The organism is Listeria goaensis (assembly GCF_900186125.1).
In the GTDB taxonomy this organism is placed as follows: Bacteria; Bacillota; Bacilli; order Lactobacillales; family Listeriaceae; genus Listeria; species Listeria goaensis.
On the sequence record NZ_FYBQ01000004.1, the window covers coordinates 56,273 to 113,943 of the forward strand.

The following is a 57,671-nucleotide window of genomic DNA, read 5'->3' on the forward strand; positions in this document are numbered from 1 at the left end:
CTTTAGCAGCACCAGTAGAGTTAGGAACGATGTTTTCAGCCGCTGCACGAGCACGACGGAAGTCACCTTTAGGGTGTGGACCATCAAGAGTCATTTGGTCACCAGTGTAAGCATGGATTGTAGTCATAAGACCTTCAACAATACCAAAGTTGTCGTCTAAAGCTTTAGCCATTGGAGCTAAGCAGTTAGTTGTACAACTTGCACCAGAGATAACTGTTTCAGTTCCGTCAAGTGTTTCATGGTTAACATTATAAACGATAGTTTTCATGTTACCAGTTGCTGGAGCAGAGATAACAACTTTTTTAGCCCCTGCTTTTAAGTGTAATTCAGCTTTTTCTTGTATTGTGAAGAAACCAGTACATTCAAGAACGATTTCTACACCTAAGTCGCCCCATGGTAATTCTTCAGGGTTACGGTTAGCTAAAACTTTAACTTCTTTTCCGTTAACTTTAAAGAAACCATCGTGTACTTCAACATCTTTACCGAAAGTACCTTGTGTTGTGTCATATTTTAAAAGGTGTGCTAACATTTTAGCATCTGTAAGGTCATTGATTGCTACTACTTCAATTCCTTCTACTTCTTGAATACGACGGAATGCTAAGCGTCCAATACGTCCAAAACCATTAATACCAACTTTAACTGTCATGAGTTATTTCCTCCTTGAAAATAAGTGAAATTTTTTTATTTCAAATGGGTTTTACTCCCATTTAAAAGCATATTTGCTGCTCCTTCGTCCGTGACTAAAATCGTATTTTTCGGAGCGCTTTTCATATACGATTTAATTGCTTTCGCCTTTGAAGTCCCACCAGCAACAACAATGATGTGCGGGATTTTGGCTAAATCTTCAAATTGCAGGCCGAATGTAGAAACTTTATGTACGACTTCACCTTGCTCATTGAAATAATAACCAAATGCTTCGCCAACTGCCTCAAGACGTGTAATCTTATCGATAACTTCATCACTTGTATGGCGGCGTTTCGCCATCGTAAGCGCGTCACCGATACCATGAACGATTGCGTTTGCCGATTGCACCAAGCGCAAACCTTCTTGAATCGCAGGTTCTTTCATAAGAGATTGATAAGCTTCTTCACCTAACTGTTCTGGCACGTATAGAACACGGTGTTTAGTACCTGTTTTTGTTGCGATGCGGTCGCAAATGGTGTTGGCTTGATTATCTAAATCTTCGCCGATTCCACCTCGCCCAGGAACGAAAAGCAACTCTCGCCCTTTAGCAAAATCGCTTGGCATTGTATCTGCAAAGGTTGCCATTGTAGAACCACCCATGACAGCTACAACATTGCGTTTTTCAACTAATGCTAAATCAAGTTGTTTTACAGCAACACGACCCATTTCCTCGCGTACCCACGGCGTAATATCACTATCTCCCTGCACGACTAAACATTTCTTTATTTGTAAAAGCTCCGCCAGTCTATTTTCTGCAGAATGTAAACCAGATAGTTGATTCATTATGCTTTCGAGATCACGAAAAACAATGAGCCCTTCTTTTGTCACAGTCATTCCTGATGATGCAATATCAATCAGTCCTTGCGCTTTCAAAAATTCAACTTCGCCGCGAAGAACGCGTTCACTCATGCCGAGCATTCCTGCTAGAGTCCGCCTGCCAACAGGCTCTGCAAAATAAATGGAACGAAGTATTTGATAGCGTTTTTGCATGACCGCTAAAACGTCGGGTAATAGCTTTTGTTGAATGTTAATTAAATCTGACATTTTAATTGCTCCTCGCTTTTGGACACCATTCGACCCGCATAGTCATCAAGCGTCCCGTTGAAACTAAAAAAAGTGGAGATAAAGGTTTCTAAGTTTTCGACTGGATGAATTTTTCAAATCATACGTCTTTCTCTTTTTCTTACCTTCTCTCGCTCTACGTGCATTATGATGAAGCTTTATCATTCCTTTATTACCCTACAACATTTATTTTAACAGCCTTTTGGAATTTCTTCAAGTAATAAGTGGGACATTTATGAAAAAGCAATCATTTTTTTACAAAAGGAAAATATTTCATTTTACTTAGAGCTTCTTATGACTAGCTTCATTTGAAATAGCGCCCTTGCCATGTTTCCATAAAAAAAGACAAATTTCGTCCCATCATTTTTAAAACTGGGACAAAATTCGTCTATCATTCATCAAATCGTTTTCTTTTAGAAGAAGATGGAATTCGCAGTTCTGTCCGATATTTGGCAATCGCCCTACGCGAAACTTCAATCCCTTTTTCTGCAAGCAAATCAACAATTTTCTGATCTGAAAGTGGTTTTCGCTTGTCTTCTTCTTTTACAAAGTCAAGAATCAACTGTTTAATACTCGCGCTTGAAACATCTCCTGTATCCGTTGCCGTTTCCTTCTTCTTTTGTAAACCGGACGCAAAAAAGGACTTTAGTTCAAACACACCTTGGCTTGTTTCAATATATTTCCCGTTCACAGCTCGACTAACCGTTGATTCATGGACGCCAATTTCTTCAGCGATTTCTTTAAGGGTTAGCGGCTCTAGATGGGCATTTTCTAAAAAGTGAGCTTTCTGGTGGGCAACAATTGCTTTGCCGACACGTTTTAATGTATCCTCGCGCTGCTCCATGCCTTTCATAAGCCAGTCATACTCGCCAGTTTTGTCTTTCAAAAAGTTCAGCACATCTTTTTCCTTCGTGTCGCGCATCATTTTATAGTAGTTCTCTTGGAATCTAATTTGTGGAATGAATTGTTTCGCCACTGAAACGAACAGCTCCTGTCCAACTTGTTGCAAAATCAAATCCGGGACAACGTACTGCACGCGTTCCGTTTCAAATTCGGACCCTGGCTTAGGATTTAACGTCTGCACAAAATCAGAAACTTGCTGAATCTCTGAAAGCGGGACATCAAGCGCGCTCGCGATGCTCTTCCACTTTTTCTCCGCAAAAGCAGTAAAATGTTCTGAAATCACATCGTACGCAATATACGGCGCGTCTATCGAACGATCAATCTGCAACAAAATGCACTCCTTCGCGTCACGCGCACCCACACCAGCCGGCTCTAGGCTTTGTAAAACTTCAAGACCCGCGAGCACATCCGCTTCGCTCATCAAAAGCCCGCTCGCAATCGTTTCAATGTCCGTCACTAAATAACCGGCATCATTCAAACTTTCCACAAGATACAGCAAAACAATTTTTTCCTTGTAGCTTAATTTCATAAGCGCGATTTGATTCTTCAAAAAATCAGGCAGCGTTTCCTTGCTGTCCGCAATTTGTTCCAACCAGTCATTATCCGTATCATAATTTTTTTTGCGCTTCGTATAACTGTAGTCTGTTGCAACATCAATGCCAGCGACCACTTCAATTAGAGGGTTTTCCAGAGCTTTATCTTCCAAAAAAGTCGTTAAGTCAGCCGTTGTAAATTGTAGCATTGCAATAGATTGGGAAAGTTGCTGCGTCATCGCAAGCTTCATCGATTGTTTTTGTTGCTGCTTTTGCACATAATTGGATTCAAATCTCATGTCAAAACCTCCTTTTCATCTATTATTATAACACGGGATTAAAACACCGTTAAAAGACAAAGTTTTCAAAAAATAACTTTGACGCGTTTGCCTGAATCACTTATACTTAAAATAACAAAAGAGGGCTTCATGGAAATACAACTAAAGTCAATTAAGCATACACTATACTTTCGACTTCTTTTCATCCTTGTATTACTTAGTCCATGGATTTTCGGCTTCAGTCAGAAGCAAGGCCAGCTAGCCATTCTATTCATGGCCAGTGTTTATTGCGCTTCAAAAGCTTTAAAAAGTCTACTTTTAATTTTAAACCCTGATGAAAGTACGGCAAAACAAAAAATCTCTACGTTAGAATTTATTATCTATACCGCTTTCATCATCTATATTTTCATCTTATTTTGCACTAAATTTTTAACAATTTAAAGTATAAATCCAGCAATACTGCCATTTGTGAAAATGGGGTTACTGGATTTATACTTATTTTTTGTCGCTGTCTGGCCGCTTCTTTATCGCGGTAAATGATTCATGAAATTTTTATAAGCAAAACCTTCCACGTCTTCTTCGGAAAAATGTTGCCGTAATACTTCGATAAAATCTTGATATTGCCCAGCATGTTCAAGTCCTTTTACATGCGAAGGAATCCCATCAAAATCCGAACCAAATCCAATATTGCGAATGCCGCCTAGTTCAGCAATGTGCTCAATATGGCGCACGATATCTTCCATTTCTGCAGTGCCGCTATTCGTTGTGAAAAGCGGGTGGAAAACTACGTGAATCATCGCATCGTGCGCAATCATCGCTTTCAATTGGTCATCATCTAAATTACGAACATGTGAACAAATTGCTTTTGCGTTTGAATGGCTCGCAATTGGGAATTCCGAAGCGTCCATTGCATCCCAAAAACTTTTGACGCTTAAATGCGAAACGTCCGTAAAAACTTTTCGTTCATTTAAACGCCGAATGATTCCCTTCCCAAATTGCGTGAGCCCCGCCCCGCGCGGTTCAAGAATACCATCTGCCGCTAAATTCGCATTGTTCCATGTTAGTCCCACCGAAAGCACACCGTTATCTAGCACTTGCTCCAAGCGATCTAAATCCTGACCAATCGGCTCCACCCCTTCTAATGTTAATGCCGCCGCAATTTTCCCATCAGGCAAAGTTTCCAAATCCGTCCATTTTTTGAGCGGTTTTATTATGCCGTCACGATGCAAAACGTGTTGCTTGAAAATATTTCCTTGCTCCACCGTTTTTTTCCACTTTTGCTCAACAGGCACTTCCGGATCTAAAAAAATGGCAAATCCCTGCAAAAAAATATCTCCCGCAAGCAGGCGCTCAAAATTCACATCCAGCTCCGCATCGTCCTGAAACGTCATGCGCCCCTTGGCTTTTTGCAATTTATAAAGAACATCACAGTGCATATCAACAATTTTCATGATTAAAATCCTCCCTCTAAAATAGCGCTTGTCCCTCGAGACTCAAAAGTTTCTGTACCGTGCTTTGATGCCACTTCCGCCCAATAACCCGCTTACTAACTAAATATTTGCCTTCCTCAAGCTTCCCATCTTCCGTGAGCGCTTGAATTTCCAGTTCATAAACAAGCGTTTTTTTACGCATTTCAATTTTATGTAACTGGGACTTCTCTAGAAAATGCATTTCTGCTTCACCTAATTTAAATTGAAAGGTGAACATGCCAACGTTTGTAAAAGCCAAGATAAGTGTATGACGCGTTCGCATTGTTGGACCAGCATACATGAAATGTATCTCAGAAATCGAAAGCGCGTTTTCTTTCGCGTAGCTAAAAAGCTCATTTTCAAGCCTATCTTTCAAACCCATTTAATCACCTTTTCTCATTAATAGTTCCATTATAAACGGGATTTTTAAAGAAGGATAGGAAAATCTTCATTTTACTATCGAACAAGTTATAATTTGCTTTAAAAGCAATGTTTTCAGCTGTTCATTTTCGTCATACAATTCCACGATTTCTTCCCGCATATCAATAAAACTTGGAAAAAGCGCTAAGTCAACATGCTTCAACCGGATGCAAACCGCCTTTTTCAAATTCATTGCATTTAATAAAGTAAAGATGATTTCATTTTTCATCATTTTCTCCTGTTCAAATAAACTATACATTTCGTCGCCACCTATTTTATTTCTTACAACCATTATAAGAACATTTGTTCTTATTTGAAATAGGTATAATGACCGAAAATAAGGAGACTATTTAGCACATAGTCTCCTTAATTAATTATTTAAATGGCTTTATCGAATTTCTTTATGTTGCCAGATGCGTTCAATTTTATAATGGTTTCAGCAAGTTCTGCTTGTGCCGTTTCATCATAAGTTGGTGTATCAAATGTCACATAATTATTTTTATTAAAGTAACAAAGTAACTGAACATATCCTTTGTCTTTCATTTTCAGGGCAGAAAATTGGGTTATATTTGAATTCATAAATGCTGGTGCACTTGTGTTTTCAAAGTCGAAAAATAAAATCGGGATTTTACCAACTGATGTGAGTTTTTCTCGCAATTCACTTAAATTCGTTTTTTTTAAGTAATCTCTTGTTATAAGTAACGCATCAAATTTTTGCAAATCAGCACTTGATGTCGAAGCTGAAACATTTGAATAGGCGAACCATTTGCTTATCTCATTAACTTCTCCAAAGACAGCAATTCGCACTTTTCCTTGTTCTCTATCATCTGAAGCAAACGCATTTTTTTCAGCTAACGGACTTGTCTCTCTATAATTTGCGACTGTAAAAACGCTTATCAAAAGTAAACTACAAAAAACAATTAGCGCTATCTTTCGGGATTTCATAAGCTTCACTCCTCAGTTATTGAGCATAAAAATGACCATATTTATACACATATTTGTATTTCGTTTTTGCCTTTGATACTGAATAATTAATCGTCCCCATGCCACCAACATTTAGTGAAACAGATGAAGATGATGAAGTAGAACCTCTATCATAAAAATCTCCATTTATACACCAATAAATATTATTTTTAGACAAAAACTTCACTTTAAAGGAACCCTTGAATTGCTTTGTTACACCGTACCATGAGCGCACGAGATTATAATCAACAATCTTATTAAATTGTCTAAACGACCCTTGCGACCACATTTGAACATATATATCAACTTTAGGCTTCCATATCCCGCCTATATTTACACTTTTTGTTAAATGTTTATACGAAATATTAGAGCTTGCTTTTAAAAGCGGTCTTTTAACATCAGCTCCCTGTAAACGTGTCCTCACTTCAGCTATCGAAACATTATCACGTTTTGCGATTTCTGCCACCATCTGATCATAACTTACAGTATCAACTGTTGTGCCATCTTTCGTAACAACATGCGATTTAGACAAATCTACCCCTTCTAAATTAACAACTTCCCCTTGTTTTCTATTATACGATGCTTCTGCCTGATTCGGTACCCCTTGACTGCTTAGAAAAACAATTGTTACTGCAATAAATCCAATTAAAAACTTTTTCATGTTAGCATGCTCCGTTCTATATTATGTAATTGAAAAGGTTTACATACAAATGGTACCACACAAATCTAATGTATAGGTTAAAACGCTTTATTAAGTATAATTCGAATTAAATTAACCACATACTTATCAAAATCAACCAATCGTTCCCTTACTCCTGTTAAAACTTACATCTTATGTGGCAATATTCACATTTTATTCAGAGCTAGCTAAGTTTTGACACAAATCTTCCTTATTTTTATGCTTATCTTGAAAATTTATAAAACTAATTTGATACTTTACAAAAAAATACTGCTCTATTTACGCATAAATATTCAATCGACACTTTATTATTTTCCACAAAAAAACATCCTATCTAAGATAAGATGTTTTTAAACGCCCTCGGAGGGATTAATAAGTGTTGTTGTAATGCGGTTTATAGAGCCAGTGCACAAATAATGACACAAACTAAAGCCCCGACTTTTGTCAAGGCTTGCCAATATCCATTTTACAAAAATAGAAATTCAAAAGTTTTCTAACATATCTTCTTGTTTCTCAAAGACTTCCGTTACTTTCTTGCCAAAATGTCCTTTTACTGCTTCTTGTAAGTGGCTGCTTGTCTTTGAAACAGATGTTTTCGCCATTTTCATTTCTTCTTTTCCGGTTTTTCGAACTTCCTTGTCGGCCGCTTCTCCCGTCCGGCTATTTTGCATGCCCAAGGTTCGGACTTGTATTTTCTGACTGCTTTTCTGAAATTCTTTCAGTAGGTCTTCCAATGCTTCTAGCAACTTGTATCACCTCATTTGTTTCTCTCTGCTTGCTGTAATTCTTTATGAAACTGTTCCTCTGCATATTCCGCTTTCTGTCTTACTTCCCGCTGTTTCTCCTGTAAATCTGCGCGATAATTCGTTTCCAACTGTTCGATTTCCCTTCGAGCCATTTCTAGAATATCCGTACAGTCTTCTTCGCTTTGTCGAACCTGGTAGCAAATTGCTTCATAAGTCTGTTGTGCGATTTCTTCCCCTTTTTTCTGAAAACGATGAATAGCCACTGCTTGCTCCTCAAGTTCTTGCCTTTGTCGCCTGTATTCTGTTCGCAACTCTTCTTCGGTTTTCATCTACGGACCTCCCCCACTCATCCCAATTGCTGCGCTAATTCGTGATCCTTTTGTTTGAGAGCCTCTATACTTTGTTTGATTTCATTGGCTAAATCGTCAAATTTAGTGCTCATTTTCTTCACTTTATTGATTTTTTTCTGATAATCTTCACAAGGCTCAATCACTAGTCTTTTTTCCGTGCAACCTACGCTCTCTAATTCTGCTAAAATTTCACTTTCCGTGAGCATATCTCCCACTTGGCGCGCTTCTTGTAGCGTCTTTTTCCAGATCTTTTCGACTTTATCCATGCCCTCTTGGTACACTTTTATCACATGAGCTGTGACCGCTTTAAACTCCGCCACGGCTGTTTCTACAACGGCTAACGCTCGACTATCATCTAAGTATATTTGTTCATTCGTCGAGATGCCTCCACCACTTGCTTGGAATTTCTTTTGTATTATTTCGAGATCATATAACTTGGCTATGTATTCTGTCATGGCGTAGCGTTCCGCTTGTTGAACAATGGCTTCTTGGTTGTATTCATTATTGGGTATCTTTAGTTTTCCATCTTTATCAAACGTCCAGTTACTTAACTGGTGGTAGTCTATCGGATTTAAGTGCGTCCCCATTTCCATACTTACTTTGATTTCTGCACCTGTACCATCGCCTCCGAAGTTTCCAATAACATCTGCACGATTCCGATAATTCGTTAACATCCCTGGATTCTCTTTGATCCACTTTTTGGCTTCCTCCGATAAAATATTCGATGGGTCTGGACCATTAAATCCGACATTACGCCACTCATTTTCAGCAGCGACCATGAGTGCTAAGTATTCTCCGAGCGAGTGTCCAGTTGTTGTAATCCTAGAATTAGGATAATCTTTCTTCACTTGGTCAGCGAATTCTCGTGCTGTTATTGCCTGTCCGTCAACTTCTGTATTTTTAAAAGGATTAAGTGGATTTTTATCTAATTTTTCTTCACCTTTTATGACGGTTTCTAAATCTGTGTTTCGATCTTGTGCATCAGAAAAGTTTGTCCCTGCGTAAGCAATGACCACTTCTGCCGTGTCCACTTTTCCATTTTTATCAACTGGGGCAACAGCCATGGCTTGCATACCATTTTTTGAGTTATTTTCTGTTTTTAAAATTTTATACTTGGTATCTCCAAACTTTCTGTAACTTCCTTCTTTCAACGTTGGCGCATACTCTTTGTGCTTCGGGTCTAACCAATAAGCTTTATCACTCAAATCCTTATAGCTTTTATCTGTAACAGTCAAAGTTCTTCCTCCGATCCATTAGAGTATATAACTTTAACTTTATCCATAGTTATTCCTTCTTTTTGAACTTTTTCATTTTCTATGCCATAATCACTAATTTTTTCCTGATTTTTTGCAAAACCATAGTCAAAATAAGCAGATTCCCCTTCTTTACTAGTCATTGTCACAACTATACTATATGATCCTGTCATATTATTATAACCAACCCGTTCTATTTTTACTTTTGCTACATTAGCAAAAGTCTTTTTCAAAGCTTTCACTGATTGCTTTTCTACTTCTAATTCTTTTTGTTCTTTTTTATTATCCATATACATCTTCCCTCCAACAATTGCTACAACTGCAATAATGATGACAACAATCGAAATAAAAATAATCCAGCCCTTTTTCATTTCATCCCTCCATCTCAAATCTTGACTTGACTAAGTTGTACCTTTTCAATATTATTTAATATTTCTAAATCCAATTGGTCACTTTCTTTCTCCAATAATTGTAAGTCTGTTTTTCTGTAAATATTACGTTCAAGAAGTAAATCAAACCAATAGATTACCAATAAAAATTTGATTACTATTTTTTTATACAATCGTATTGCTTTTGAGACTGATTCAGCATCTAGAACTTGATACTCAACAAGATACTCCTGCGGAGAGAAGAGTTCAGTATTGTTAGTGTGGACTATTCCAGATAGTTCAGTATAGAATTCATTCAATTGATTAATACACACCTCTATTACAGTTCCTTGAAAGTATTCTTTTGATTTAGACGTGAGTTTTCCAATCTTATATGAATCACAAATAGATTTTAATTCTTTTAGTTCTTTATTGGCAGAATAATCGCCATTTTTACAGTTATTGATATAAATATGGTGCCTCAGTGTGCTAAGCGAGAATCTAAAAAACGATTCAATAGAAGATCTCATGATTCGTTTTCCAGAATCTGTATAGTTAATATTAATTAAATCAAATGCAATTATCATATCTTTTTTACATTGGTTAACATATTTCCAAATCTTACTTCTCTCATCAAAACTTTGAAAAGCAGGTGTTAAGTTCGCAAGAAGATAAAGCAGCTTATAATTTATCTTCAAATTATTTTTAAATTCGTCATTCTTAATTAACATGTTTCTGTTCTCACATAATTTTATATACAACTGATAATCTTTCTCCAAAGATGTTTTTAAGTTAACCAATTCACTTATTCCCCTTTAATTTTAGGATTTATTATATTTCTCCATTCGTCAATAGGGTCGCTAGTTTTCTTTTTCAATTTGGATTGATTACTCTCCACTTCAAAGCTCTCGACAAATTTTTGAATATTTTTTATCACCTTAAAAGCTTCCTTTTTGTTTTCATCTCTTAATTTGATTAAGTCTCGTACAATCCTCGAATATACAGCCGGTCTAGCAGCAAACAGATAATCCAGGTATTCTTTTTTAAGCACTTCCGCTGCAAAGCTTTTTAATTCTATATTTTTTTGATAATATTTTTTGGTAAGAATCACCTCGGCTAGTACACCAGGCAATAAAAAATATAAGTTTGAAATGTTTTCTTCGCCAGCATCTGTGTTAATAAATTCATATAAAAATTTATTCATGCTCATCTTCTCCTACTCTCTTCAAAAACTCTCTTCCTAAAGATTCAATATTTTCCTTACAAATATCCATATCGGACATCAGACTTGTCAATTTTCCACTTCTAATAGCCTCTCGTTCAACAATTTTCGTATAAAATTGCGGCTCGTTTGTGAATTTATTTAAAATTTTTGATCTACCAACCTTCCCCTGGGAGACCATAGTAAAGATAATACCTAAATTTATAATATCAACATCACTAGTCGCATCATCATCACGCATAACTCTTTGGAGCAAATCATAGCCTAAAGCAGAAAAAACATCTGGAGCAATTGGAACAATAAACATGTCGCTAGCAATAATAGCTGATTGTGAATATACTGAAAATGTTGCTGGTGTATCAATAAATATAAAATCATATGAGTTACTACCCATTATATTATCAGTTATGTATTTTTTTAATTTTTTTTCAGCTCCTCTTTTACTTGATTCAAAAGAAACAATTTCCAAATCACCTGGTATACAGTCCAATCGTCCACCACCTGAAAAATTTTTTAAGTTCACAATCAAATCAGAAGAACTATACTCAGGAAAATTAGCTATGCTTCCCCTTAAAGGCTGTAATATATAGTTAATAGTTTGACATTCTTTTTGAAGATTTTCATATTCTTTGAACGACTTAAACTTTGGAAACAGGACTTGTGTCGCATTAAACTGAGGATCTACATCAATAATAAGAATATTTTTATTATGATTTTTAGCTAATTCATAAGCTAGATTGATACATAACGTAGTTTTACCTACCCCACCCTTCATATTAATAAATGAAATAACTTTCGCCTTTGCATTTTCTGTCATTTTTCACTCACCCTTATGTATTTTTACTAAAAGTATACTATAGATAGTAGCGAAAAGGTATTCATTTCTGTTTACTTTTTATCAAACCCAACAAATCAAAAAGGTCATCGGCAGTCGCTTTATTTTTTATAAAGCTTCTCGTTATTGATCTATCACGTAGATATCTAGCATGTTCTCTATTCTTATTTTGCCAACGTTTATTAGCTTCAGTTTGCTTGTTTTTCATGGTTACTCCCCTTTATAATCTATACTAATTGTATACTATCGATAGTATAAAAACAACAAAAAAGAACCCCGCCCAATAGGACGAGGTCAGAAAATCATTTAAACGTTCCGTATTTCTCAGCATTCTTGCTATTGTCTGCACTTGGATCAATGTCAATAAAGTAGATACGAAAAAAGAATATTTTACGGCGTATTGAAATAAAAGAGCTCTTTTTCTTCTGGTTTTAACATACCGATGGTCGAATGAGGGCGATGCCAATTATAAAAACTTTCAATATATTCAAAACAAGCGAGTTGCACCTCTTGAATAGAAAAAAAGTTCGCCGATTCAATTCTTCTTTTTTCATATATTTAAAGAAGGCTTCCGTCACGGCATTATCCCAAGGGTAAGATTTTTTGGAATAGGAAGCAATCAGGTCATGCTCATCTAGCCATCTGCGATATTTTTCGGCTGTATATTTTGACCCACGGTCACTATGGATGAGGACAGAGTAGCATGGCAATACATAAATAAACAAAGCCTTTTCCTACAGGAATGTAAGAAAAATCTGTTGTCCAAACTTGATTTGGTGCAGGTGGATTAAATGCTTGCCGTAAATGATTGGGATAAGAGGCGTGAGGCTCTTCATCTACTTTTTTTATCTTGGAATAATTTAGTTTCACGGTAGACATTTGAGGTAACTGAAGTTGACGAAGCAACCGATAGACGCGCCCTACACTGATGGATATGCCATAATCACGCTTTAAAACAACTTGAATTTTAGCAGCACCAAAGCGCTTTTTGGCTTGGGTATAAATCTCTAAAATCCATTTTTTGAGCTATTGATTTTCTTGCTTGCGCTTGGAAGGTTGTCGTTGAATGAATTTGTAATAGGTCGAACGATTCACCTGTAAAGCTTTGCATAATCGAACAATGGCATGTTCATGCTGAAGCAAAGAAATCGCCTTTAATCGTTGTTGGAGTGTGGCGTGAATATGGCAATCGCTTTTTTTAAGATGAGGTTTTCCTCCTCCAATTGAGCATTTCTTTTTTAAAGCTTTTTAACTTGTTGGGCCGTAAGGATGGTGTCATCATCAATCTTGACTTTCGAAAATTGTTTCACCCAGCAGGCTATCGAAGATAGGGCGATACCATATTCTTTTGCTAATGCATTTTGAGTTTTCCCTCTTTCATAGAGTTTGACAATAGACTTTTTAAAATCATCATCAAAGGAACGAGCAGGCTTTCTAGCTTTTGTCATCTGTTTTTTTCTCCTTTGTTGGGAAATGTCTACTTCCTTGATAGTATAGCATGTTTTATGTCTACTTTATTAGTATATACCCACTCTTTTACACGTATCACAATAAACCAATTGATAACGCATCTTGTAATAAAGCACTTAAGAAAATTTGCCACAAAATAAAAAGCGAAAATGTCACGCTCCACAAGCTAAGACATACGCATACGGGCTTATGTGTAGAAGCTGGAATGGATATTATTTATGTGGCAGATCGATTAGGGCATGATGATATTAATACCACACTCAAATATTATAGTCACTTAAGCGATAGCATACGTTCTAACAATCACGCGAAAGTAGATCAATTTTTCACTTACAATTCATTATTTGTGCCACAAATAATGCCACAAAAATAACGGTAAAATAGTGTATTATAAGGTATAAAAAAACATCTTATAAATGGTCTAGACGCTTGACAGAGCTTGATTTATGACCGTTTATAAGATGTTTTTAAAAATGTTTCTAACGCCCTCGGAGGGAATCGAACCCCCATTTTAAGAACCGGAATCTCACGTGCTATCCTTTGCACCACGAGGGCAAATAAATTTACCGTACGAATAGTAATTATAGCGGAAGCAGTGTACTTTGACAAGTTTTTAATCAAAAGAAAATGTTTTAAGAGTCTTTCATTTGACCTAATTTGACCAATATTGTATGATGTAATCAGTGAATGGGCGATATGCCCATCTTAAATTTTAGGCTTATAGGAGGAATCTTGATATGAATTTAATCCCTACAGTAATTGAACAAACAAGCCGCGGGGAACGTGCTTACGACATTTATTCCCGCCTTTTAAAAGACCGTATTATTATGCTTGGTTCTGCGATTGATGACAATGTTGCGAACTCGATTGTTTCGCAGCTACTTTTCTTGGACGCCCAAGACCCTGAGAAAGATATTTTCCTATACATTAATTCGCCAGGTGGTAGCATTTCTGCCGGAATGGCGATTTATGACACAATGAATTTCGTAAAATCCGATGTTCAAACAATTGGTATGGGAATGGCTGCTTCGATGGGATCGTTTTTACTAGCTGCAGGAGCTGATGGCAAACGTTTTGCGCTTCCTAATACGGAAATCATGATTCACCAACCTCTTGGCGGAGCCCAAGGACAAGCTACTGAAATCGAAATCGCAGCACGCCACATCTTGAAAATCAAGGATCGCATGAATCGTATTTTATCCGAAAAAACGGGTCAAACGCTTGAAGTTATTGCGCGCGACACTGACCGTGACAATTTCATGGACGCGGAACAAGCGAAAGAATACGGCTTGATTGATGATATTGTTGTGAATAAGAATAATTTGAAATAATGAAACGAAAAAATCCGAACTCAGACGAGTTCGGATTTTTTGTTTTACCACCCGCGACTATACTGTCTCGGACCATCGATTGTTTCTCCAAGTTCAATGGCTGCTTCGCGTGCAAAATACGGGTTGCGTAGTAATTCGCGGCCGATGATGATTAAATCCGCGCGGTCATTGCACAAAATTTCTTCTGCCTGTGTGGCGTTTGTGATAAGACCTAGAGCGCCTGTTGCGATTCCAGCATCACGGCGAATCAATTCGGCAAATGGCACTTGGTAGCCGGGATAGCTAGACGGTGCTACGGGCACTAGGCCACCACTTGATACGTCTACTAAATCGACGCCGTCTGCTTTCATCCATTTTGCAAAAGGCACGTAATCTTCTGGTTTTAAACCACCGTGCGCATAGTCTGAGGCTGAAACGCGTACAATGACCGGGCCGTCCCAAACTTCGCGCACCGCTTTTATAATTTCACTAACAATGCGGTAGCGGTTACCCGCAGGGCCACCGTATGCATCTTCACGGCGATTTGTAATTGGCGATAGGAATTGATGTAGCAAATATCCATGTGCTGCATGCAATTCGATGACGTCGAATCCGGCTTCTGCCGCACGATAAGCCGCACGTTTAAAGTCTTCCACCACTTCTTTTATTTGCTCTAAAGTTAGCGCGTTCGGTTCGCTGTATTTCTCACTAAATGCGATAGCAGACGGCGCAACAATTTTCCCAGGAAGTTCAGCTTTTCTACCCGCATGAGCAAGTTGAATTCCTGCTTTTGCTCCGTGATCATGAATTCCGTCTGTAATCCGCTTGAGCGCTGGGATTTGCTCGTCGCACCAGAGGCCTAAATCCTTTGTGGAAATGCGGCCGATTTCTTGAACAGCAGTCGCTTCCAAAATCACGAGTCCCGTTCCACCAGCGGCGCGGCTCATATAGTGTGTAAGGTGAAAATCGGTTGCAATGCCGTCTTCTTTATCGACCGAGTACATGCACATCGGCGACATCACAAGGCGGTTCTTTAAGGTAACATCTTGTAATTTGTAACTGGAAAATAATTTCGACATCAACATTCGCATCCTTTATTTTATACTTTGAACATTTAAACCTATTTGTGAAGGGGTTTCCCCGTTTTTCAGGCGTTCGGCAATTTGGTCGATTTTTCGCAAACGATGATTAATGCCTGATTTTGAAATGGCGCCATTTGAAAGCATTTCACCGAGTTCTTTTAGCGAAACGTCTTCATGCGTGATGCGCAGTTCTGCAATTTCACGCAAGCGCTCTGGTAACGCTTCTAAACCAACTTCAGCGCGGATAAATTTAATGTTTTCGATTTGTCTAACTGCCGCATTGATTGTTTTATTGAGATTTGCTGTTTCACAGTTAACAAGGCGATTGACGGAATTTCGCATGTCGCGCATAATCCGAACGTCTTCAAAGTGAAGCAGCGCCTGTGTTGCACCAATAATACTCAAAAATTCCGTGATTTTCTCGGCTTCTTTTAAATACGTAATGAAACCATTTTTCCGCTCGAGCGTCCGCGCATTTAAGTCAAATGAATTAAGCAACGCGCATACCGCCTCATTATGTTCCTCATAAACCGAGAAAATTTCAAGATGATAGGACGATGTTTCCGGATTGTTCACTGAGCCACTTGCTAGAAAAGCCCCTCGCAAATAAGCACGTTTTGCATTCCGTTTTTTTACAAATGCCCTATCAATCGACTTCGTAAACGTAAAATTATCTTGCAAAATATATAAATCTTCAAGAATTTCCTTCGTTTTCGCCTTCAGCCTAACAATATACACATTATTTTTCTTCAACTTCATTTTTTTTCTGACTAAAAGCTCAATCGGGACGTCGTATAAACGCTTTAAGAGTTGATACATCCGTCTAGCAGTGGCTGCGTTCTCCGTTTGAACGTCCGTCACCATCAAACCATTTGAAAATGACATCGCACCGTTCATTCGAATGAAGGCGGCAAGTTCGGCTTTCGCCTCATCTTCTGTCACTTCCATATTCGTCAGTTCTTTTTTTGTTTCCGAGGCAAACGACACAACACTCACTCCTTTTCATCATTGGGAAGCATGCTTAAAAGAGCTTGCGCCACTTTTTCACCATCATGCCGGACAAGGCGATTTTCTGTTGAAAGAAAATCATGATACACTTCTTCAACGCCAATTTTTTTAAGCGCTGCGTCACTATGTGTTACTTGTCGAACATCGTCCGGAAATAGCAATTCTACCGGAACTTTTTCAGTATTAATTAACATTTTCGTAATAAATGGCGTTCCCACATGCTCGTGAATCGCCTGAATATGGTCCGCATCACTAAAATAATCCGTCTCACCAATTTGAGTTAAAATATTCGTGATGTAAACTTTCTCTGCTTTTGATGCCACAATGGCCTCTGCTAATCCTTTAACGAGTAAGTTTGGCATGATGCTCGTATAAAGGCTGCCTGGGCCGATAACAATTAGGTCTGCGTCTTGTACTGCAGCTACGGCCGTTTCAAGTGGCGCCACATCTTCTGGGTCAATAAACACCCGTTTAATTTGCTTTCCTTGTAAAGGAATAATCGATTCTCCGGTTACAATTTCCCCGTCTTCCATCTCTGCTTTTAAAACAAGCGGGTGGTCGGTTACGGGAATGACTTTGCCGCGAATGCGCATGACTTTGGAAAGAACATCAATGGCATCTACATAGTTTGCGTTTAGTTCAGAAAGCGCCGTTAAAATGAGGTTGCCTACGACATGACCCGATAAATCACCGTCCACTTTGAAGCGATACTGAAAAAGGTCAACGAGGCGCTGATCAGCGTTTGATAAAGCAACCATGACATTGCGAATATCACCGGGTGGAAGCACGTTCATTTGCTGCCGAATTTTCCCCGAGCTACCGCCATCATCAGCAACTGTGACGAGCGCAGTTAAATCAACATTTTTATTTTTTAAGCCTTTTAAAATGACGGGAATGCCAGTGCCACCGCCGATAACTACAATCTTCGGTTTCCTTGCTTTTTCCATGCTACTTTTCCTTTCTGCGTTTCATATCTCGGTGTGAAATCGTCGTTTCGTATTTACTTTGCAACGCTTTTCCAATGTATTCAGAAAGTGCAACAGAACGGTGTTGCCCGCCCGTACAGCCAATCGCAATGACAAGTTGCGTCTTCCCTTCGCGTTTGTAATAAGGCAGCGTAAAATTGAGTAAATCAAGCGTCTTATCCAAGTAAGTTTGCGTTTCTGGCCATTTCATCACGTAGTCATAAACATCTTTGTCAAGTCCTGTTAAAGGACGCATCTTATCAATATAATGCGGATTCGGCAAGAACCGTACATCAAACACAAGATCCGCGTCAATCGGCAAGCCGTACTTAAATCCGAAAGACATCACTTGCACATTGAAAACATCTTTATCCTCTGCTCTAAACTCTTGATTGATTCGTTCTCTAAGCTCGCGCGGCTTCATATTCGATGTGTTGATGACAAGTTGCGAGCGACCTTTCAAATCACTTAATAAATCGCGTTCCGCTTTAATACCTTCTAAAACGGAGCCATTTGGTTCAAGTGGGTGGTGCCGTCTTGTTTCTTTATAGCGCGAAACTAAAACCCCATCATCTGCTTCTAAAAAGAGAATTTTAGTCGTAATAAAAGAAGTGTTATCGAGTTCATCTAGCGCTTGCTCAATGGAGTCGAAAAAGTCACGTCCGCGTAAATCCATAACAAGTGCAATTTTATTCATTTTGCCGGATTCCTTCATAAGCTCCCAAAACTTAGGTAACAAAGTCGGCGGTAAATTGTCGACACAGAAATAACCAAGATCCTCTAAAGACTGCATGGCAACCGTTTTACCTGCCCCGCTCATTCCAGTAATAATAACTAATTGCAATTGATTCGTTGCCAAAAGCACTCATCCTTCCATCGTTCACTATATCTATTATTCTACCATAATCACCACTATAATGATGCAAAAAGAGGCTTCGCATCTGCGAAAACCCCTTCTATTTTAATGCTCAACAAGCTCTAAGAGTGCATCTCGAACTTTCTCGAGTTTTTTCTGGCTAGCCGCCTCAGTTGCCCCTTTTATACTAAAGTAGAACTTGATTTTTGGCTCTGTTCCAGATGGTCGTAAGCAGAACCATGAACCGTCAGTCAAGTAAAATTTAAGCACATCCGCGCGCGGAAGCAAGATAGGCGCGGATTCGCCAGACGCAATAAAATTCGTTTCACTGCGCAAGTAATCCTCCACACGCTCGATTTTCTCGCCACCCATACCAGTCGGCAATTTCTCGCGGAAGCTCGTCATAATTTCTTTAATCCGCTCCGATCCGTCTTTTCCGCTAAGCGTAAGCGACACAAGATCCTCTTTATAAAAGCCAAACTGGGAGAAAATATTGTCCAATTCTTCGGAAAGCGTGAATCCACGCTCTTTAGCATCCAGTGCCACTTCTGAAATCGCAAGCACCGCCTGGATAGCATCTTTATCACGCGTGAATGACTTCACCATATAGCCATTACTTTCTTCATAGCCAAATAAAAATGTATTGGAACCTGTTTCTTCAAAACGCTTAATTTGTTCGGCGATAAATTTAAAGCCTGTTAGAACTTCAATCATTTCCGCCCCGTAAAATTCAGCGATTTCGCGACCAAGGTCACTTGTTACGATGGATTTCAAGACGGCCGCGTTAGCTGGCAACTCGCCTTGGTTTTTCTTTTGTTTTAGCAAGTAGTTTAAAATGAGGGCGCCGATTTGGTTACCTGAAAGCACGTTGTATTCGCCGTTTTTCGTGCGAACAGCCACGCCTAGACGGTCCGCATCAGGATCCGTTCCAACTAAAATATCCCCATCGTATTTTTCACCGTATTCAATCGCCAGTAGGAAAGCTTCACGGTTTTCTGGATTTGGTGATTTTACCGTTTTAAAATCCGGATCGTTTTCAAATTGCTCCGTCACCCGAATGATGTTTGTGAATCCAACACTTTCAAGGGCAGGCACGCCTAGAATGCCACCCGTCCCGTGAAGCGGCGTGAAGACAATCTTCAACGTGTCACCTTTTTCTTTTACAAGCGCTTTATTCACCGTAACCTCTTTTAATTTTTCCAAATACGGCACGTCCACTTTGTCGCTGATAACTTCAAGCAACCCGCTCGCTTTGAGCTCGCTCGTATCGCGAATTTCCACCGCAAAAATGTCCTCAACCGAATCAATATATTCCGTCACCGCGTCCGCTCCTGCTGGTGGCATTTGCCCGCCGTCCTCGCCGTAAACCTTGTATCCGTTATATTCTGGCGGATTGTGGCTCGCCGTAATGACAATCCCGCTGAAGCAGTTTAAATCGCGAACCGCGAAAGAAAGTTCCGGCGTCGGGCGAAGCGATTCAAACACGTAACTTTTTATCCCGTGGGCGCCTAAAACCGAAGCGCTCTCGTACGCGAATTCTTGTGACATGTGACGAGGGTCATAGGCAATGACTACACCGCGTTTTTTCGCCGCATCCCCATTTTCTGCTACAAATTTTGCAAGTCCGTAAGACGCCTTACGAATCGTATAAATGTTCATGCGATTAGTGCCCGCACCAAGAACACCTCGCATTCCAGCAGTTCCAAATTCCATATTTTTATAAAAACTATCTTCAAGTGTCTTTTCATCACCGCTCAAGCCATCAAGCTGTTTACGTAAATCAGCATCTAGTTGCGCATTGTTTAACCATTTCTCATATTCTGTATTCCAATTCATCGTTCATAGGCTCCTCTCACAAATACCTTCTGTTATATTTTATCAGTTTCAAGCTTTATTTACAAAAAAGCGAAAAGTCGTTTTGGAATAAAAAGGCTTTTCAGGGCGCAGCACGCTATCACCAAAATGCGGGTGGTGAATCGCATCTGGTAAAATTTGCGTTTCAAACGTAATACCTGAAAAAGGCCGAATTGTTTCGCCAAAAACTTTGTAATCGCCAAACAACGTATTTCCTGTATAAATGACAACGGCTGGCGCGTCCGTCTGAACAGCCACCCCGCGACCAGTTTCAGCATCCATTAAAACGGCATCTGGTTGCCCCGCTTCATGTTCCAAAACGAAGCCATGATCGAGGCCACCGCTCGCAAAATCGATTTGCGGGTCACCTTTTGAAATGGCGTCTTGAATTCGTTTTTTCGCAGTAAAATCAAACGCGGTTCCTGCTGTCGCTCTAATTTCTCCAGTTGGAACTAAATCGGCGTCCACACATGCAAATGCGTGACTTCGCACAAAAAGCTCATTCTCGAAAACCGAATTTTTAACATCCCCCGAAAGGTTAAAATATGTATGATTCGTCGGGTTGAACAGCGTCGGCTGGTCGGTCTTCGCCTCGTATTCAATCACCCATGCATCGTCATCCGTCAGCGTATAGCGCATCACCACATCGACTTCACCGGGATAGCCGTTTTCAAAGGCAGGGCTCTTGTAGGAAAAAATAAGCGAATTTTGTACTTCTTCCACTTGGAAAATCGCCTTACTGAAATTCGGACGGCCTCCGTGCAGCTGGTGGTTCCCATTATTTTTCACAACGTCATATTGTTTACCGTCAAGCACAAAAGTGCCGTTTCGAATCCGCCCCGCAACACGACCAACAAAAGCCCCAAAATAAGGCGAATGCGCCAAATAGTCAGCTAAATTGTCAAACCCTAAACTAATATTTTGAAACTCGCCAAAACGGTCTTCCGTTACAATACGCGTCACAATCCCACCGTAATTTAAAGCCGAAAATTCCGTGCCACGATTATTTTTAAGTGTGTACTCATAAATTGGTACTCCATCGATTTCACCAAAAATTCGTTTCAATTTGTCCCTCCTTCGTCGTCAAACATACAAACTGACGACAATTCAAGTCGCCAGTTCAAACGCTATTTTATTCTACATACCCGTTCGGATGGCCCAAATGCCATTTCCACGCGGTTCCAATGATTTCCTCCATATCCGTATGTTTCGGCGTCCAGCCAAGAACTTGACGAGCCTTCTCACTCGAAGCAATAAGTGTACTAGGGTCACCAGCTCGGCGCGGCCCAATTGCAGCCGGAATTTCCTTACCTGTCACACGTCTCGCCACATCAAGCATTTCCTTCACAGAAAAGCCGTTGCTACTGCCCAAGTTGAAAATATTGCTCACGCCGCCATTTTTCAAATACTCCAGCGCCAAAATATGCGCATCAACCAAATCCACCACATGTACGTAATCGCGCACACATGTGCCATCTTCCGTCTGATAATCGTCACCATAAATTGATAATTCCGCACGCTGCCCTAAAGCCACCTGCAAAATAATCGGAACTAAATGTGACTCGGGATTGTGGTCTTCACCTATCGAGCCATCTTCTTTCGCTCCAGCAACGTTAAAATACCTTAGCGATACGTAACGTAACTCGTGAGCCAAGTCACACCAGTGCATCATTTTCTCCATAATAAGCTTTGAATCTCCGTAAGTGCTCTCAGGATTCGTTGGCATGTCCTCTGTAATCGGTACACGCTCTGGCTCGCCGTATGTCGCCGCTGAAGACGAGAAAACGATATGCCGAACGCCAAATTCCTCCATCACTTCAAGCAAAACTTGCGTCCCGTAAACATTATTATTTAAATAAACGAGTGGAATTTGCATCGATTCCCCAACAAGCGAGTTCGCCGCAAAATGGATTACACCCTCAATTTTTTCTTTTTTAAAGACACTTTGTAAAAAAACTTTGTCCCGAATATCACCTTTATAAAAAGTCGCCTGACGATTCAAAGACGCCTGATGCCCCGTCTGCAAATTATCAACAACAACGACATCATACCCTTTCGCTAGCAACCCATCTACCGCGTGAGAGCCAATATATCCAGCCCCACCTAACACTAAAATACTCATCTCGTCGACCTCCTTACGCCGCTTCTTCTTGTACCATTTTACAACAGTTCCAAGCAATCGTCACCCCTAAATAAAAAACCCCCTCAAAAAAAGGGGACCCCGCATCATTCCATCACGGTCGAAATTTCCCGGTACCGCGCTTCATTTTCACATTGCGGCAACGTTTTAACTAACAGATCATGATTTTCAAAAACAATCTCATCAAATTCCGCATTCGATAAATAAAAAGCGCTCATATGCGAGAAATAAACGAATTGCAACATATTTTCATATTCCGGTACGTCTTTTATCTTCAAAACTTTCCGCACAAAGAAGTTTACAAGCGCGTCGCCCGTCTTCACATACCAGGGAATACGAATAAGATTGACATCGAATTCTTGATGCGCCTCAGCCCATTGTTCCGTCGCCTCATTCTGCACCGTAAAAGCGACCTCTTTTCCGCCCGCAGCCTTAACCTTAGTCACATCGATAGTAACAACAGCAATTTTTTTCATTAAAACGACATCCTTTCGTTCTTTAAAAAAAGATTTTACATAAAATTTTTAGTTCATTTATTTTTTATCACTAGAAATAAATTCAAATATTTTTACAAGTAAGTACAGCCAAAAAATAAAAATTAATGTCCTAGATATAATATACCCATCCACGCCCAATTAAATAGTAGCACATTCCAGAGAATAAAACCCACACTAAAAGTATTAATTTTCAAACTATTTAAGGAAGTTGCAAGAAAAAAAGACTGCCTACAATTGGCAGTCTTTTAACCTTATTCACTCACCGCTTCAAGCGATTCTTTTAATTCTTCTACAAATTTTTGTGCGTTTTGTCCAGCTAGGCCGCCGTCACCGGTTGCCGTTACAATTTGGCGTAAGCTTTTTGCGCGAACATCTCCAGCAGCGAAAATGCCCGGAATACTCGTTTCCATTTCTTCGTTCGTACGAATGTAACCTTCATCGTCGGTAATGCCGAGGTCGTTGAACGCGCTTGTTAGCGGGACAAGGCCGACATAAATGAATACGCCATCAGCTTCTAAATCATGTTTAGAGCCATCTTTTGTGGACACTAAACGTACGCCAGTTACTTTTTTGTCGTCGCCAACAATTTCTTCCACTGTGGAATCCCACACAAAATCCACTTTTTCATTTTTAAACGCGCGATCTTGCAGAATTTGTTGTGCGCGCAATTTGTCACGGCGATGCACGATGGTCACTTTATCTGCATAACGCGTCAAGTAAGTGCCTTCTTCAACTGCCGAATCGCCGCCGCCAACAACGACTAAATCACGATTTTTGAAAAACGCTCCGTCACAAACCGCACAATACGATACGCCGCGGCCGCTTAACTCGTCTTCGCCCGTTACACCAAGTTTACGATGTTCGGCACCAGTCGCAATAATGACCGCACGCGCTTTATAGCTTTTCGAACCAGCCGTCACCAGTTTATATGCTTTAAAATCTTCAATCCCTTTAATGTCACCATACGCATATTCCGCGCCAAATTGCTTCGCGCCTGCAAACATTTTATCCGATAAATCTGGACCTAAAATGCTATCAAAACCCGGGTAGTTTTCCACATCCGCCGTGTTCACCATTTGCCCACCAGGCACGCCACGTTCTATCATTAATGTATCTAAATCAGCACGGGAAGTATAAAGCGCTGCCGTCATGCCAGCAGGCCCAGCTCCGATGATAATTACATCATAAATTTTTTCTTCACTTACCATTTTACATCCTCCTAAGGTCGCTCTTTAAAGTCTACACCTAGCTTAATACGAAACAGTAAGTTCGTCTATATATATGCTCACACTACTTGAATAAATCAATATCTTGTATTTTTTGGTCTAAAGCCGCTTGTTTAATTTGCGCTGGACTGCCAAAACGGGTGACGAAGCTCGATAAAACAGCTTTCTTCTCGTACTCAGGTAAGAGGATTTGTTTTTCAGTAATCTGCCAAACCGTTTTTACAACTTGCATATAAAGCGCTAAGTTTTCATCCGAAAGAGGTAGGTTTTTGCGTCTTAGTTCTTCGAAAAGTTCTACCATATAGCGACTATTTTGCTCGGGAATGCCTTCTGCGAGAAAGACAAATTGCGTGAAAACGAGGTGCTCCTCGTACGTCCAATTCGTCATTTCAAACAGCGGGTGAAAAAGCACAAGTTCCGCGCGCGCAGGTGAAATTGAGAGCGCATAAACGCCTAGATAGTGCAGCGTACGCTCTTTCGATGCCAGAAGTTGCAAAACGTTTGGTACATGCGCCGCAAAATCATTTGCCGCTTCATCAAACGGAAAATCTTCTTTTTCATATACGTCACAGTTTAAAAATTGCGCCCACATTTCATGCGCAAATTCAATATTACCTAAATAAAAAGCGGTTTTTGCCCGGTAATAATAAAACTTCGGTCGTTCGGTTACCTCTAAATCAACAATATCGCCCAGAAAATCGTCCGCCGTCTTATACGCCCCCATCATAGCATGTACGTAGCCTAACCGTTCCCGGTGATGCGTCAAAATCGGCACAATTTTCGTAAGCTCTGCGTAAAGTTGCTGAACTTCTTCTTCATTCGCCTTGAAGTAATGATACATAAACAAATCAATGCGCCCTAACAAATTGCCGCTTGACCGTTCTAGTAAATCGTACAAAACTTTAAGTCCTTCCTCCTCGCGAAGCTGCTCAAAATAAAGTGCCGCCAGTTGGTTGTAAGCCGGCCAAAAGTTCGGTTTCTCATCAATAACTCGCTCTAAAACGCGACAAGCCGAAACACTATCTTCCTCCGCCAAATAGCGGTTGATTTCCTTTTTATATTCATAAAATTCCTGTTCCACTTTAATAAATTTATTTTCAAGATTTTGCCCGATTGGCGTTTCTTCAAGTAAAACGTCCATTAAATCGTTCGCCTCTTCCACATATTCGCCTTCTGGGTCCTCCGCCACATACCGCTTAGCATACTGAAGCGCCCGTTTAAAGTCCTTCAAATAAGCAAAATTGTTCGCAATAAAGTAATAACAATAATACATATTTCCATCCAAATTTTCTAAAACGTAACGCAAAAGTTGATTCGACTTATGAAATTGCCCAATTTCCGTATAACAAATCGCCAGCTGACAAATGATGACCGGCTCAAAAGGCTCTAAATCACGCGCGCGCTCCAAATAGCCTATCGCTTCCGTCATCTTCTCCTCGCGAAAAGCCACAATGCCTCGTTCAAAATAAAATTGTCCGTTTGGGAGAAAGTGAATCACTTTCGGTTCCCGAAACCGTTTTTCTGCCATTATTTCTCCCCTCCATTTCGTTTATTTAGTATATCATAGTTCGCGTTTCCGTCAATACAGCAAAAAATCCCATTCTCGCTTAAGAATCGGATTTTTCTCTAATCACAATCGGATTACCAAATGCCACGCTACCCGCTGGAATATCTTTCGAAACGACTGCACCGGCGCCAATCACAGCACGGTCGCCGATTTGGACGCCCGGTAAAATAATGACGCCCGCACCAATCATGACATTATCGCCAATCGAAACAGCGCCCACGCGGTATTCATGCACTAAATATTCGTGGGTCAAAATCGTCGTTTGATAGCCAATAACTGAATTTTTACCAATCGTAATCTTTTCTGGGAAAAATAAATCAAAGGTCACTTTAAACGCAATTGCCGTTTTGTCGCCAACCTTCATGCCTAACAGTTTGCGATACAAATTGCGTTTGCCACCCATCCACGGGAAGTAGCGCGCAAATTCGATAACCACAGTGTTTTTAAAGGTGCGCCAAAACGGAACCGTCTTGTAAACGTGGTTGAGCGGGTTTTCGTTCGCAACTTTCGGCTCGTAACGCTTGTAGTTTCGCATATCAGGCCTCGGTACGGACAATCTCAAGTAGATCGCCCATCGTTTTTAACATGTAGTCTGGCTCAAATTGCGTCAAGTAATCCGGACCTTTAATGCACCATGAAACGGCCGCCGTCTTCGTACCCGCGTTTTTCCCCGCGTGAATATCGTGGAAATTATCGCCAACCATAATCGCCTCGTCTGCCTCTGAACTTAGCAGCGCAAGCGCCATTTCAATTCCTTCCGGGTCAGGTTTCGCCACTTTCACTTGGTCGAGCCCGATGACGACCTGAAAATATTTATCGAGGCCAGTGAGTTTCAGACCTTTCATGATGACATCGTACATTTTCGTGGAAACGACCGCAAGCTTGTAATCTTCCTCATAAAGCGCGCGAATTGCCTCGTAAACACCGTCATACTCTAAGATGAGATCGTCATGGTGCGCAATATTAAACTCGCGATAATACGCAATCATTTCGTCCACTCGTTCTGGCGCTAAGCTTGCAAAAGTTTCCGTAAGCGGCGGACCGATAAATTGCAAAATTTCCTCTCTTGAAAAGCTTCTTTCTGGTAAAAATTCCGCCAAGGTTTTCTTAAACGTTTCGATGATGAGTTCATTCGTATTGATCAAGGTTCCATCCAAGTCAAAAAGCAAAGTCGTAATCTTTTTCGTCATACTTTCAACCTTTCCTTGCCGAAGCAAAGCTTATTTTTTTGGCACTTCCCCGTATTTGTCCGCTAAATAATAAGGTGGATTTAGTTTGATTCGTCTATAAATAATCATGCCAATTGACACTACAATTAAAATTACAGCCAGTACTTGTGATACTCTCATGTCGCCCCACATCAGGCTATCCGTACGCATTCCTTCAATAAAGAAACGACCAAATGAATACCAAATTACGTAACCCAAAAACAGCTCTCCGCGGCGAATCTTCGTCCGGCGTAAAACAAGGAGTACAACAAACCCAAGCACATTCCATAAACTTTCATAAAGAAAAGTGGGTTGATAATAAGCGCCGTCTATGTACATCTGATTGATGATAAAGTCTGGCAGATGCAAGCTTTCCAAGAAACTACGCGTCGTTTCCGCCCCGTGTGCCTCCTGGTTCATAAAATTTCCCCAACGTCCAATCGCTTGCGCAATCAGTAAACTTGGAGCTGCAATATCCGCTAGTTGGAAAAAGGAGATTTTCTTGATACGCGAGAATATGATAGCCGTACCGACCGCCCCAATAAGCGCCCCGTAAATTGCAATCCCACCGTGCCAAATTTTAATGATTTCGCTTGGATTATCTTTATAGAAATCCCATTGGAAAATAACGTAATAAATGCGGGCACAAATAATTGAAATCGGAATTGCCCAAATTAATAAGTCCACAAACAACTCTTTATCAAAACGGCGTTTAGTCGCCTCTCTTAGTGCCAAAAGTAGCGCTACAACCACACCTAGCGCAATAATAATGCCGTACCATTTAATGGAGAAGTTACCAAGTTGAATTGCCACCGGATCAAGCGGTGTAATTTGATTTTCCATTCCGAACCTACTTTCTTTTCTTCATTTTCACTATTCAATTTTACCTTTTCTCGCACAAAAAAGAAAGAAGCTTGACCAAATTGCCAAGCCTCCTTCGTTAATCGTTCATGCTATTTTGGCTAATCAAATTGTTTAAGTCACTTGTGAAACGTTCCGCTGCATTATATCCCATATTTTTCAAGCGGAAATTCATTGCCGCCACCTCAATGATGACAGATAAATTTCGGCCTGGGCGAACCGGAACGGTGATTTTAGGAACGTCCATATCGAAAATGCGCGTTTTTTCCTCGTCAAGTCCCACTCGGTCGTAATGTTTCGTTGGATCCCAATTTTCAAGGTGCACAACAAGCGTAATTTTCTTGCTTGACCGAACTGCCCCTGCCCCGAAGAGCGTCATCACGTTAATAATTCCGAGACCGCGAATTTCAAGCAAATGCTCAATAATTGCTGGCGAAGAGCCAATTAAGGATAGTTCATCTTCTTGGCGGATTTCAACATTATCGTCGGCAACTAACCGGTGACCGCGTTTCACCAGTTCAAGCGCAGTTTCACTTTTCCCAACGCCACTACTACCGGTAATTAAAACCCCAAGGCCATAAATATCTACAAGCACCCCGTGCATCGAAATAACTGGCGCCAATTTACTTTCCAAAAAGTTCGTTATATAAACAGAAAGACGCGTCGTTTTGAGTCTCGAACGGAGCACCGGGATTCCAGCCTCGCTAGCCGCCTGAATTAGCTCTTTCGGTGTTTCTAAATTCCTCGAAACAACAAAAGCCGGCGTTCGCTTCGTGCACATTTGCTTATAACGCTTTAACCGCTCACTAGGCTCCATTCCTTCCGAAAACGAAATTTCCGTCATGCCGAAAAGTTGCACACGGTCCTCTGGATAATAAGAAAAGAAACCAGTTAATTCAAGACCTGGTCTTGATAAATCACTCGTTGAAATGGGCCGCTCTAAACCTTCTTCGCCGCAAATCAGCTGCAAGTTAAGCCGCTCCACTAACTCCTTTACCGTCACGCTTTTTGTCATGTAAGTCCCTCCACTACGGTTTTTCTTTTATTTTACCATGGATCACCAGATTCGAATAGCGCAAACAAAAAGTTATGAGCGACTGCTCATAACTTATCGCCGATTCTTATTGTCAAAAAGAACCGAATTAATAATCATATTGGCAAAAGCCATAATAGCCGCTAAAATAAGGGCTGTTCCAAAACCGTCAATATTGAAAGAACTTCCCATAAAGTACGTTGTCAGTTCCAACATGAGCGCATTGACTACAAAAGTAAATAAGCCAAGCGTTAAAATATTAATCGGCAACGTCAGCAGTAGCAAAATCGGTCGAATGAGCATATTCAAAATTGCTAGAATAAAGCTCGCCAGTATCGCCGTAGTAAAACCATCTACGTGAAAACTAGAAAAGAAGCCCGATAACGCTACAAACAGTACTGCATTAATTAAAACACCTATTATAAAACGCAAAATCTATCACTCCCACTCTGTACTTGGAGCTTTCGGCATAACAATCGCTGCAATAATATAGAGTAGAATTCCTGTACCAGCGAACAATGAGATAACCGCCCAAGCTAGGCGAATCCACGTTACTTCAACACCAAAGTATTCTGCAAAACCACCACATACACCAGCCAACATTTTTTGGTTGTTAGATTTCGTTAACTTTTTCATTTACTTTCCCTCCTGATTAAAACTATTTTCCTTATTTTGCTTCTTGCTGTTCAAGCTCTGTTACTTTAATAATACCCGTGTTTACATTCGCCTGAATTGTTCCCGTGCTAATCTCTTCCGCATTTTGCGTAAAGACAAACGTCTGATTCGAGTTGTCCCAAACTTTTGCATTCTTCAAATCGAAATAAATCTTCTCACGTCTAGTCCCAAGCGTTCCGTCCACATTCCACGATGCGGGAATTTGGATGCGAATATCTCCATTTGGTGCCTTTAAATCAGCCGCCGTGGCTGTATCATTGTAAACTGTATAATCCACGTCACCATTAGCCGTTTTAGCAACCGTTGTAAGCAAGTTTCCAGCAATCGAAACATCACCTTTTTGCGTTGCCAAATCTACATTTTCAACATCGGCGCGTTTAAAGAAAATTTCTCCGTCCGTTACTTCGGCACTTAAAAACTTCCCACTCGCCCCAGCAGATCTCACGTCGCCATGGCGCACTTTTAAAATACTATCTTCAACAGACACATCATCAAATTTCAAGTTTCCGTTAAGTAACTGAATTTTCATTTGTTCATAAAGCCGTTTTGGCACTGTTAGCACAACATCTGTTTTTAATACATCATTCTTAGATTCAAATGTAAATTGTTCTGGCGTAATTTCAAGCATGGTTTGACTGAAAAAATAGTCCCACAATTTGTCTTCGCTTAATTGACGAATGGAGCGTGCTTTCTCATGCACAGCTAGTACAACGCGCACTTTTAAGTCATCCTTTTCCCAAACACGAAGCGTCACATCACCGGTTGCAACTTGAACTTTCAACCCTCTAAATGTTGTAGCATCAAAGCTGAATTCACGGGACGGCCTTGGTCGACTTCCTGAATGATTTCTTTCCGCATGTTGCATGCTTACTTTTTCGTGATGCATTTTATGATTCATATGCGCTTCGTGGTGGTGTTTTCTTCTGTCATACTGCCTATTTCTACGCGCTTCCATACGACGTTTTCTCTCATCAATACGTTTACGATGATGATCAAGCACTTCTTCCGTCGTCATATTTTCAGAAGGAATCACAAACAGGGCAATGATATAGGCAATAATTGCGATACCCGTTTTCATCGTAAAAACAGCGACAACAATGAAAATCAAACGTAGAATCGTTGCATCAATACCAGTGTATTCAGAAATACCACCAAAAACACCGCCGATTTTACGATCAACACGAGATCTTCTTAGTTTTTTGTCCATACTATGCGCTTCCTTTCAAGAGTCTTCGCCAAGCGAAGACTCTGAGTTCCGTTTTATTTTACACGTTTCACTTAGATTCACGAATTTTGACACTACCTGTTGTAGCTTCCGCCTCAAGTTTAAGTGTATCACCTGCAGCAGGTTTCGTGAAGACCATCGTTTTACTTACAGATTCAGATTTTGAATCCAACACTTTCGCATCTTTCACATCTAATAATAATTTACCGAGGTTCGTATGAAGGCGCCCGTCTAATCCGAGTTCTCTCGGCACAGTAATTTCTAGGTTCCCTGCACCAGTTTTTGCTTTTAAGAATGCCGCTTCTTCATTTTGTAAGTGATAATTGACATTCCCATTTTTGGTCATTAAATTGGTTGAGTAGAAACTACCTTTTACTGAAACATTGCCATTAAAGGTTTTAAGTGAAACATCGCGCACGTTTCCGTTTTGCACGCGCACATTACCGTTAATCGACTCGATTTCTGTCAATGTCGCTTGGATTGTACCGACACTAATGTTCCCATTTGTTGTTTTCGCAAACAAGTCACGGCCAGTTAGTTCATCAATGTGGAAATTACCATTTAAAATTTTCACTGACACATAATCATATTCACGACGTGGCAAGTATACTGTTAAATTCGTTACGATTTGCTTGGATTTAGATTCAAAGCGAAGCGTTTCTTCATCGACACGAAGCGTTGTGCGGTCAAAGAAGATTTTCATTGCTTCTTCTTCTGGGTATTCTTTAAATAGTTTAATCATCGCATGGACGCGAATATCATCATTATCGGACGGTTTAAATTCAATGTTTCCATTTGCCACTTCAAATTCTAAAATCGAAAGTGTTGTATCATGATAAACAAATTCGCGTTCAATTTTTGTTGATGTTAAAAATGGAAACGGCATATCTTTCACTTGATTGAAAGCACTGCTTAGGAATGAACCAATTTTTTCACCAGCTTGCGATAAATCGTTCATCACATTTTTCATTGATTCTTCGCGTTTTTCCTTTTCAATACGAGCACGTTCCTCATCTTTTGCTCTTTGCTCTGGACGTTCTCTACGCGGTTTCTTCGCTTCTCCTCCGCGATACGGATTACCGGCTGTATTCCAGCCTTGCGAGTAGTCATAACCTTGTTCTTCTTCCTCGTTCTCAAAAGCTTCCTCATAAGAAGTTCTGCGCGCAGCTTGACGAATATTTTCAGAGGCTGCTGATTTGCCTTCTTTTTTCGAAATATTTTCAAGTAGCGTTAGCGCTTCTTCCGTTGAGATAACACCTTGTTTCACGAGTTCTAAAATGCGTTTACGTTCGTTTTCCATTCCAGTTCCTCCTAAAAAATATATTGTAAGTAAAGTCATTAAATTCATAGGTCTTTTAACTATATGTTCATTATGAAGGATTCCTCGTCATCTGTCATACAACTTAAGAACGATTCTTTCTTTAGACTTTTGGGGAAAAGGAAAAGCCTGATGAGAAGTCTCCCTCCCAATCAGGCTTTTAAGTTTTATTTCTGGGCACTTTCAATCCGGTTTTTCGTTCGCTTTTTATCGCGTTCAAGAACCCGTTTCAAATATTTACCCGTATACGATTTTTTCGAACGTGCCACTTTTTCAGGTGTTCCCGTCGCAATAATTTGACCGCCACCATCGCCGCCTTCCGGACCAAGATCAATCAAATAGTCCGCTTGCTTAATGACGTCCAAATTGTGTTCGATAACTAAAACGGTATCGCCATTTTCATCAACTAAGCGCTGTAGCACTTTTAAAAGTCGACTAATATCATCGGCATGCAAACCAGTTGTTGGCTCATCTAAAATATAGAATGATTTACCGTTACTCCGCTTATGGAGCTCAGAGGCAAGTTTAACCCGCTGTGCTTCACCGCCTGATAAAGTCGTGGCTGGTTGCCCAAGACGGATATAGCCTAAACCAACGTCGACGATCGTCTGCAATTTGCGCGCAATTTTAGGTTGATTTTTAAAGAATGCCAAGCCTTCTTCAACCGTCATCTCTAAAACTTCCGCGATATTTTTCCCTTTGTAGCGAATATCTAACGTTTCGCCGTTGTAGCGCTTCCCGCCGCAAACTTCACACGGCACATAGACATCTGGCAAAAAGTGCATCTCAATTTTGATGATGCCATCACCTTTACAAGCTTCACAACGACCACCTTTTACATTAAAGCTAAAACGACCTTTTTTGTATCCGCGTACTTTCGCCACATTCGTAGAGGCAAATAAGTCGCGAATGTCATCGAATGCGCCCGTATAAGTCGCCGGATTCGAGCGGGGCGTCCGCCCAATTGGGGACTGGTCAATATCAATAATTTTCTCCAAGTGTTCCGTCCCTTTAATCTCCTTATGCGCGCCCGGTTTCGCATTCGCCCGGTTTAACTTGCGCGACAGCGCTTTTCGTAATACTTCATTTACAAGCGAGCTTTTTCCAGAACCTGAAACGCCCGTCACACATGTGAATGTTCCAAGTGGGATATCCGCACTGACATTTTTCAAATTGTTCGCCTTCGCACCAACAATTTCGATTTTATTGCCATTTCCATCTCGGCGTGAACTTGGTACTGGAATAAATTTTTCTCCCGAAAGATATTGGCCAGTTATGGAATTTTTATCTTTCGCAACCTCTTCCGGCGTCCCAGCAGACACAATTTGACCGCCATGTTCGCCAGCACCAGGTCCAATATCAATTAAATAATCCGCGGCCATCATCGTATCTTCATCATGTTCCACGACAATAAGCGTATTCCCAATGTCACGCATATTTTGCAACGTTTCAACTAGACGGTCATTATCGCGCTGGTGCAAGCCAATGGACGGCTCATCTAAAATGTACAGCACACCCGTCAAGCGGGAACCAATTTGTGTCGCTAGTCGAATTCGTTGTGCCTCCCCGCCCGAAAGCGTTCCAGCCGCCCGACTAAGCGTTAAATAATTTAAACCTACATTATTTAAAAAGCCTAGACGACTCCGTACTTCTTTTAAAATTGGAGCCGCAATTTGACTTTCCTTTTCTGAAAGAGCCAGCTCTGAAAAGAATTCCAGGCCTTCCGTCACAGAAAAATGGCTGATTTCGCCTAGATGTTTGCCATCAATTTTCACTGCTCGTGCTTCTTCCTTCAAACGGTAACCATGGCAAGTTGGACACGGTAAGTCCGTCATATATTGCGCCATCTGTTCACGCGTAAAGTCCGAATTTGTTTCCCGGTAACGCCTTTCCACGTTCGGTAAAATCCCTTCAAATGGCATCCATGTTTCTCTTGTCATTCCAAAATCATTTTGGTATTTAAAGAAGAATTCTTGGTCACCCGAACCATTTAAAACGATATTTTGTTCTTCTTTCGATAGCTTTTCAAACGGCTTCTTCATATCAATCCCGAATTCCTTACATGCCGATTCCAGCATTTGCGGATAATACTGCGAACTAATTGGACGCCACGGAACAATTGCTCCGTCCTTTAAAGAAAGCGAAGTATCTGGAATGACCGTTTCAACGTCCACCTCTAGTTTCGTACCTAAACCATCACATGTCGGACACGCGCCAAATGGACTGTTAAAAGAAAACATGCGCGGCTCTAGTTCCCCAACTGTGAAGCCACAATACGGGCAGGCATAATGTTCGCTAAATAGTAGTTCTTTTTCGCCCATAACATCAACAACCGCATAGCCGTCCGCTAATCGAAGTGCGGATTCCAGCGAATCGTACAAGCGCGACTGAATGCCTTCTTTAATAACAATTCGGTCAACGATGATTTCAATAGAATGCTTTTTGTTTTTTTCAATTGTAATCTCGTCGTTAATATCATAGATTTCTCCATCAACACGAATGCGCACGTAACCTTGTTTTTTGACTTCTTCAAGCGTTTTTTTATGTGTGCCTTTTTTGCCAGAAACAATGGGTGCCATCACTTGCAGGCGTGTCTTTTCAGGGTATTCTAAAACGCGCTCCACCATCTGCTCAATGGTTTGTGATGTAATTTCGATGCCGTGGTTCGGACAAATTGGGTGCCCAACACGTGCATAAAGCAATCTTAAATAGTCATGAATTTCCGTTACGGTTCCGACTGTGGAACGTGGATTTCGACTTGTCGTTTTTTGGTCGATGGAAATAGCTGGGCTGAGCCCTTCGATTAAATCTACATCTGGCTTATCCATTTGGCCTAAAAACTGGCGTGCATAAGCTGATAGCGACTCCACGTAACGACGCTGACCTTCCGCATAGACTGTATCAAAAGCTAGGGAAGACTTCCCCGATCCAGACAGCCCCGTCATGACGACCAGTTTGTCACGCGGGATTTCAACGTCGATATTTTTTAAGTTATGGGCTCTTGCCCCTTGAATGATAATTTTATCTTTATTCAAATTCGTTTCATCCTTCCGCCTTTAATTCGAGTAATGCATCACGAAGTTCCGCTGCACGTTCAAAGTCAAGCGCTTTAGCCGCCGCCTTCATTTCGTGTTCCATATCTTCAATAAGCTGTCCGCGCTCTTGTTTTGTTAGTTTACTTAAATCTGGACGTGCCTCTTCTTCACCTTCTACAGCAGTAGTTGCCGCAATTACGCCGCGAATTTCTTTGCGAATCGTTTTCGGCGTAATGCCGTGTTCTTCATTGTACGCTTCTTGAATATGACGACGACGTTCGGTTTCTTCCATTGAAACGCGCATTGAATCGGTAATTTTATCGGCGTACATAATAACTTTTCCGTGTTCATTACGCGCCGCACGACCCATCGTTTGAATAAGCGAGCGTTCTGATCGCAAGAAGCCTTCTTTATCCGCATCTAAAATTGCAACAAGGGAAACTTCTGGCAAATCTATTCCTTCACGAAGTAAGTTGATTCCGACTAGGACGTCAAACACGCCAAGGCGTAAATCGCGGATGATTTCAATCCGCTCGAGCGTCTTCACTTCCGAGTGGAGGTATTGCACTTTGATGCCGGCTTCTTTTAGATAGTCCGTTAAATCTTCCGCCATCTTCTTGGTCAGTGTTGTTACGAGTACGCGTTCATCTTTTTCTGTGCGCTCATTAATTTCGTCCATTAAATCATCGATCTGCCCTTCAATCGGTCTAATTTCAACAACAGGGTCAAGCAGTCCTGTTGGCCGAATGATTTGCTCGATAACATCTGGATTTTTCTCGAGTTCGTACGGGCCTGGAGTTGCAGAAATAAACATAATCTGATTGATGTGTTTCTCGAACTCTTCTAAGCGTAGCGGGCGGTTATCGAGGGCTGATGGCAAACGAAACCCGTGGTCAACAAGCATCTGCTTCCGTGCCTGGTCACCGTTGTACATTCCGCGGATTTGCGGCATGGTTACGTGCGACTCATCGATAACAATTTGGAAGTCATCAGGGAAATAATCAAGTAGCGTATACGGCGTCGAGCCTGCTGGGCGATGTGCCAAATGCCTTGAATAGTTCTCAATTCCTGAGCAATAGCCCATTTCTTCCATCATTTCAATATCATAGTTTGTTCTTTGTTCTAAGCGTTGCGCTTCTAAAAGTTTATTATCCGCACGTAATATTTTTAAACGTTCTTCGAGTTCGATTTTAATGTTTCCAATTGCTTTTTTGAGCGTATCTTGGCGGGTAACGAAGTGAGATGCTGGAAAAATTGAAATGTGTTCCCGCTCACCTGTAATTTCTCCCGTGAGTGCGTCTACTTCGCGGATTCGCTCGATTTCATCACCAAAAAATTCAACGCGAATACAATGCTCGTCACGCGACGCTGGAAAAATTTCAACCACATCGCCGCGAACACGAAAACGTCCGCGCTGAAAATCGATGTCATTGCGGTCATATTGAATATCCACCAAGCGGCGTAATAAAACATCGCGACTGATTTCCATACCTGGACGTAGCGACACAACTAATTCCCGGTATTCTTCTGGTGCACCTAAACCATAAATACACGATACGCTGGCAATAATAATCACATCGCGTCTCTCGAGTAATGAAGCAGTCGCAGAATGGCGTAATTTATCGATTTCGTCATTAATGCTAGCATCTTTTTCAATATACGTATCACTTTGCGGGACGTAAGCTTCCGGTTGATAATAATCGTAGTAACTAACAAAATATTCCACCGCATTGTTTGGAAAAAATTCCTTAAACTCACTATAAAGTTGTCCAGCTAGCGTTTTATTATGCGCCATAATCAGCGTCGGTTTATTGACTTCTTGAATCACGTTGGACACCGTGAACGTTTTCCCTGTTCCGGTTGCCCCAAGCAAAGTTTGGTGTTTTAGGCCGCTATTTAAGCCAGCAACTAATTGCTCAATTGCGCGCGGTTGATCTCCAGATGGTTGATATTCTGAGACGAGTTCAAATTTATCGGTCAATGTGAGTCCCCCATTCCTGCTTCATTTTTTTCTCCACTTTCAGCTCTTCTATTTTACCATAAAGCACAATTATATCCTAGCAAAAACCGAAAATACGTTCGGTTGTTTTTGTAAAACAGAAAGAACGCAATCATTTTGATTACGTCCTTCTTTTTCTATTTTACCACTTTATCGCATATTTACCTATTTATGTGCTTCCTCTCGGCGGCGAATACGTTTCAACATATTTGTTGCTACCATAAACCCCACTGTCATGGAAAAAGCATCAATTATAATAAGCCACCACGTATCCGTGTAACCAAGTTTGGCGCTAGCAGCAATGAGTCCCACCATTAAAATCAACGCCACAAAACGATTTAACGTGACACGCGCAAAAATAATGACAAGTACGCCCGGGAAGAAAATTGCCGATAAAATTTGGTCCAGCATCGTTCATCTTCCTCTCACCATTTCGCTAGTTTTGTCCATCTTGAAGCGCTTTTGTTGTTATTTCAGCCGTAAGTTCTGGCAAGTCCGTTTTGCGAATGCCTTTTTCACCAAGCATGTCTGGTAAAATTTCACGCAAGAAATATTTCACACTTTCCATATCACGATACTCATAAATTGTTGCGAGTGCTTCACTATAAATTTCAACAAAAATATTTTCTGGGTTGCCTTTACGAATTTCGCCAAATGATTCGTACAACAAGTCAACTTTATCTGAAATGGCTAAAATTTTCCCTTCAAGCGTCATATCTTTACCTTCTTTTAAAAGATGGCGATAAGTCGGCTGAAATTCTTCTGGTATTTCCCGCTCAATAAAATTTTGCGTCATGCTTTCTTCCACTTCAGAGAGCATTTCACGGAGTTCAGCTGTGGCGTATTTGACGGGTGTTTTAATATCGCCAATAAAAAGCTCCGAGTAGTCGTGATTTAATGCGCGCTCATATAGTGAGCGCCAATCCACTTCATTGCCTGCTTGCTCTTCCACATTTCCAAAAAACTGAGCGATTTGTGTCACTTTAAATGAATGTTCTGCCACTGAGTGCTCTTGATATTTAAATTTCCCGGGACAACGATAAATGTTTTCTAAATCAGATAAACTTTGAAAATATTGATGAATGCCCATCAAAATCACTCCTTCCATTCATTATTCTTCGCGTTTTTGATTTTTGTTTGCTGGATTCGTATTTTCTACTTCGCGCATAATGAGCGCGGAACCGTATCCTAACAGCGCAATGATTGCACCGGAATAGGATCTGAAGTTTTCTGGAGCAAAAATGGCAATGATTGCTGAAAATAAAAACGTGGTTAAAATTCCCCAACTAAATAGCTTAGTGCCTCTTGAAGTGCCCACTTTCATTTGTGAATATATGCCAACATAGCAAACTGCTTGTATGAGTATAAATTGGATGACGCCGAGCACGATGACAACAGCCAATTGATTGTTCCAAATAAGTCCTAAAACCGTTACTGCAACCATCAAAATGATTCCAATAATCACTAACATTTTTTGTGTTGCCGTTAATTTTTTCAATGCTTTTCCCCCAAAGATTTGTTTGCTTTTACTTTACCATAAAAAAACAAATAATGCTGTAAGGCTACTCGTGGTGAACATGCCGGATAGCTTGCGCGAGTAGTTCTAGCACATGGTTATCATCTTGAGAATAAAAAATGGTCGTCCCTTGTCTACGTGATTTTACTAACCGCAAATTTTTTAAAAAACGCAATTGATGCGATACAGTCGTTTGGTTAAATTCAAGTGTCCGGGCGATTTCATTCACTGAATACTCTCGTTCCTGAAGTAAATTTAAAATTTGCACGCGCGTAGGATCCGCTAGTGCTTTAAATATTTGAGTCACATTAAAAAGGGTTTCTTCATCTAAGATTGAATGGTTCATTTCCTCACTCCATTATTATATGGTCATATATTCATATGATAGCGTTAACCAATCCATCACGCAACTAATGTGCCAACATATGCCTGAACAATTTGGTTAAATCTGCACTTCATTTTGCTAGGCATTGCATGCAAAAGAGTACATTTTTTCTATGAAGATGCGAGTGTGCTATACTTAACATTATAGATGTAAGCCCGTAGTTTAAACTTACCAAGGTGTCTACACGACAAGCAAATATTGTTCCCAAAAGTTTTTTTGAAAAGCAAGGATTCTAAAAAAAACATGTGATTTTTATAGGTACGCCACTTCATTCGACTTGTTTTACAAGGAAAACTCCCTTTTTATCCAAAAAATTTGCTCATACTTTAACAAAACGGGCCAACTTCTGATGCGAAATGAAAATTGATAACGTTTTCAAGACCTTGTAATTTATCACTCTAAATCTTAAGGAGAATCATGCATGTACTTATTTACTGGACTATTTGTATTTGCCCTCTTCTCAAATTTCATCGCTCAATTTATTCCTATTGGTGGAATCTTGGAAAACGGTATTGTACTTGTATTCCTCATTGCCGCCTTCTTTAAAGCTGTGTATGAATCTGCACAGGGCAAAAAAAGCATTTCAGGCAGCGGAATTTTCTTAATTGGTGTCATCTTTTTATTGTTCATTGTTGCGATGTCGCCGAATGCGTTTTCTCTGCATCAAAATACGCTTATCAATCAGCTGCTTACTTTTTTTAGTATGGTTAAATTTGTTTTGCTTTATTTAAGCGGGCAATATCTTTTTCAAAACATTGAGCTCACCTCTACCAAATCGTTTTTTACAGGCTTAGCTCGGTTCATAACACTTAGTTGTTTAGCCGTCTACATAATCAACTTTTTTATCCCTCTCTTGCAGCCATTTGATATGCGCTTTGACCGTTATACCTATTCATTTGGTTTCGGTCATCCTGCGCAGTTTGCCTTAGTTATTTTAATTTTATCAAGTTTAGCTACCTTTTTTAAACTCATTGATCAAAAAAAGCCGCCTTATCTTTATTTAGCGCTCAATTTCATTTTGATTTTTATTGCAGGGAGAAGTACTTCCATCGGCTTTTATCTTTGTCTATACCTTTTACTGCTTCTTTTTCCGTATCTTAAACGGATTCCAATTGCGATTATCGCGTTACTTGGTGGGGGATTCATTTGGCTAAATGCAGATCGGATTATGAATCAACTTATCGGAAACACACAAGAAGCTCGTGGCTTGTTGCTCAGAACTTCGTTTAAAATCGCCCAAGACTATTTTCCATTTGGCGGGGGACTGGGCATGTTTGGCTCCCATGCTGCGCGCGTCAATTATTCACCGTATTATGCGTATTACAATTTAGACAGTGTATGGGGACTCGCGCCAAGCAACCCCCAATTTGCCACGGATTCTTATTGGGCGATGCTGCTTGGCGAAGTAGGTTTTCTCGGTTGTTTGCTCATGATTATTCTTTTTGTCGCGCTACTGATTACCATCACAAAAAATCTTCCAACTACAGATATCAAATTAAAGTTTATCGTCATTTTACCCCTTGTTTATGCCCTCATCACAAGCCCAATTGACACCACTTTAGTATCGAAAAGCATTGTTGTTATCACATTTAGCGTACTTTATATGCGTATTTTCCTTCAAAACAAAAAACCTAGCATTAAATGCTAGGTTTGATAATCACGTAGGAAATAATTTTACAGATTCGTGCTTCTTTTTTGTGATTCTCGAATTCAAATACATCGGCGAAATAGACGTGCTGACCATTTTTTTGAATCATCGTTCCGTTAAGTGAGCCCAATTTGCCGTGCGATACAATGGTTTCAAGCTCTAGTGATTTTATTGGTTCAGAATGGCTGAAAAGCTCGTTCATAAAGTTAGTTCGGCCACGGATTTCAAATTCACCTGGGACACTCCAAACAAAGTTTTCCACCAAAAGTGCTTCTAGGGTTTTACGGTCTGCTTTTGCTGTTGCGATGGTGTAATCCCGCATGATTCGACGTTTAGGTGCGTTGTCACAGTCGGCTGGTACGATGATGGTAAATGCTTGATTCCCGTATTTTGTTTGAAACGCTAATCCGCTCTCGGCTAGCGCTTTCCGCAGTATTTCAATTGCTTTTGGACCAACTCCGTGCAAAGCGAGGAGTGTCTTTTCGTCGTACGCTACGACTTGTTCTAACGTCGTAATTCCCTCGGCTTCCAAAGCTGATGTTGCCGGTTTGCCAATTTTCGGTAAGTTCGTCATCCACTTCGCCCTCCCTTGTTTACGAATATTATAGCATAACTATGCAAAAAGCGTGTCCCTCCCACAAGGAACACGCTTTTGCTATTGATTCAGCTCTTCAATTTCGCCGCTCTCCAAGTACACAATCCACTCTGAAACGTTTGTAATATAGTCACCAATCCGCTCCAAATTTTGCGCAACTAGTAGTAAATGCGTAATATCCTCTAAATGCTCAGGATCTTCTTGCATTAAATCAATACATTTTTTCGAGACTAGACGGTGCAATTTGTCGACTTCGTTATCGCGGGCTGCAATTTCGCGGGCAGCGTTTGCGTCTCCTGCTAGGTAGGCGTTTAAAACGTCATGAAGCATATTTTTGACGATTTCGCCCATTTCAGGAATTTCCGGAATCGGTTTTAGCGCTTTGCTGTTGCCAAGATGAATTGTCGCTTTCGCAATGCTGACAGCGTGGTCGCCAATTCGCTCCAAATCGGAACTGGCCTTCATCACCGTTACAATTTTACGTAAATCTGTTCCAACTGGTTGTTGGAGGGCAATTAATTCGAAGGAGCCTTGTTCAAGCGATAGCTCCATGTCATTAATTGCTTTGTCTTCCGCAATGACTTGTTCTGCCAGCAATTGATCTCTTTCCACTAGCGACTTGACTGCCTTAAAAATTGCTTCGTTTACAAGGACGCCCATTTTCAACAAGTGTTGGTGTAACTCATTTAACTGCTCTGTAAATAATTTTCTTACAACCATCTATGCACACTCCTTATCCAAATCGACCAGAAATATAGTCTTCTGTTTTTTGTTCTTTCGGGTTTGTAAAAATCGTCGTCGTATCGGCAAACTCAACAATCTCGCCGTTCAAAAAGAAAGCTGTTTCATCGGAAATACGCGATGCTTGTTGCATGTTATGCGTCACAATGACAATCGTATAATCTTTCTTTAGCTCTAAAATAAGGTCTTCTACTTTTGCGGTTGAAATTGGGTCAAGCGCCGAAGTTGGCTCGTCCATTAAAATGACTTCCGGTTTGACGGCCAGCACCCGTGCGATACAAAGACGTTGCTGTTGCCCGCCTGACATCCCTGTTGCTGGTTTATCTAAGCGGTCATGAACCTCTTCCCACAAAGCCGCCTGTCTTAAACTGCGCTCAACGATAGCATCGAGTTCCTTTTTATTTGTCACGCCGTGCATGCGCGGGCCATATGCGACATTGTCATAAATGGAAAACGGGAATGGATTTGGTTGTTGGAACACCATACCCACACGCTTTCTAAGGTTTACCATATCTAATTTCGCTTGATTGACTTCTTCATCTGCAATTCGAATGCTTCCGGTCGTCTTCACATTCGGAATCAAATCATTCATGCGGTTTAGCGTTCTTAAAAACGTGGACTTCCCGCAACCTGATGGGCCGATAAGCGCCGTCACATAGTTTTCTTTAATCTGTAAGGAAACTTGTTTGAGGGCTTGTTTTGTTCCATAAAATAAATCGACTTTGTCCGTCTCAATCATAAATTTCGTTGCTTCAGCAGTTTCTACCAATTTATTCGCCTCCCCTTATCCAAAGTTTCCTGAAATATAATCTTCTGTACGTTTTTCTGCCGGATTTGTGAACAATTCTGTTGTGCTCGTAAATTCGACCACTTCGCCTAAATAGAAGAAAGCTGTATAGTCGGATACACGAGCCGCTTGTTGCATGTTATGCGTCACGATAACAATCGTATATTTTTCCTGTAGTTCATTAATTAAATCTTCTATTTTACTTGTGGAAATCGGGTCAAGCGCTGATGCTGGTTCATCGAGCAAGAGAACTTTCGGCTGCATTGCAATGGCACGAGCGATACAAAGACGCTGCTGCTGCCCGCCGGAAAGTGAAAGCGCACTTTTGTTGAGGTCGTCTTTTACTTCGTCCCAAAGCGCTGCACCGCGCAAGCTTTTTTCCACACGTTCCATCAATTCTTTTTTATTTTTCATGCCGTGGCGTTTTAAGCCAAACGCAATATTTTCATAAATCGATTTTGAAAATGGGTTCGGCTTTTGAAACACCATACCAATTTCCTTGCGCACTTTGTATAAATCGACTTCTTTACGGTTGATATCAATGCCGTTATATAAAATTTGTCCGTCCATGCGGCAGCCTTCAATTTCATCATTCATTCGGTTTAAAGCTCGTAAATACGTGGATTTACCGCAGCCAGAAGGCCCGATAAGAGCCGTCACTTTATTTTCTGGGAAAGCAAGATTGACTCCTTTAATCGCATGGTTATCACCGTAATAAACGTGAAGATCCTTCGTTGCCATCGCGTGACTATCCATTTCAAAAGGAGGAACAATCGCTTGTGTTTCTTCGACTTCCACATTTATTGGCATCGTTTTTGTGATCATCATTTACAAAACTCCTTTTAAGACGAAGACGTCATTTTTTTGAATACAACTTTTCCAAGGATACGCGCTAAAATGTTGAAAAGCAGTACAGAGAGAATGAGCACCGCCGAAGCACCATCCGAAACTGCACGTGCATCTGGCATGATTCCTTCTCCGTTAATTTTCCAAATATGAACCGCAAGCGTTTCCGCAGGACGGAAAATATTTAATGGCGACGTAATCTCAGCCGGATTCCAGTTTGTAAAATCAAGCACCGGCGTACTTTGCCCCGCCGTAAAAATGAGCGCCGCCGCTTCGCCGAACACCCGACCAGCTGCCAGAATAATTCCGGTAATAATCGCTGGTAAAGCTGCTGGGATTAAAACGCGCGTAATGGTCTCCCACCGGGTTAACCCGAGAGCCAGTCCTGCTTCGCGCTGAGTGTTTGGAATCGCATTTAAAGCATCTTCCACTACTCGAATTAAAAGCGGTAAGTTAAAAATCGTGAGCGTCAGTGCTCCGGAAATCACCGAGAAGCTCCAGCCCATTTGAATAACGAATACGAGGAAGCCGAAAAGGCCGACAACGATAGATGGAAGTGAACTTAAAACTTCGATTGTTGTCCGAATCAAGTCCGTCAACCAATTTTTCCGAGCGTATTCCGCCATGTAAATTCCCGCGCCTAGCGCAATCGGAACTGAAATGATCATCGTAATAATGAGCATGTAAAATGAATTCCAAATTTCAGGTCCAATCCCGCCGCCCGCTTGGAATGATTTCGGCGGTGTCGTTAGAAACTGCCAACTAAGTTGCGGGACACCTTTGACTAAAATATAACCGAGAAGGCTTGCTAAAATGATGACGATGATAGCTGCAATGGCATAAAATACGCCCGTTGCAATTTTATCTTTAGTTTTTACATTCATTTCGCTTTCCTCCTACGACCGATGAATCGGATAATGATGATGAAGAATAGGGACATCGCAAGTAATACCATGGCAAGCGACCATAAAACGTTATTTTCAAGTGTACCCATGACAGTATTTCCCATACCCATCGTTAAAATACTGGTTAAAGTGGATGCCGGCTCAAATAATGAAGTTGGAATAACTGCCGAGTTCCCGATAACCATTTGAACGGCTAAAGCTTCGCCAAATGCGCGTGCCATACCGAATACGATGGCGGTCATAATACCTGCTCGCGAGGAGCGTAGCACCACACGCCAAATGGTTTGCCATCTAGTTGCCCCAAGCGCAAGAGAAGCCTCGCGGTAGTGACGTGGCACCGACTTAATCGCGTCCACAGAAAGCGATGTGACCGTCGGCAAAATCATAATTGTAAGAACGACAGTAGCCGCCGCAATTCCGAAGCCGCTACCTGAAATGTGTTCCCGAATAAACGGTACGACCACACTCAAACCAATGAAACCATAAACGACCGAAGGAATACCTACAAGGAGCTCCATGACTGGTTGTAAGATTTTTTTCCCAAAGCGAGGAGAGATTTCAACCATAAAAATGGCGGCGCCAATTGCAAGCGGACCAGCGATACATGCGGCTAGAAGTGTGACCGCAAATGATCCGATAATCATCGGTAGTGCGCCAACTAAAGCATTGCCTGCCGCATCAACTTTTGACGGATTCCAATCTGTTCCCGTGATAAAGTCAACAAATGAAACATTATTTACAAAAAAGGTGGATAAACCTTTTGAAATGACAAGATAAAGGATAGAGATTGCCGCTAAGATCATAATACTAATGCAGAGGAATGTAATGAGCTTTCCTCTTGTTTCTAAACGCGCTTTTTTCGATGTTTTTGTCAGATTTTCTTCATTAATGATTTCCAAGGCTAAAAACTCCTTTCAGTCCCTAACATGCGGGTAAGTCTCCCTTGTTAAACAAGAAAGACTTCCCGTAAGTAGCAGGCTTCCGGTCATTTTTTCCTTTGCCTGCTTATTTTTTTATTTTACGTCTGTTAATTTTCCGTCCGCGTCACGTTCCACTTTCATGGAGTGAATCGATTGGTAACCTAATTGTGGCACTAGGTCATTTTGAATCGTTTCGCTCGTCATATATTCCAAGAACGCTTTCGTTGCGCCTTTAGGCTCACCATTCGTGTACATGTGCTCGTAAGACCAAATTTTCCAATCGTTTGTTGCAACGTTATCTTCATTTGGCTCGACGCCATCTACTTTTAGACTCATAATAGAATCATCAATATAAGAGAAAGCAAGGTAGCTAATTGCGCCTGGCGTTTCGCTAACAATCTTACGAACCGTTCCAGAAGAATCTTGCTCTTGTGCTTTCATTGGCGTAGCGCCTTTTAAGCCCCATTTTTCGAAAGTGGCACGCGTTCCGCTACCTTCAGCACGATTGATAACCGTAATCTTTTCATTTTTACCGCCAAGCTCTTTCCAGTTCGTTACTTTACCAGTAAAAATATCAATTAATTGTTGTTGTGTTAAATCTTTAACGCCAACATCTTTATTTGCAACAGGTGCCATTCCGACAACCGCTACTTTATGATCAACAAGTTTCGAAGCATCTACTCCGTCCTTCTCTTCTGCAAAAACATCGGAGTTCCCAATTTCAACTGCCCCTTGCCCAACTTGTGTTAAGCCAGTACCAGAACCGCCGCCTTGCACGTTAATTTGTGTTTTCGGGTTTTCTGATTGGAACTGTTTACCGCCCGCCTCTACAAGCGGTTGAAGTGCCGTTGAACCAACTGCTGTCACTGAACCAGAAACTTCGTCGCCAGTTCCATTTGCTTTATCACTCGATGAACTGCTCCCACAAGCAGCTAAAACTAACATTAACGCTGAAAGAACTGTAAGTAATCCCAAAACTTTTTTATTCATAATTTCGTTACCCACCTTATTTTTTAAATTAGTGTTTCTTACATGTCTAACTATAACCGTTCGTAGTTAAGCTCATATGTAGCTAATGTTAAGAAATTGTAAACCCGCTTTTTTTATGTAAATTTCGTTAAAAAGAGATGTTAAAAACATGGTTTTTACGCCGTTTTCATTACAAAAATTTGTAGCTGCCGTAAATAAAAAAAGTGCCAAATTAAATTTGGCACTTTTAAGGACTTTACCATTTAGCATACGACCATAGAAGTGGATTTATTAATATCCGATGCGTTGCTGGGCCATATTGTCCATCCACTTTTAGACCATTACGTGCTTGAAAAGCTTTCACCGCCGCATAAGTCGCTGGACCATATTGTCCATCCACATCAAGCGTTGGATACCCTGAGTAATAATCTTTGCTGTTTACCACATGATGATAATTATTTAACCACGTTTGAATCAATGCAACATTATAGCCGTTGTAGTATGCTGCTTCTACTTTTTGTTCCGGAGCAACGGTTGAAACACCAACAAAGCCAACTGATAAAATCGCCACCATACAAATACTTGTTAATACTTTTTTTAGAATCATGTTTTCCATCTCCTTCTCTTTAGTATGGAATTTATTATATCATTAGAATAGTATGAATTGTGTGAACTTTTTAAGTATTTTTTTCAACACTATATAAAAAATCCATACTTTTTTATCACAAAATTGTTAGTTTTTAAAAGTAGTTTCATTTACGCCCATTAAATTCCCCTTTACAAACCACAAAAATATCCTCCTTTTTTGAAAAAAGGAGGATATTTCTTTAGTTATGTGATTTTGGTAAACGCACATAAAATTTAGTACCAACATTTTCCTCGCTAGTCACTTGAATGGTTCCGTCCATCATTTCGACTAAGTGTTTCACAATTGACAAGCCTAAACCTGTTCCGCCAGAATGTCTAGTTCGCGCTTTGTCGACGCGGTAAAAACGTTCAAAAATGCGGTCTAAATCCTTCGCCGGGATTCCAATTCCGTTGTCTGCCACAACCAATTGGATTTCGTCGCCTAGGTCTTCTAGTTGGAGGACAATGCGGCCTTTTAGAGGCGTGTATTGAATCGCATTGGATAGCAAATTAATTAAAATTTGTTGCAAGCGGTCACGCTCATTTTCAATGAAAAGCGGCTTTTCATGGTCCCAAATTTGTTCAATCGTAATTTCTTTTAATGAAGCAAGCTCGCTCACCGTTTTAACCGACTGCTCCATTACTTCATTCATATTGATTTGCTCCACTTGAAGCGGCAGCGTTTTTTGTTCAATTCTCGACAAGGCTAGAATATCTAAAATTAAACGGTGCAGGCGGTCGCTTTCGTCTTTGATGATTGTTAAAAACTGCTTTAATAGCGCCTCATCGTACATCGCGCCGTCAAGAAGCGTTTCCGCAAAACCTTTTAGCGCCGTGACAGGCGTTTTTAGTTCATGCGAAACGTTTGCAACGAATTCTGAGCGGACGTTTTCCAAATGTCTAATTTGCGTAATGTCATGCAGCAGGAGGACTAGACCCGAAATCTCACCATCTTCCATCAAAATCGGCGATACGCTCGCATCTAAAATCATTTCTCTTGGGAAATAAATCGCAATTTCTTGTTGCTTCATGCGTTTGGTTTTCAGCGTTTCCTCAATCAATTCGCTTAAGCCGTAACTTTTAATGACCTCATAAAACGGCTTGCCCGTAATCTCCTGTTCTCCGAGAATATGGTACATCATTCGGTTCGTCATCACAATTTCCTTATCATGATTAATCAACATGACCCCGCTCACCAAATTTTCCACAATAGCCGTAAGTCTTTGCGAGTTCTCACGGATTTCAAACATTTGCGTTTCTAAACTTTCGGCCAGTTTGTTCACACTGCTGGAAAGATCCTGTAGCTCCCCGCTTGATTTCCCGTAAATTCGACTGCTATATTCGCGATTTGCTAAATCCGTTGAAACATCAATAATTTCCTGAACGGGCTTCGTAATCCGACGCGCAATCACAAAACTAATGAGCGCAATCAAAATGAGTGCCAAACTGAAAATCAGGAAGAGATTGCCCCAAAGCGTGTTGATTGCGGATTCTACCGATTCAAGCGAAACCGAAATTCGAAGCGCCCCAGCCGTTTCACCGTCTTGTACGATTGGCACCGCCACATAAAGCATACTATAACCGAGCGTATCACTTTCACGCGTCGCAATCCCAACCGAATCCCCATTTTGCAAAACTTCTTTAAATTCCGGGCGATTCGCATGATTTTCAAGTTGCGTCGGATCCTCTTTCGAATCAGCAATGACACGCCCGTCTTTATCAACAATCGTAATACGCGCATCCACTTCTTCTGTCAGCGGACTAAGCTCTGCCTGAATTTCAGCACTATTTTTATCTAAATCCGTATTTTCAATGTTCGTCGTATGCAAAAGCACCCGCGCCTCATCTTCCAACTGGCTTTCTTTCATACTTAAATAAGTCGTCTTCATCAGTTCGCCTGAAAACAAACCAACGATGCCCATTGTTACAAAAAATAAAATGAAAAAGGAAATCCCGATTTTAAACCATAACTTTTTCATAGCTCATCCTTTACATTCTCCATTTTATAGCCAAAACCGCGAATCGTCTTAATATAGCGCGGTTGTTTCGTGTCCGCCTCAATTTTATCGCGCAAATGACTTACATGCACGTCCACAATGCGCGTTTCTCCGATATAATCGTAATTCCAAACCGCGTCCAGCAATTGGTCACGCGAAAACACTTTCCCGCGGTGGTTCGCCAAATATAACAGCAACTCAAATTCTTTCGGTGTTAAATCAAGTTGCTCACCGCGCATAAAAACCTCGTAGCTTTCCCGGTGTATTTCTAACTCCCCAATTTCCAAAATATTTTCAACAGAAGCAGGCTCTTTCTCGTCACGCACCTTATCCACACGGCGCAAAATGGCTTTAATTCTCGCAACTACTTCTCTTGGGCTAAACGGCTTCGTCAAGTAGTCGTCCGCGCCTAGTTCGAGGCCGATAATTTTATCAAGCTCCTCATCTTTAGCCGTCAACATCAAAATCGGAAAATCATATTTATCTTGGCGCAATTTTTTGGTCACTTCAATGCCGTCCATTTTCGGGAGCATTAAATCAAGCACAATTAAATCCGGTTTTTCCGAAATCGCAAGCTCATAGCCCATCTGACCATCTGTTGCCGTCACCACTTCATAGCCCGCTTTTTCAATATTAAATTGAAGTAACGTCACAATTGAAACCTCATCATCTACAACTAAAATTTTAGCCACAAAAATCTCCCTTTCCTGACAAATTCCGCACTTTATCTTAAATATAGCATGAATTTACAATTTCTGGATAGCAATACATCTATCTTTACAAAAACTTAAAACGAGCACCAAACAAAATCCAAATTTTGCTTAGCACTCGTTTTTATTTATCGTGGTTCAACTAAAAGAATCCCAAGCTCAAACGACTCATTATCGTATAGCGCCGTCTGTTCAATGCGCGGCTCCCCGTTTTGATCCATCACCTTCAAGCGACAGAAAGCTCGATTAATATTAAGCGCCTCATACATGTCCGCCCGCGTTTTAACCACCATTCCGTTCACTTCCGTAATTTTTTCACCCGGCGTTAAATTCATTCGCGCTGACGGCGAACCCGCTCTAGCACCCAAAATTACAATGCCATCAGGTTGCGGCGCGTATTTTTGCGGTGCCATCTTATCATTTCGATAATAGCGCCACATAATCCAAAACCTAGAAATAATTGCGAGCACAAAAGCAAACAATGTCAGCACCGGTATCACAATACTCAATAAACCAATTCCCGCAATAAAGACCGCGAGCGTCATTACTTGTCCCGAAATCTGTTTGCTTAAAACTTGCGGCAGTTCCGAACGCGTCTTTTGCTCAAAACCAATAATAAGCGGCAATATAATGAGCGTATAAGAATCCGTTCCAATATTAAAGACCGGCCACCACTCAAACAAATGGGTGATTTCCGTCCCCGGAATGAAAACAACAAGTGGGATAAACCATAGCTTGCGCAATTGAAATGCGCCAACTAATTTCCCGCGCCTGCTTTTCCGAAGTGACGGAGAAGGTGAGCTTGCACTCGTGTGGCTGATTAAATAGGCTTCAACAAACAATGCAATCGCTAGTAAAAACGTCATTGCCACCATAAAATTATCTACATTTAAATTATCATAGAGTAAGTACTTATCTTGAAGCGGCCCAAATTGTATATCGAAATAATAACAATAATAAAAGACTAAACTCGAAATACCAATCGTAATCGCTGCTGAGCTTAAACGAAACATTGATGTAAGTAGTGCTAAAATTGTTATGGCATTAAAAATAACGAGCCATGAAATCATCACACTAAATCCAGAGAAGAACAATAGAATAGAGATTAAAAGCGCAACAAACACACCTAATGTGAAAAAGTTTTTAAGCTCTAGCCATGGTGAATAGATTCGCACGCTAAATGACTTACGTTCCCACTTGATGCGGTTAAATCCAGCAAGAATAACGAAGAGGATGGCCAAATAAAAGACCGGCTGAAGAAATAAACTCGCCAAACCTTTTAAAATGATTTCGATTACTTCCATTTCCATCCCACCCTTCTACTTTCTTTCTATAATATTGGCGCCAGCAATCTGCTGACAGCTTCTTTCAATTTTATCCAAACCGAACGTTCTTTATAAAGTTCAGGCGTAAGCTGATAGGATTTCAAAATATCTTCCAAAAAGATATCTTCCAATTTTTGTGCAAAAGCCTTCTCATAAATAAACGCATTCACTTCAAAATTTAGTCTAAAACTACGAAAATCCATATTCGCCGTTCCAACCGAAGCAATTTCTCCATCAATGACAAGCATTTTGGCATGAATAAAGCCATTGTCATAAATGAAAATTTTCGCCCCCGTCTCCATCAATTCACCTGCATAACTTGTCGTAGCGCGGTAAACAAACGCATGGTCCGGCTTATTTGGAATCATGATACGCACATCAATTCCCGAAAGTGAGGCAATTTTTAAAGCCTCAAACAAACTCGCATCAGGAATAAAATACGGTGACTGCAAATAAATTGATTTTTTAGCGGAATTAATCATTTTAATATAGCCATTTTTAATTTGCTGCCATTCCGAATCTGGGCCGCTTGAAACAATTTGCAAACTCGTATGCCCACCACCATAAAAAGCAGGGAAATAACGCGCTTTATAGTCCACCTTATGGCTCGGCGCAGCCGAATTCCAGTCCATAATAAACCGCGTCTGCATCGCATAAACCGCTTTCCCGTGCACACGAAGATGCGTATCACGCCAGTAACCAAACTTTTTCGATAGACCCAAATATTCGTCACCGATATTAAACCCGCCAATATAGCCAACTTCACCATCAATAATCGCTAGTTTTCGGTGGTTTCGATAATTCAATCGAAAGTTAATCAGCGGAAGCTTCGAAGGAAAGAACGGCCTCACTATACCTCCATTTTTCTCCAGTTGATGAAAGAACGACTTCTTCGTTGTCCTTGAGCCCATGGCGTCATAGATGACTTTCACGTTTAGTCCCTCCGCGGCTTTCCTTTCAAGCAGGCGGACCATTCGCTTTCCAAGCTCATCCGAATGAAAAATATAATAAATAATATGAATGTGATCCGTTGCATTTTCAATATCCTTCATCAAGGCTTCAAACTTCTCATGCCCATCCACATAAACATCCACTTCATTGTCTTGCGTCAAGATTGCACCATCATTTACAAGTAGCAAATAAATTAAATCCCGATATTTTCTTACATTCGAATCACTAAACGGAAATTCTTTCTGTCGAATTAATTCAATTTGATTGTCTGTTGATTCTCTTATCCCAATTTTTTCCTGCCCTTTCCAGTCAAAAATCTTCTTATTTGAAAGTTTTCTACCAAATATCAGGTAAATAACGAATCCAAGGATAGGAATAAACGTTAAAACTAGCAGCCACGCCCAAGTTGCTGACGTATCTCTACGTTCTAAAAATACTGTTACCGCTGCGAAGAAAACATTTAAAATTAACAGGACAATGAGAATTGCTGTCAAAATCCCCATTTTGCTCTCTCCCTTTTTGATTTATTCTATCCAATCATATCATAAAATCCCCGTTTCCGCCCATTTTACAACAAAAAAGCAGATAAAATTACATTTTAGCAATTCTTTTCCAATAGCAAAAAAAGTTTGGAACAAAATTTTGTCCCAAACTTTTTTTAAACTTATAAATATGGTGCTGGATTGACCGGAACGCCATTTTTATGAATCTCAAAATGCAAATGCTGTCCTGTCGACTGACCCGTAGAACCCATAATTCCAATATTTTGTCCTTGCATCACTTTTTGACCTGCGACAACACTCAAGCTTCCCGCACGCATATGTCCATAAAGCGTTTGATAACCATTACCATGATCAATTTCCACTACGTATCCGTAGCCTCCATAACCACTACCCGATGCTCCGAAACCGGAAAAAACAACCGTTCCACTTGCGGCCGCAAAAACAGGAACCGTTCCCCCTGCTGCAATATCTTGCCCTTTATGAGATTCATATTGCCCTGTTACCGGGTTTGTCCGCTCACTAAATCCTGAGGTTAAAATACCCGCGGCTGGTTTGATAAACATTCCGCCAGAAGATGCAGGCGCCGAGTATGAACTTCCTTGTGAAGGTTGCGACGGCGCGCTTGCGCTACTTGTAGTTTGTCTACTGCTCGCCTTACGCTTCGCTTCAGCAGCTTGTTTCGCCGCCATTTCTTTCTTATGTTGCTCTTCCGCATACGCGGCCGTTAAGTTCGCAGCCACTTGCTGTTCTTCCTTCGACAAATTGGCTTTTTGTGCTTCCAAGACAGCCTTTTCCTGATTTGTCTTATCTTTTTTCGTTGCTAGCGTAAGTAGCAAATCATCCTGCTCCGCTTTTTGACTCTCCAAATTATTTTTGATTACTGTAATTTGCGTAGCAAGCTGATTCAATTCTGCTAATTTCTTCTCAGAAGTATCTTGCATTTTTTTCAAAAGATCTTGATCTTCCTTCTGCTTCTTCATGATTTCCTGATCGGCATTCACAATCTCAGTAACAAGTGATGCCCTTCCAAAAAAGTCGGCAAAATCTTCTGCTTGTAGAAGTACGTTTAAATAACTCTGTCCGCTTCCATTCGTTTGAATCGCACGCGCCCGATTATCAAGCACACCTTTGCGCTGTTTAATTTCTTCTTTCAAGTCCGCAATATCAGCCTTTAATTGCTTAACTTTGCCTTCCTCCGTGACCACTTTCGCTTGTTGCTCTTTTAACTTCTTGTTCGTTGCTTCAATTTCTTTTGAAACTTTCTCTAGCGATGCCGCTACATCTTGTGACTCCGCTTCTAAGCTTTCCATCTCCGAGTTCTTTTGGCCAATATTGCCTTCCACTGAAGATTGTTGTTCTTGTAACTTTTTCTTTTGACTCTCCATACCATTTATATCATCTGCAAGTACATTCAGCGGTTGCGTAAGGAATGCAACAGTAGTCAGTACCATTACCCCAGATATTAATTTCTTTTTCATTTTTTGGAAAAACCCCTAACTTTTTTATTACTTTTGGCAAAAAAGGATAGAAAAATACCCTTGCCGCCAAGACAAAGGTACTTTTCTATTTTCAATACATCAAATTTATTTTTAGAAGTTAGCTACACGACCGTAACCAACTAAATACTTAGCCCAGTAGCCGCTAGAAATATTATCATACATAACGCCATTATTTTGTGCGTTAATCATTTGACCGCCACCAACATAGATACCTACGTGTGCGATTCCACTTCCATAGTTAAAGAATACTAGGTCGCCTGGTTTCGCTTGGCTAGCACTAATTTTTTGAGCAGCTGCATATTGTCCACCAGAAGTTCTTGGTAAGCTAATGCCTGCTGCACGGAAAGCGTAAGAAGTAAATCCAGAACAGTCAAATGCGCTTGGACCAGATGCACCTAATGAATAAGGTTTACCAAGTTGTGCACGTGCCGCTGAAATCATTGCAGAATATCCGCTTCCAGATGGTTGTTGTACATTACTGCTGGAAGAGCTATTATTGTTGCTATTTTTGTTCGCAGACGTTTTAGCCGTTGAAGATGATGATGTTCCTGAATTGTTATTTTCAACACCTGCAGTTGGCGCTGCCGCTGCTGTTAATGCGCGTGCACGTTCAGTTGCTGCCGCCGCTTGTTTATCACGTTCACTTACTAAGCCTGCTTTAGCATTTTCAGCACTTGCTTGGTCAGCCGCTAATTGTGCTACAACAGCTTCTTTTTCAGCTTTTTGTGCTTCAATTTTATTTTGTTCAGCTTCAAATTTATGAATCGCTTCTTTTTGAGATTCTTGTTTTTTCTTCACAGAAGCTTGCTTTGTTTTTAACGCTTCTTCATCATTTTTTTGATCATCCAAAATTGCTTTGTCAGAATCAACTAGTTGGTTAACTGCAGAAACACGGTTAACTAAATCAGAGAAATCTTCAGACCCTAAAATTACATCTAAGTATGCGTTGGAGTTAGAAGTTTTTTGCATTGCGCGTGCGCGCTCTTTAAGTACTTCTTCACGCTCTTTAATTCTCTCGTTGATTTCTTTAATATCACTGTTTAATTCTTTAAGCTCTTTAGTAGTATTGTCAAAATCCGCTTGAATTTTCTTAGCATTCTTTTGAGCAGCTTCCATATCAGCAACTAATTTAGATAGTTCAGATTCTAAATCACCTTTTTTTGCCTTTAAGTCGTTAATTTTTTTGTCTTGTGATTGAATGTCAGTATTAACGTCTGCAAATGCGTTTGTTGTAAATACCGGTGCGATTGTCATTACTGTTGCTAGTGATACTGCAATTAAAGCGTTCTTTTTCAAAGAATTTACCTCCTAAAAAGCTCCCTAAGCTTTTCTTTGTTTTTTTTGTTATTATTTTCGTTCTTAAACTTTTAAAAATCTTCTAATTGAGATAGCACTTCCCCAAACACCAATTAAAACGCCGATAACAATAATTAGCGCGCTAATTTCATACGCAAAAGGTGTCGGTGGTAAGAGCGAAAGTGATGATGTTGCAAGTTTCGGGTTTAATAGGTTATACGTGTTAATGTAACCTACAAAAGTTAATACAACTGGAATGATTGAACCGATAAGACCCAACCACGCCCCTTCTAAAACGAATGGCCAGCGTATAAACCAGTTTGTCGCCCCAACAAGTTTCATGATTTCAATTTCTTTTCTTCTTGAGAAGATTGCAATCTTGATTGTGTTTGAAATGAGGAACATCGCTGTTAATAGTAACCCAATGCTTAATACTATACCAGCATATCTTGCCCATTGCAATGTATCAAATAATTTATCTACGGTTTTTTCACCATATTCTGCATCATCTACGTATTTTAATTTTTCAATCTTAGTTGCTACAGTCTTCGTTTGTTCTGGCTGTTCTGCTTGAACGATAAATACATCATGAAGTGGATTATCTTGCTTGAATAACTCGAAATTCTTTCCATATGTTCCTACTAAATTCTCCAATTGTTCATCTTTAGAGGAGAAAGTTACAGTATCCACACCGTCAATCTTTTCGATGTTTTTCTTTAGCTCATCTTCTTGTTCTTGTGTAGCTCCGAGTGAAATATGCACGTTAATTTGCACATCATTTTCAACATCTGAGGCTAGCTTATTCATATTCATTAAAATGGAGAAGAACACGCTCACAAGAATAAGTGTTACTGTGACTGCACTCGCTGCTGCAAAAGTCATCCAACCATTTCTGTAAAGACTTTTGAAGCTTTCTTTCATATGTCTTCCAAAGGTTTTAAATTTCATATCCATATTCTCCTTGCTGCTCATCACGTGCGATACGACCATTTTCGATAGCAATAACACGATGTTTCAACGTGTTCACAATTTCTTTGTTGTGTGTTGCCATCACAATCGTAGTGCCTTGACGATTAATTTCCTCAAGGATATTCATGATTTCCCATGAAGTATCTGGATCGAGATTACCGGTTGGTTCATCGGCAATCAAAACTTTTGGCATATTCGCGATGGATCTAGCAATCGAAATACGTTGCTGTTCTCCACCTGAAAGCTCATCTGGTAGCATTCTAACTTTGTGCTTTAAATTAACTAAATCTAGAACTTCCATAACACGTTGTTTAATTTCAACCGGGTCTTTTTCTACTACTTCCATTGCGTAGGCAATATTTTCATATACCGTTTTGCTAGAAAGTAATTTAAAATCCTGGAAAACAACGCCAACATCACGTCTTAAATATGGAATTTCTCGATTTTTCAAGTTGATTAAATCAAAATTATCAACTTGAATGTTTCCTTTGGTCGCTCGTTCTTCACGATAAATCATTTTTATAAAAGTGGATTTACCTGCTCCACTTGGACCAACCACATAAACGAATTCCCCTTGGTCAATTTTGATATTTAGACCATTAGCAGCAGTAATGCCGTTTGGGTACTTCTTATACACGTCTTCCATCAATATCATTTTATCACCTAATTTGCCTTTCTTAATAAAGCGTCATTTGTAAGGTAATGCAATGATAACCTTTGACATAAAACTGTTATGCTGTGCCGGATACACTTCAACACAAAGTCTATTATAACATCCTAGTTTTTCATCAGTAGGTTAATTGCATTACAGTTATATTTCAGCCTGTGACAATCTCATTTGTTAACTTATAAAGAACTTTTTCGTATGTTTAAAAACTAAATTTTTGAGTTTCGTTTTGAGTTGGAATTACAACCTATTTTTAGGCACATTAAAAACCATCTACATGGTCCCTCTTTCCACTGCTCCTATTGTATCCTTTTTCCCCTCAAAATAACATTACAGCCAGATTAAAAATGATTACAGTTTCCAACGATTGGGATAGACCAGTCTTCCTTACTACCTCAACTTGTTTGCATATGCACAGATGCTTTCTGTCATATATCTGTTATATAAAAAAGGTGTAACTAATCACTTGTATTAGTTACACCTTTTTTAGCAAGCCGCTCACCGCACCATACTCAGCTACTGACAAACAGTAAAACTCTAGGCAAAAGGGAGCGGAATACAGGCTTTAACAGCGAAGATTGCCGTTTGTCATCCATATCGCGTTACACCGTAAAACCTTCACCCATCACTTCACTAGCGCTCATCACAACAACAAACGCGTTGGCATCAATTTCCTTCACCACTTCTTTCAGCTTCGGAAACTCTCGTTGTGAAATCACAC

At 40.4% G+C, this 57,671-nt stretch carries 59 protein-coding genes, 1 tRNA gene and 2 pseudogenes (2 of these 62 running past the window's edge); 3 read left to right on the forward strand and 59 right to left on the reverse strand.

From position 1 onward, the window contains the following. The 17 genes and pseudogenes from gap to CFT42_RS06645 all read right to left on the reverse strand — a co-directional run. Window positions 1-646: the 5' portion of a type I glyceraldehyde-3-phosphate dehydrogenase gene (gap, locus tag CFT42_RS06560; RefSeq protein ID WP_088815754.1), read on the reverse strand. The gene continues 365 nt to the left of window position 1, outside the view; only the first 646 of its 1,011 coding nucleotides appear in the window; it begins with the start codon at window positions 644-646; the stop codon falls past the left edge of the window. Window positions 647-681: 35 nt separating this feature from the next. Next, window positions 682-1,728, reverse strand: coding sequence for a sugar-binding transcriptional regulator (locus tag CFT42_RS06565; RefSeq protein ID WP_088809779.1), 1,047 nt, complete (start codon window positions 1,726-1,728; stop codon window positions 682-684). A 409-nt stretch (window positions 1,729-2,137) separates the two neighbouring features. Next, the gene (gene rpoN / locus CFT42_RS06570) at window positions 2,138-3,481 is read right to left on the reverse strand and encodes an RNA polymerase factor sigma-54 (RefSeq protein ID WP_088815755.1); all 1,344 of its coding nucleotides are present in this window, start codon (window positions 3,479-3,481) and stop codon (window positions 2,138-2,140) included. A 503-nt stretch (window positions 3,482-3,984) separates the two neighbouring features. Beyond that, window positions 3,985-4,911 (reverse strand): dipeptidase, encoded by a 927-nt coding sequence (locus tag CFT42_RS06580; RefSeq protein WP_088809776.1) that lies wholly within the window; start codon window positions 4,909-4,911, stop codon window positions 3,985-3,987. Window positions 4,912-4,927: 16 nt separating this feature from the next. Then, complete coding sequence (locus CFT42_RS06585; RefSeq protein WP_088815757.1) at window positions 4,928-5,311, reverse strand: hypothetical protein; 384 nt, start codon at window positions 5,309-5,311, stop codon at window positions 4,928-4,930. Between the two features lie 66 nt (window positions 5,312-5,377). Beyond that, window positions 5,378-5,608 carry a hypothetical protein gene (locus CFT42_RS06590; protein ID WP_088809774.1) on the reverse strand — a complete coding sequence of 77 codons (231 nt, stop codon included), beginning with the start codon at window positions 5,606-5,608 and terminating at the stop codon, window positions 5,378-5,380. A gap of 119 nt (window positions 5,609-5,727) precedes the next feature. Next, window positions 5,728-6,294, reverse strand: coding sequence for a hypothetical protein (locus CFT42_RS06595; RefSeq protein ID WP_088815758.1), 567 nt, complete (start codon window positions 6,292-6,294; stop codon window positions 5,728-5,730). Between the two features lie 16 nt (window positions 6,295-6,310). Continuing rightward, window positions 6,311-6,973, reverse strand: a complete 663-nt coding sequence (locus CFT42_RS06600; protein WP_088815759.1) for a hypothetical protein — start codon at window positions 6,971-6,973, stop codon at window positions 6,311-6,313. Between the two features lie 500 nt (window positions 6,974-7,473). Then, on the reverse strand, window positions 7,474-7,737 hold the full coding sequence (locus tag CFT42_RS06605) for a hypothetical protein (protein WP_088815760.1): 264 nt from the start codon (window positions 7,735-7,737) through the stop codon (window positions 7,474-7,476). Between the two features lie 11 nt (window positions 7,738-7,748). Beyond that, window positions 7,749-8,066 carry a hypothetical protein gene (locus CFT42_RS06610; protein ID WP_088815761.1) on the reverse strand — a complete coding sequence of 106 codons (318 nt, stop codon included), beginning with the start codon at window positions 8,064-8,066 and terminating at the stop codon, window positions 7,749-7,751. A gap of 17 nt (window positions 8,067-8,083) precedes the next feature. Continuing rightward, complete coding sequence (locus CFT42_RS06615) at window positions 8,084-9,322, reverse strand: lipase (RefSeq protein ID WP_088815762.1); 1,239 nt, start codon at window positions 9,320-9,322, stop codon at window positions 8,084-8,086. Then, window positions 9,319-9,711, reverse strand: coding sequence for a hypothetical protein (locus CFT42_RS06620; protein ID WP_088815763.1), 393 nt, complete (start codon window positions 9,709-9,711; stop codon window positions 9,319-9,321). The genes CFT42_RS06615 and CFT42_RS06620 overlap by 4 nt, the downstream gene beginning before the upstream one ends. A 14-nt stretch (window positions 9,712-9,725) precedes the next feature. After that, a complete protein-coding gene (locus tag CFT42_RS06625) occupies window positions 9,726-10,508 on the reverse strand; it encodes a hypothetical protein (protein WP_088815764.1) in 783 nt (260 codons plus the stop codon). Between the two features lie 5 nt (window positions 10,509-10,513). Then, complete coding sequence (locus tag CFT42_RS06630) at window positions 10,514-10,912, reverse strand: hypothetical protein (RefSeq protein WP_088815765.1); 399 nt, start codon at window positions 10,910-10,912, stop codon at window positions 10,514-10,516. After that, on the reverse strand, window positions 10,905-11,747 hold the full coding sequence (locus CFT42_RS06635; RefSeq protein ID WP_088815766.1) for a ParA family protein: 843 nt from the start codon (window positions 11,745-11,747) through the stop codon (window positions 10,905-10,907). The genes CFT42_RS06630 and CFT42_RS06635 overlap by 8 nt, the downstream gene beginning before the upstream one ends. Before the next feature lie 61 nt (window positions 11,748-11,808). After that, the gene (locus CFT42_RS14830) at window positions 11,809-11,973 is read right to left on the reverse strand and encodes a hypothetical protein (protein WP_088815767.1); all 165 of its coding nucleotides are present in this window, start codon (window positions 11,971-11,973) and stop codon (window positions 11,809-11,811) included. Window positions 11,974-12,155: 182 nt separating this feature from the next. Then, a pseudogene (locus CFT42_RS06645) lies at window positions 12,156-13,213 on the reverse strand (IS3 family transposase). An 83-nt stretch (window positions 13,214-13,296) separates the two neighbouring features. Here CFT42_RS06645 and CFT42_RS06650 point away from each other — a divergent pair. Next, window positions 13,297-13,608 (forward strand): annotated as a pseudogene (locus CFT42_RS06650) (tyrosine-type recombinase/integrase); the annotation flags it as partial. A gap of 110 nt (window positions 13,609-13,718) precedes the next feature. On the opposite strand, the gene CFT42_RS06655 reads toward CFT42_RS06650, so the two are convergent. Continuing rightward, a tRNA-Arg gene (locus CFT42_RS06655) sits at window positions 13,719-13,790 on the reverse strand. 182 nt (window positions 13,791-13,972) lie between these two features. Between CFT42_RS06655 and clpP the strand changes: the two genes are divergently transcribed. Further along, on the forward strand, window positions 13,973-14,566 hold the full coding sequence (gene clpP, locus CFT42_RS06660) for an ATP-dependent Clp endopeptidase proteolytic subunit ClpP (protein ID WP_088809773.1): 594 nt from the start codon (window positions 13,973-13,975) through the stop codon (window positions 14,564-14,566). Window positions 14,567-14,610: 44 nt separating this feature from the next. Here clpP and namA read toward each other — a convergent pair whose 3' ends face one another. The 24 genes from namA to CFT42_RS06780 all read right to left on the reverse strand — a co-directional run bounded on the left by namA (window position 14,611) and on the right by CFT42_RS06780 (window position 38,956). Further along, complete coding sequence (namA, locus tag CFT42_RS06665; protein WP_088809772.1) at window positions 14,611-15,624, reverse strand: NADPH dehydrogenase NamA; 1,014 nt, start codon at window positions 15,622-15,624, stop codon at window positions 14,611-14,613. Window positions 15,625-15,639: 15 nt separating this feature from the next. Then, on the reverse strand, window positions 15,640-16,614 hold the full coding sequence (gene whiA, locus CFT42_RS06670) for a DNA-binding protein WhiA (protein WP_088809771.1): 975 nt from the start codon (window positions 16,612-16,614) through the stop codon (window positions 15,640-15,642). 5 nt (window positions 16,615-16,619) lie between these two features. Continuing rightward, window positions 16,620-17,582 carry a gluconeogenesis factor YvcK family protein gene (locus CFT42_RS06675; RefSeq protein WP_088809770.1) on the reverse strand — a complete coding sequence of 321 codons (963 nt, stop codon included), beginning with the start codon at window positions 17,580-17,582 and terminating at the stop codon, window positions 16,620-16,622. A 1-nt stretch (window position 17,583) separates the two neighbouring features. Then, complete coding sequence (rapZ, locus tag CFT42_RS06680; protein WP_088809769.1) at window positions 17,584-18,459, reverse strand: RNase adapter RapZ; 876 nt, start codon at window positions 18,457-18,459, stop codon at window positions 17,584-17,586. A 102-nt stretch (window positions 18,460-18,561) separates the two neighbouring features. Further along, entirely contained in the window at window positions 18,562-20,292 is a 1,731-nt protein-coding gene (locus CFT42_RS06685) for a phospho-sugar mutase (protein ID WP_088809768.1), read from the reverse strand. Between the two features lie 48 nt (window positions 20,293-20,340). Next, window positions 20,341-21,375 carry an aldose epimerase family protein gene (locus CFT42_RS06690; protein ID WP_088815768.1) on the reverse strand — a complete coding sequence of 345 codons (1,035 nt, stop codon included), beginning with the start codon at window positions 21,373-21,375 and terminating at the stop codon, window positions 20,341-20,343. 67 nt (window positions 21,376-21,442) lie between these two features. Beyond that, window positions 21,443-22,432, reverse strand: coding sequence for a UDP-glucose 4-epimerase GalE (gene galE / locus CFT42_RS06695; RefSeq protein ID WP_088809766.1), 990 nt, complete (start codon window positions 22,430-22,432; stop codon window positions 21,443-21,445). 104 nt (window positions 22,433-22,536) lie between these two features. Further along, window positions 22,537-22,926 (reverse strand): hypothetical protein, encoded by a 390-nt coding sequence (locus CFT42_RS06700; RefSeq protein WP_088809765.1) that lies wholly within the window; start codon window positions 22,924-22,926, stop codon window positions 22,537-22,539. A 272-nt stretch (window positions 22,927-23,198) separates the two neighbouring features. Next, window positions 23,199-24,155, reverse strand: coding sequence for a thioredoxin-disulfide reductase (gene trxB, locus CFT42_RS06705; RefSeq protein ID WP_088809764.1), 957 nt, complete (start codon window positions 24,153-24,155; stop codon window positions 23,199-23,201). Window positions 24,156-24,237: 82 nt separating this feature from the next. Beyond that, window positions 24,238-25,701 carry a tetratricopeptide repeat protein gene (locus tag CFT42_RS06710; protein ID WP_088815769.1) on the reverse strand — a complete coding sequence of 488 codons (1,464 nt, stop codon included), beginning with the start codon at window positions 25,699-25,701 and terminating at the stop codon, window positions 24,238-24,240. Between the two features lie 79 nt (window positions 25,702-25,780). Then, window positions 25,781-26,275 carry an acyltransferase gene (locus tag CFT42_RS06715; RefSeq protein ID WP_088809762.1) on the reverse strand — a complete coding sequence of 165 codons (495 nt, stop codon included), beginning with the start codon at window positions 26,273-26,275 and terminating at the stop codon, window positions 25,781-25,783. A 1-nt stretch (window position 26,276) separates the two neighbouring features. Continuing rightward, window positions 26,277-26,930: a pyrophosphatase PpaX gene (gene ppaX, locus CFT42_RS06720; protein WP_088809761.1), complete on the reverse strand. Its 654-nt coding sequence runs from the start codon at window positions 26,928-26,930 to the stop codon at window positions 26,277-26,279. Window positions 26,931-26,960: 30 nt separating this feature from the next. Beyond that, a complete protein-coding gene (gene lgt / locus CFT42_RS06725; protein WP_088815770.1) occupies window positions 26,961-27,791 on the reverse strand; it encodes a prolipoprotein diacylglyceryl transferase in 831 nt (276 codons plus the stop codon). Window positions 27,792-27,888: 97 nt separating this feature from the next. Then, on the reverse strand, window positions 27,889-28,824 hold the full coding sequence (gene hprK / locus CFT42_RS06730; protein WP_088809759.1) for an HPr(Ser) kinase/phosphatase: 936 nt from the start codon (window positions 28,822-28,824) through the stop codon (window positions 27,889-27,891). 93 nt (window positions 28,825-28,917) lie between these two features. Next, window positions 28,918-29,274, reverse strand: a complete 357-nt coding sequence (locus CFT42_RS06735; protein WP_088809758.1) for a phage holin family protein — start codon at window positions 29,272-29,274, stop codon at window positions 28,918-28,920. A gap of 6 nt (window positions 29,275-29,280) precedes the next feature. Then, window positions 29,281-29,478, reverse strand: a complete 198-nt coding sequence (locus tag CFT42_RS06740) for a PspC domain-containing protein (RefSeq protein ID WP_088809757.1) — start codon at window positions 29,476-29,478, stop codon at window positions 29,281-29,283. 31 nt (window positions 29,479-29,509) lie between these two features. Then, on the reverse strand, window positions 29,510-30,724 hold the full coding sequence (locus CFT42_RS06745) for a PspC domain-containing protein (RefSeq protein WP_088815771.1): 1,215 nt from the start codon (window positions 30,722-30,724) through the stop codon (window positions 29,510-29,512). Window positions 30,725-30,791: 67 nt separating this feature from the next. Continuing rightward, window positions 30,792-32,042 (reverse strand): DUF4097 family beta strand repeat-containing protein, encoded by a 1,251-nt coding sequence (locus tag CFT42_RS06750; RefSeq protein ID WP_088815772.1) that lies wholly within the window; start codon window positions 32,040-32,042, stop codon window positions 30,792-30,794. A 185-nt stretch (window positions 32,043-32,227) separates the two neighbouring features. Then, window positions 32,228-35,095 carry an excinuclease ABC subunit UvrA gene (gene uvrA, locus CFT42_RS06755; protein WP_088815773.1) on the reverse strand — a complete coding sequence of 956 codons (2,868 nt, stop codon included), beginning with the start codon at window positions 35,093-35,095 and terminating at the stop codon, window positions 32,228-32,230. 7 nt (window positions 35,096-35,102) lie between these two features. Further along, the gene (gene uvrB, locus CFT42_RS06760; protein ID WP_088809753.1) at window positions 35,103-37,076 is read right to left on the reverse strand and encodes an excinuclease ABC subunit UvrB; all 1,974 of its coding nucleotides are present in this window, start codon (window positions 37,074-37,076) and stop codon (window positions 35,103-35,105) included. A 183-nt stretch (window positions 37,077-37,259) separates the two neighbouring features. Further along, window positions 37,260-37,502, reverse strand: a complete 243-nt coding sequence (locus CFT42_RS06765) for a CsbA family protein (RefSeq protein WP_244169940.1) — start codon at window positions 37,500-37,502, stop codon at window positions 37,260-37,262. A gap of 28 nt (window positions 37,503-37,530) precedes the next feature. Continuing rightward, window positions 37,531-38,184 carry an HD domain-containing protein gene (locus CFT42_RS06770; protein WP_088809751.1) on the reverse strand — a complete coding sequence of 218 codons (654 nt, stop codon included), beginning with the start codon at window positions 38,182-38,184 and terminating at the stop codon, window positions 37,531-37,533. 21 nt (window positions 38,185-38,205) lie between these two features. After that, on the reverse strand, window positions 38,206-38,592 hold the full coding sequence (locus CFT42_RS06775; protein WP_088809750.1) for a hypothetical protein: 387 nt from the start codon (window positions 38,590-38,592) through the stop codon (window positions 38,206-38,208). Window positions 38,593-38,656: 64 nt separating this feature from the next. Then, on the reverse strand, window positions 38,657-38,956 hold the full coding sequence (locus CFT42_RS06780; RefSeq protein ID WP_007474071.1) for an ArsR/SmtB family transcription factor: 300 nt from the start codon (window positions 38,954-38,956) through the stop codon (window positions 38,657-38,659). A 460-nt stretch (window positions 38,957-39,416) separates the two neighbouring features. Here CFT42_RS06780 and CFT42_RS06785 point away from each other — a divergent pair, with 460 nt between their 5' ends. Next, a complete protein-coding gene (locus tag CFT42_RS06785) occupies window positions 39,417-40,643 on the forward strand; it encodes a DUF4408 domain-containing protein (protein ID WP_088809749.1) in 1,227 nt (408 codons plus the stop codon). Here the strand turns inward: CFT42_RS06785 and CFT42_RS06790 are convergent. The 17 genes from CFT42_RS06790 to CFT42_RS06870 form a co-directional block, all read right to left on the reverse strand. Further along, window positions 40,633-41,217 carry a helix-hairpin-helix domain-containing protein gene (locus CFT42_RS06790; RefSeq protein WP_088809748.1) on the reverse strand — a complete coding sequence of 195 codons (585 nt, stop codon included), beginning with the start codon at window positions 41,215-41,217 and terminating at the stop codon, window positions 40,633-40,635. The genes CFT42_RS06785 and CFT42_RS06790 overlap by 11 nt on opposite strands. 81 nt (window positions 41,218-41,298) lie before the next feature. Beyond that, on the reverse strand, window positions 41,299-41,958 hold the full coding sequence (gene phoU / locus CFT42_RS06795) for a phosphate signaling complex protein PhoU (protein WP_088809747.1): 660 nt from the start codon (window positions 41,956-41,958) through the stop codon (window positions 41,299-41,301). A 13-nt stretch (window positions 41,959-41,971) separates the two neighbouring features. Next, a complete protein-coding gene (pstB, locus tag CFT42_RS06800; RefSeq protein ID WP_220387112.1) occupies window positions 41,972-42,718 on the reverse strand; it encodes a phosphate ABC transporter ATP-binding protein PstB in 747 nt (248 codons plus the stop codon). Window positions 42,719-42,763: 45 nt separating this feature from the next. Beyond that, entirely contained in the window at window positions 42,764-43,591 is an 828-nt protein-coding gene (pstB, locus tag CFT42_RS06805; protein ID WP_088809844.1) for a phosphate ABC transporter ATP-binding protein PstB, read from the reverse strand. A 17-nt stretch (window positions 43,592-43,608) separates the two neighbouring features. After that, the gene (gene pstA, locus CFT42_RS06810; RefSeq protein WP_088809745.1) at window positions 43,609-44,496 is read right to left on the reverse strand and encodes a phosphate ABC transporter permease PstA; all 888 of its coding nucleotides are present in this window, start codon (window positions 44,494-44,496) and stop codon (window positions 43,609-43,611) included. After that, complete coding sequence (gene pstC, locus CFT42_RS06815; RefSeq protein WP_088809744.1) at window positions 44,493-45,416, reverse strand: phosphate ABC transporter permease subunit PstC; 924 nt, start codon at window positions 45,414-45,416, stop codon at window positions 44,493-44,495. Before pstC ends, pstA begins: the two co-directional genes overlap by 4 nt. Before the next feature lie 114 nt (window positions 45,417-45,530). Further along, window positions 45,531-46,427, reverse strand: a complete 897-nt coding sequence (locus tag CFT42_RS06820; RefSeq protein WP_088809743.1) for a phosphate ABC transporter substrate-binding protein PstS family protein — start codon at window positions 46,425-46,427, stop codon at window positions 45,531-45,533. Window positions 46,428-46,662: 235 nt separating this feature from the next. Continuing rightward, window positions 46,663-47,013, reverse strand: a complete 351-nt coding sequence (locus tag CFT42_RS06825; RefSeq protein ID WP_208611154.1) for a peptidoglycan-binding domain-containing protein — start codon at window positions 47,011-47,013, stop codon at window positions 46,663-46,665. 220 nt (window positions 47,014-47,233) lie between these two features. Beyond that, a complete protein-coding gene (pnpS, locus tag CFT42_RS06830) occupies window positions 47,234-49,012 on the reverse strand; it encodes a two-component system histidine kinase PnpS (protein ID WP_088815775.1) in 1,779 nt (592 codons plus the stop codon). Continuing rightward, window positions 49,009-49,722 (reverse strand): response regulator transcription factor, encoded by a 714-nt coding sequence (locus CFT42_RS06835; protein WP_088809741.1) that lies wholly within the window; start codon window positions 49,720-49,722, stop codon window positions 49,009-49,011. Before CFT42_RS06835 ends, pnpS begins: the two co-directional genes overlap by 4 nt. Before the next feature lie 146 nt (window positions 49,723-49,868). Then, on the reverse strand, window positions 49,869-51,044 hold the full coding sequence (locus tag CFT42_RS06840) for a PDZ domain-containing protein (RefSeq protein ID WP_088815804.1): 1,176 nt from the start codon (window positions 51,042-51,044) through the stop codon (window positions 49,869-49,871). Between the two features lie 26 nt (window positions 51,045-51,070). Continuing rightward, window positions 51,071-52,519: a cardiolipin synthase gene (gene cls / locus CFT42_RS06845; RefSeq protein WP_088809740.1), complete on the reverse strand. Its 1,449-nt coding sequence runs from the start codon at window positions 52,517-52,519 to the stop codon at window positions 51,071-51,073. A gap of 161 nt (window positions 52,520-52,680) precedes the next feature. Further along, window positions 52,681-53,997, reverse strand: a complete 1,317-nt coding sequence (locus CFT42_RS06850) for a murein hydrolase activator EnvC family protein (protein ID WP_088809739.1) — start codon at window positions 53,995-53,997, stop codon at window positions 52,681-52,683. Between the two features lie 111 nt (window positions 53,998-54,108). Further along, window positions 54,109-55,314, reverse strand: coding sequence for an NlpC/P60 family protein (locus CFT42_RS06855; RefSeq protein WP_088809738.1), 1,206 nt, complete (start codon window positions 55,312-55,314; stop codon window positions 54,109-54,111). A gap of 63 nt (window positions 55,315-55,377) precedes the next feature. After that, window positions 55,378-56,262, reverse strand: coding sequence for a permease-like cell division protein FtsX (ftsX, locus tag CFT42_RS06860; RefSeq protein ID WP_088809737.1), 885 nt, complete (start codon window positions 56,260-56,262; stop codon window positions 55,378-55,380). Then, window positions 56,252-56,938: a cell division ATP-binding protein FtsE gene (ftsE, locus tag CFT42_RS06865; protein WP_088809736.1), complete on the reverse strand. Its 687-nt coding sequence runs from the start codon at window positions 56,936-56,938 to the stop codon at window positions 56,252-56,254. Before ftsE ends, ftsX begins: the two co-directional genes overlap by 11 nt. Window positions 56,939-57,552: 614 nt before the next feature. Further along, window positions 57,553-57,671: the final stretch of a YitT family protein gene (locus tag CFT42_RS06870; RefSeq protein ID WP_088809841.1), read on the reverse strand. 745 nt of this gene lie beyond the right edge of the window; the window shows 119 of its 864 coding nt (coding positions 746-864); its start codon lies off the right edge, out of view; its stop codon occupies window positions 57,553-57,555.

Coding starts and splice junctions, on each gene's coding strand:
- CFT42_RS06565 (WP_088809779.1), bottom strand. CDS start 1,728: ATGTCAGATTTAATTAACATTCAACAAAAGCTATTACCCGACGTTTTA.
- rpoN (WP_088815755.1), bottom strand. CDS start 3,481: ATGAGATTTGAATCCAATTATGTGCAAAAGCAGCAACAAAAACAATCG.
- CFT42_RS06580 (WP_088809776.1), bottom strand. CDS start 4,911: ATGAAAATTGTTGATATGCACTGTGATGTTCTTTATAAATTGCAAAAA.
- CFT42_RS06585 (WP_088815757.1), bottom strand. CDS start 5,311: ATGGGTTTGAAAGATAGGCTTGAAAATGAGCTTTTTAGCTACGCGAAA.
- CFT42_RS06590 (WP_088809774.1), bottom strand. CDS start 5,608: ATGTATAGTTTATTTGAACAGGAGAAAATGATGAAAAATGAAATCATC.
- CFT42_RS06595 (WP_088815758.1), bottom strand. CDS start 6,294: ATGAAATCCCGAAAGATAGCGCTAATTGTTTTTTGTAGTTTACTTTTG.
- CFT42_RS06600 (WP_088815759.1), bottom strand. CDS start 6,973: ATGAAAAAGTTTTTAATTGGATTTATTGCAGTAACAATTGTTTTTCTA.
- CFT42_RS06610 (WP_088815761.1), bottom strand. CDS start 8,066: ATGAAAACCGAAGAAGAGTTGCGAACAGAATACAGGCGACAAAGGCAA.
- CFT42_RS06620 (WP_088815763.1), bottom strand. CDS start 9,711: ATGAAAAAGGGCTGGATTATTTTTATTTCGATTGTTGTCATCATTATT.
- CFT42_RS06630 (WP_088815765.1), bottom strand. CDS start 10,912: ATGAATAAATTTTTATATGAATTTATTAACACAGATGCTGGCGAAGAA.
- CFT42_RS06635 (WP_088815766.1), bottom strand. CDS start 11,747: ATGACAGAAAATGCAAAGGCGAAAGTTATTTCATTTATTAATATGAAG.
- CFT42_RS14830 (WP_088815767.1), bottom strand. CDS start 11,973: ATGAAAAACAAGCAAACTGAAGCTAATAAACGTTGGCAAAATAAGAAT.
- clpP (WP_088809773.1), top strand. CDS start 13,973: ATGAATTTAATCCCTACAGTAATTGAACAAACAAGCCGCGGGGAACGT.
- namA (WP_088809772.1), bottom strand. CDS start 15,624: ATGTCGAAATTATTTTCCAGTTACAAATTACAAGATGTTACCTTAAAG.
- CFT42_RS06675 (WP_088809770.1), bottom strand. CDS start 17,582: ATGGAAAAAGCAAGGAAACCGAAGATTGTAGTTATCGGCGGTGGCACT.
- CFT42_RS06685 (WP_088809768.1), bottom strand. CDS start 20,292: ATGAATTGGAATACAGAATATGAGAAATGGTTAAACAATGCGCAACTA.
- galE (WP_088809766.1), bottom strand. CDS start 22,432: ATGAGTATTTTAGTGTTAGGTGGGGCTGGATATATTGGCTCTCACGCG.
- CFT42_RS06700 (WP_088809765.1), bottom strand. CDS start 22,926: ATGAAAAAAATTGCTGTTGTTACTATCGATGTGACTAAGGTTAAGGCT.
- trxB (WP_088809764.1), bottom strand. CDS start 24,155: ATGGTAAGTGAAGAAAAAATTTATGATGTAATTATCATCGGAGCTGGG.
- CFT42_RS06710 (WP_088815769.1), bottom strand. CDS start 25,701: ATGGCAGAAAAACGGTTTCGGGAACCGAAAGTGATTCACTTTCTCCCA.
- CFT42_RS06715 (WP_088809762.1), bottom strand. CDS start 26,275: ATGCGAAACTACAAGCGTTACGAGCCGAAAGTTGCGAACGAAAACCCG.
- ppaX (WP_088809761.1), bottom strand. CDS start 26,930: ATGACGAAAAAGATTACGACTTTGCTTTTTGACTTGGATGGAACCTTG.
- lgt (WP_088815770.1), bottom strand. CDS start 27,791: ATGGAAAATCAAATTACACCGCTTGATCCGGTGGCAATTCAACTTGGT.
- hprK (WP_088809759.1), bottom strand. CDS start 28,824: ATGACAAAAAGCGTGACGGTAAAGGAGTTAGTGGAGCGGCTTAACTTG.
- CFT42_RS06740 (WP_088809757.1), bottom strand. CDS start 29,478: ATGAAAAAGTTAACGAAATCTAACAACCAAAAAATGTTGGCTGGTGTA.
- CFT42_RS06745 (WP_088815771.1), bottom strand. CDS start 30,724: ATGGACAAAAAACTAAGAAGATCTCGTGTTGATCGTAAAATCGGCGGT.
- CFT42_RS06750 (WP_088815772.1), bottom strand. CDS start 32,042: ATGGAAAACGAACGTAAACGCATTTTAGAACTCGTGAAACAAGGTGTT.
- CFT42_RS06770 (WP_088809751.1), bottom strand. CDS start 38,184: ATGGGCATTCATCAATATTTTCAAAGTTTATCTGATTTAGAAAACATT.
- CFT42_RS06780 (WP_007474071.1), bottom strand. CDS start 38,956: ATGAACCATTCAATCTTAGATGAAGAAACCCTTTTTAATGTGACTCAA.
- CFT42_RS06785 (WP_088809749.1), top strand. CDS start 39,417: ATGTACTTATTTACTGGACTATTTGTATTTGCCCTCTTCTCAAATTTC.
- CFT42_RS06790 (WP_088809748.1), bottom strand. CDS start 41,217: ATGACGAACTTACCGAAAATTGGCAAACCGGCAACATCAGCTTTGGAA.
- phoU (WP_088809747.1), bottom strand. CDS start 41,958: ATGGTTGTAAGAAAATTATTTACAGAGCAGTTAAATGAGTTACACCAA.
- pstB (WP_220387112.1), bottom strand. CDS start 42,718: ATGATTGAGACGGACAAAGTCGATTTATTTTATGGAACAAAACAAGCC.
- pstB (WP_088809844.1), bottom strand. CDS start 43,591: ATGATCACAAAAACGATGCCAATAAATGTGGAAGTCGAAGAAACACAA.
- pstA (WP_088809745.1), bottom strand. CDS start 44,496: ATGAATGTAAAAACTAAAGATAAAATTGCAACGGGCGTATTTTATGCC.
- CFT42_RS06820 (WP_088809743.1), bottom strand. CDS start 46,427: ATGAATAAAAAAGTTTTGGGATTACTTACAGTTCTTTCAGCGTTAATG.
- CFT42_RS06825 (WP_208611154.1), bottom strand. CDS start 47,013: ATGATTCTAAAAAAAGTATTAACAAGTATTTGTATGGTGGCGATTTTA.
- pnpS (WP_088815775.1), bottom strand. CDS start 49,012: ATGAAAAAGTTATGGTTTAAAATCGGGATTTCCTTTTTCATTTTATTT.
- CFT42_RS06840 (WP_088815804.1), bottom strand. CDS start 51,044: ATGGAAGTAATCGAAATCATTTTAAAAGGTTTGGCGAGTTTATTTCTT.
- cls (WP_088809740.1), bottom strand. CDS start 52,519: ATGGGGATTTTGACAGCAATTCTCATTGTCCTGTTAATTTTAAATGTT.
- CFT42_RS06850 (WP_088809739.1), bottom strand. CDS start 53,997: ATGAAAAAGAAATTAATATCTGGGGTAATGGTACTGACTACTGTTGCA.
- ftsX (WP_088809737.1), bottom strand. CDS start 56,262: ATGAAATTTAAAACCTTTGGAAGACATATGAAAGAAAGCTTCAAAAGT.
- ftsE (WP_088809736.1), bottom strand. CDS start 56,938: ATGATATTGATGGAAGACGTGTATAAGAAGTACCCAAACGGCATTACT.